The sequence below is a fragment of the Streptomyces melanogenes genome, assembly GCF_014649795.1.
GTDB lineage: Bacteria > Actinomycetota > Actinomycetes > Streptomycetales > Streptomycetaceae > Streptomyces > Streptomyces noboritoensis.
Window position 1 is genome coordinate 1 of sequence record NZ_BMTS01000003.1, and the last position, 57671, is coordinate 57671.

General features: G+C 71.8%; 51 protein-coding genes and 3 tRNA genes (1 of these 54 running past the window's edge). 24 read left to right on the forward strand and 30 right to left on the reverse strand.

All coding sequences use genetic code 11. The annotated features are described in order from the left end of the window. Positions 1–102, reverse strand: a 102-nt coding sequence (locus IE252_RS43925) for a biotin carboxylase N-terminal domain-containing protein (protein ID WP_184742946.1), incomplete at its 3' end; no start/stop codon positions are given. A 683-nt stretch (positions 103–785) separates the two neighbouring features. Here IE252_RS43925 and IE252_RS07035 point away from each other — a divergent pair. Continuing rightward, on the forward strand, positions 786–2417 hold the full coding sequence (locus IE252_RS07035; RefSeq protein ID WP_190088449.1) for an AfsR/SARP family transcriptional regulator: 1632 nt from the start codon (positions 786–788) through the stop codon (positions 2415–2417). A 243-nt stretch (positions 2418–2660) separates the two neighbouring features. On the opposite strand, the gene IE252_RS07040 is transcribed toward IE252_RS07035, so the two are convergent. The 5 genes from IE252_RS07040 to IE252_RS07060 all read right to left on the reverse strand — a co-directional run bounded on the left by IE252_RS07040 (position 2661) and on the right by IE252_RS07060 (position 6968). Continuing rightward, positions 2661–3299, reverse strand: a complete 639-nt coding sequence (locus tag IE252_RS07040; RefSeq protein WP_190088450.1) for a ScbR family autoregulator-binding transcription factor — start codon at positions 3297–3299, stop codon at positions 2661–2663. Between the two features lie 362 nt (positions 3300–3661). Beyond that, complete coding sequence (locus IE252_RS07045; protein ID WP_101388227.1) at positions 3662–4081, reverse strand: Fur family transcriptional regulator; 420 nt, start codon at positions 4079–4081, stop codon at positions 3662–3664. Between the two features lie 234 nt (positions 4082–4315). Then, positions 4316–5209 carry a metal ABC transporter permease gene (locus IE252_RS07050; RefSeq protein WP_190088451.1) on the reverse strand — a complete coding sequence of 298 codons (894 nt, stop codon included), beginning with the start codon at positions 5207–5209 and terminating at the stop codon, positions 4316–4318. Between the two features lie 2 nt (positions 5210–5211). Beyond that, positions 5212–5982 carry a metal ABC transporter ATP-binding protein gene (locus tag IE252_RS07055; RefSeq protein ID WP_190088452.1) on the reverse strand — a complete coding sequence of 257 codons (771 nt, stop codon included), beginning with the start codon at positions 5980–5982 and terminating at the stop codon, positions 5212–5214. Between the two features lie 41 nt (positions 5983–6023). Continuing rightward, positions 6024–6968, reverse strand: a complete 945-nt coding sequence (locus tag IE252_RS07060; protein WP_190088453.1) for a metal ABC transporter substrate-binding protein — start codon at positions 6966–6968, stop codon at positions 6024–6026. 168 nt (positions 6969–7136) lie between these two features. Here IE252_RS07060 and IE252_RS07065 point away from each other — a divergent pair, with 168 nt between their 5' ends. Continuing rightward, entirely contained in the window at positions 7137–8519 is a 1383-nt protein-coding gene (locus IE252_RS07065) for a glycine--tRNA ligase (protein ID WP_190088454.1), read from the forward strand. 249 nt (positions 8520–8768) lie between these two features. Here IE252_RS07065 and IE252_RS07070 read toward each other — a convergent pair whose 3' ends face one another. Then, complete coding sequence (locus IE252_RS07070) at positions 8769–9158, reverse strand: hypothetical protein (RefSeq protein WP_190088455.1); 390 nt, start codon at positions 9156–9158, stop codon at positions 8769–8771. A 176-nt stretch (positions 9159–9334) separates the two neighbouring features. Between IE252_RS07070 and IE252_RS07075 the strand changes: the two genes are divergently transcribed. From IE252_RS07075 to IE252_RS07085, 3 genes are read left to right on the forward strand one after another with little or no spacing between them, the layout of a single operon-like run. Continuing rightward, positions 9335–10582, forward strand: a complete 1248-nt coding sequence (locus IE252_RS07075; RefSeq protein WP_190088456.1) for a sensor histidine kinase — start codon at positions 9335–9337, stop codon at positions 10580–10582. Beyond that, positions 10570–11223: a response regulator gene (locus IE252_RS07080; protein ID WP_190088457.1), complete on the forward strand. Its 654-nt coding sequence runs from the start codon at positions 10570–10572 to the stop codon at positions 11221–11223. The genes IE252_RS07075 and IE252_RS07080 overlap by 13 nt, the downstream gene beginning before the upstream one ends. Next, entirely contained in the window at positions 11220–12068 is an 849-nt protein-coding gene (locus IE252_RS07085; RefSeq protein ID WP_190088458.1) for a DUF4097 family beta strand repeat-containing protein, read from the forward strand. The genes IE252_RS07080 and IE252_RS07085 overlap by 4 nt, the downstream gene beginning before the upstream one ends. 28 nt (positions 12069–12096) lie before the next feature. Here the strand turns inward: IE252_RS07085 and IE252_RS07090 are convergent, their stop codons facing one another. The 3 genes from IE252_RS07090 to IE252_RS07100 form a co-directional block, all read right to left on the reverse strand. Further along, a complete protein-coding gene (locus IE252_RS07090; protein ID WP_190088459.1) occupies positions 12097–12696 on the reverse strand; it encodes a TetR/AcrR family transcriptional regulator in 600 nt (199 codons plus the stop codon). Between the two features lie 52 nt (positions 12697–12748). Next, positions 12749–13765 carry an aldo/keto reductase gene (locus tag IE252_RS07095; RefSeq protein WP_190088460.1) on the reverse strand — a complete coding sequence of 339 codons (1017 nt, stop codon included), beginning with the start codon at positions 13763–13765 and terminating at the stop codon, positions 12749–12751. Positions 13766–13877: 112 nt separating this feature from the next. Continuing rightward, entirely contained in the window at positions 13878–15272 is a 1395-nt protein-coding gene (locus tag IE252_RS07100) for an MFS transporter (protein ID WP_229848157.1), read from the reverse strand. Positions 15273–15466: 194 nt separating this feature from the next. Here IE252_RS07100 and IE252_RS07105 point away from each other — a divergent pair, with 194 nt between their 5' ends. Continuing rightward, entirely contained in the window at positions 15467–16315 is an 849-nt protein-coding gene (locus IE252_RS07105) for a helix-turn-helix transcriptional regulator (RefSeq protein ID WP_190088461.1), read from the forward strand. Positions 16316–16332: 17 nt separating this feature from the next. On the opposite strand, the gene IE252_RS07110 is transcribed toward IE252_RS07105, so the two are convergent. Next, positions 16333–16542, reverse strand: a complete 210-nt coding sequence (locus IE252_RS07110; RefSeq protein ID WP_190088462.1) for a DUF397 domain-containing protein — start codon at positions 16540–16542, stop codon at positions 16333–16335. Further along, a complete protein-coding gene (locus tag IE252_RS07115; RefSeq protein ID WP_190088463.1) occupies positions 16539–17375 on the reverse strand; it encodes a helix-turn-helix domain-containing protein in 837 nt (278 codons plus the stop codon). Before IE252_RS07115 ends, IE252_RS07110 begins: the two co-directional genes overlap by 4 nt. Positions 17376–17479: 104 nt before the next feature. On the opposite strand from IE252_RS07115, the gene IE252_RS07120 reads away from it, so the two are divergent. The 3 genes from IE252_RS07120 to IE252_RS07125 all read left to right on the forward strand — a co-directional run bounded on the left by IE252_RS07120 (position 17480) and on the right by IE252_RS07125 (position 18995). After that, on the forward strand, positions 17480–17683 hold the full coding sequence (locus IE252_RS07120; protein WP_190088464.1) for an NUDIX hydrolase: 204 nt from the start codon (positions 17480–17482) through the stop codon (positions 17681–17683). Between the two features lie 273 nt (positions 17684–17956). Further along, complete coding sequence (locus IE252_RS43930; RefSeq protein ID WP_268248392.1) at positions 17957–18088, forward strand: hypothetical protein; 132 nt, start codon at positions 17957–17959, stop codon at positions 18086–18088. A 70-nt stretch (positions 18089–18158) separates the two neighbouring features. Next, entirely contained in the window at positions 18159–18995 is an 837-nt protein-coding gene (locus IE252_RS07125) for a protein kinase domain-containing protein (protein ID WP_190088465.1), read from the forward strand. A gap of 10 nt (positions 18996–19005) precedes the next feature. Here IE252_RS07125 and IE252_RS07130 read toward each other — a convergent pair whose 3' ends face one another. Then, positions 19006–20463 carry an MFS transporter gene (locus tag IE252_RS07130; protein ID WP_190088466.1) on the reverse strand — a complete coding sequence of 486 codons (1458 nt, stop codon included), beginning with the start codon at positions 20461–20463 and terminating at the stop codon, positions 19006–19008. A 64-nt stretch (positions 20464–20527) separates the two neighbouring features. Here IE252_RS07130 and dusB point away from each other — a divergent pair, with 64 nt between their 5' ends. From dusB to IE252_RS07145, 3 genes are all read left to right on the forward strand, one after another. Then, positions 20528–21673 (forward strand): tRNA dihydrouridine synthase DusB, encoded by a 1146-nt coding sequence (gene dusB / locus IE252_RS07135; RefSeq protein WP_190088467.1) that lies wholly within the window; start codon positions 20528–20530, stop codon positions 21671–21673. A 472-nt stretch (positions 21674–22145) separates the two neighbouring features. Then, entirely contained in the window at positions 22146–24869 is a 2724-nt protein-coding gene (gene ppdK, locus IE252_RS07140) for a pyruvate, phosphate dikinase (protein WP_190088468.1), read from the forward strand. A gap of 553 nt (positions 24870–25422) precedes the next feature. Then, positions 25423–26433, forward strand: a complete 1011-nt coding sequence (locus tag IE252_RS07145) for an ArsR/SmtB family transcription factor (protein ID WP_190088469.1) — start codon at positions 25423–25425, stop codon at positions 26431–26433. 132 nt (positions 26434–26565) lie between these two features. On the opposite strand, the gene IE252_RS07150 is transcribed toward IE252_RS07145, so the two are convergent. The 9 genes from IE252_RS07150 to IE252_RS07190 all read right to left on the reverse strand — a co-directional run bounded on the left by IE252_RS07150 (position 26566) and on the right by IE252_RS07190 (position 36413). Continuing rightward, on the reverse strand, positions 26566–28401 hold the full coding sequence (locus IE252_RS07150) for an APC family permease (RefSeq protein ID WP_190088470.1): 1836 nt from the start codon (positions 28399–28401) through the stop codon (positions 26566–26568). 290 nt (positions 28402–28691) lie between these two features. Next, on the reverse strand, positions 28692–29612 hold the full coding sequence (locus IE252_RS07155) for an oxidoreductase (RefSeq protein WP_190088471.1): 921 nt from the start codon (positions 29610–29612) through the stop codon (positions 28692–28694). 44 nt (positions 29613–29656) lie between these two features. Next, on the reverse strand, positions 29657–30427 hold the full coding sequence (locus IE252_RS07160) for an SDR family NAD(P)-dependent oxidoreductase (RefSeq protein WP_190088472.1): 771 nt from the start codon (positions 30425–30427) through the stop codon (positions 29657–29659). A gap of 84 nt (positions 30428–30511) precedes the next feature. After that, a complete protein-coding gene (locus IE252_RS07165; protein WP_190088473.1) occupies positions 30512–31096 on the reverse strand; it encodes a TetR/AcrR family transcriptional regulator in 585 nt (194 codons plus the stop codon). Positions 31097–31112: 16 nt separating this feature from the next. Continuing rightward, positions 31113–31460 carry a nitrite reductase small subunit NirD gene (gene nirD / locus IE252_RS07170; protein ID WP_190088474.1) on the reverse strand — a complete coding sequence of 116 codons (348 nt, stop codon included), beginning with the start codon at positions 31458–31460 and terminating at the stop codon, positions 31113–31115. Continuing rightward, positions 31457–33988 carry a nitrite reductase large subunit NirB gene (gene nirB, locus IE252_RS07175; RefSeq protein WP_190088475.1) on the reverse strand — a complete coding sequence of 844 codons (2532 nt, stop codon included), beginning with the start codon at positions 33986–33988 and terminating at the stop codon, positions 31457–31459. The genes nirD and nirB overlap by 4 nt, the downstream gene beginning before the upstream one ends. 212 nt (positions 33989–34200) lie before the next feature. Next, positions 34201–34917 carry a class F sortase gene (locus tag IE252_RS07180; RefSeq protein ID WP_229848078.1) on the reverse strand — a complete coding sequence of 239 codons (717 nt, stop codon included), beginning with the start codon at positions 34915–34917 and terminating at the stop codon, positions 34201–34203. A 6-nt stretch (positions 34918–34923) separates the two neighbouring features. Next, on the reverse strand, positions 34924–35505 hold the full coding sequence (locus IE252_RS07185) for a GVDTG sorting domain-containing protein (RefSeq protein WP_190088476.1): 582 nt from the start codon (positions 35503–35505) through the stop codon (positions 34924–34926). Between the two features lie 128 nt (positions 35506–35633). Next, the gene (locus IE252_RS07190; RefSeq protein WP_190088477.1) at positions 35634–36413 is read right to left on the reverse strand and encodes an aminotransferase class IV family protein; all 780 of its coding nucleotides are present in this window, start codon (positions 36411–36413) and stop codon (positions 35634–35636) included. A gap of 68 nt (positions 36414–36481) precedes the next feature. On the opposite strand from IE252_RS07190, the gene IE252_RS07195 reads away from it, so the two are divergent. Next, entirely contained in the window at positions 36482–37102 is a 621-nt protein-coding gene (locus tag IE252_RS07195; protein WP_190088478.1) for an NADPH-dependent FMN reductase, read from the forward strand. A gap of 35 nt (positions 37103–37137) precedes the next feature. Here IE252_RS07195 and IE252_RS07200 read toward each other — a convergent pair whose 3' ends face one another. The 3 genes from IE252_RS07200 to IE252_RS07210 form a co-directional block, all read right to left on the reverse strand. After that, positions 37138–38793 carry a M4 family metallopeptidase gene (locus tag IE252_RS07200; protein WP_190088479.1) on the reverse strand — a complete coding sequence of 552 codons (1656 nt, stop codon included), beginning with the start codon at positions 38791–38793 and terminating at the stop codon, positions 37138–37140. Between the two features lie 264 nt (positions 38794–39057). Further along, complete coding sequence (locus IE252_RS07205) at positions 39058–40365, reverse strand: sensor histidine kinase (RefSeq protein WP_229848080.1); 1308 nt, start codon at positions 40363–40365, stop codon at positions 39058–39060. Then, positions 40362–41024 carry a hypothetical protein gene (locus IE252_RS07210; RefSeq protein WP_190088480.1) on the reverse strand — a complete coding sequence of 221 codons (663 nt, stop codon included), beginning with the start codon at positions 41022–41024 and terminating at the stop codon, positions 40362–40364. The genes IE252_RS07205 and IE252_RS07210 overlap by 4 nt, the downstream gene beginning before the upstream one ends. A gap of 195 nt (positions 41025–41219) precedes the next feature. On the opposite strand from IE252_RS07210, the gene IE252_RS07215 reads away from it, so the two are divergent. Next, positions 41220–41717, forward strand: a complete 498-nt coding sequence (locus IE252_RS07215; protein ID WP_190088481.1) for a gamma-glutamylcyclotransferase family protein — start codon at positions 41220–41222, stop codon at positions 41715–41717. Here the strand turns inward: IE252_RS07215 and IE252_RS07220 are convergent. Continuing rightward, entirely contained in the window at positions 41647–42336 is a 690-nt protein-coding gene (locus tag IE252_RS07220; RefSeq protein WP_190088482.1) for a SanA/YdcF family protein, read from the reverse strand. The two genes, IE252_RS07215 and IE252_RS07220, sit on opposite strands and share 71 nt — an antisense overlap. Before the next feature lie 182 nt (positions 42337–42518). On the opposite strand from IE252_RS07220, the gene IE252_RS07225 reads away from it, so the two are divergent. From IE252_RS07225 to IE252_RS07245, 5 genes are all read left to right on the forward strand, one after another. Beyond that, the gene (locus IE252_RS07225; RefSeq protein ID WP_190088483.1) at positions 42519–43439 is read left to right on the forward strand and encodes a sirohydrochlorin chelatase; all 921 of its coding nucleotides are present in this window, start codon (positions 42519–42521) and stop codon (positions 43437–43439) included. Between the two features lie 47 nt (positions 43440–43486). Continuing rightward, on the forward strand, positions 43487–44788 hold the full coding sequence (locus tag IE252_RS07230) for a deoxyguanosinetriphosphate triphosphohydrolase (RefSeq protein WP_190088484.1): 1302 nt from the start codon (positions 43487–43489) through the stop codon (positions 44786–44788). A gap of 166 nt (positions 44789–44954) precedes the next feature. Further along, the gene (locus tag IE252_RS07235) at positions 44955–46235 is read left to right on the forward strand and encodes an NAD(P)/FAD-dependent oxidoreductase (RefSeq protein WP_190088485.1); all 1281 of its coding nucleotides are present in this window, start codon (positions 44955–44957) and stop codon (positions 46233–46235) included. Between the two features lie 29 nt (positions 46236–46264). Continuing rightward, positions 46265–48157: a DNA primase gene (dnaG, locus tag IE252_RS07240; RefSeq protein WP_190088486.1), complete on the forward strand. Its 1893-nt coding sequence runs from the start codon at positions 46265–46267 to the stop codon at positions 48155–48157. Between the two features lie 152 nt (positions 48158–48309). Further along, positions 48310–49542 (forward strand): RNA polymerase sigma factor, encoded by a 1233-nt coding sequence (locus IE252_RS07245; RefSeq protein WP_190088487.1) that lies wholly within the window; start codon positions 48310–48312, stop codon positions 49540–49542. A gap of 33 nt (positions 49543–49575) precedes the next feature. On the opposite strand, the gene IE252_RS07250 is transcribed toward IE252_RS07245, so the two are convergent. From IE252_RS07250 to IE252_RS07265, 4 genes are all read right to left on the reverse strand, one after another. Then, positions 49576–51507 carry an ABC transporter ATP-binding protein gene (locus IE252_RS07250; protein WP_190088488.1) on the reverse strand — a complete coding sequence of 644 codons (1932 nt, stop codon included), beginning with the start codon at positions 51505–51507 and terminating at the stop codon, positions 49576–49578. After that, positions 51504–53237 (reverse strand): ABC transporter ATP-binding protein, encoded by a 1734-nt coding sequence (locus tag IE252_RS07255; RefSeq protein WP_190088961.1) that lies wholly within the window; start codon positions 53235–53237, stop codon positions 51504–51506. The genes IE252_RS07250 and IE252_RS07255 overlap by 4 nt, the downstream gene beginning before the upstream one ends. A gap of 197 nt (positions 53238–53434) precedes the next feature. Then, positions 53435–54880, reverse strand: coding sequence for an FGGY family carbohydrate kinase (locus IE252_RS07260; RefSeq protein ID WP_190088489.1), 1446 nt, complete (start codon positions 54878–54880; stop codon positions 53435–53437). 85 nt (positions 54881–54965) lie between these two features. After that, positions 54966–55274 carry a YtxH domain-containing protein gene (locus IE252_RS07265; RefSeq protein ID WP_190088490.1) on the reverse strand — a complete coding sequence of 103 codons (309 nt, stop codon included), beginning with the start codon at positions 55272–55274 and terminating at the stop codon, positions 54966–54968. A 185-nt stretch (positions 55275–55459) separates the two neighbouring features. Between IE252_RS07265 and IE252_RS07270 the strand changes: the two genes are divergently transcribed. From IE252_RS07270 to IE252_RS07290, 5 genes are all read left to right on the forward strand, one after another. Further along, positions 55460–55532 (forward strand) — tRNA-Asn (locus IE252_RS07270). A 5-nt stretch (positions 55533–55537) separates the two neighbouring features. Next, positions 55538–55610, forward strand: a tRNA-Asn gene (locus IE252_RS07275). A 165-nt stretch (positions 55611–55775) separates the two neighbouring features. Next, positions 55776–55852: transfer RNA gene (locus tag IE252_RS07280), tRNA-Ile, on the forward strand. A gap of 631 nt (positions 55853–56483) precedes the next feature. Further along, positions 56484–57233, forward strand: coding sequence for a class I SAM-dependent methyltransferase (locus IE252_RS07285; RefSeq protein ID WP_190088491.1), 750 nt, complete (start codon positions 56484–56486; stop codon positions 57231–57233). A 190-nt stretch (positions 57234–57423) separates the two neighbouring features. After that, a protein-coding gene (locus IE252_RS07290) for an MFS transporter (RefSeq protein WP_229848084.1) crosses the window boundary here: on the forward strand, positions 57424–57671 show its 5' end (the start). 1012 nt of this gene lie beyond the right edge of the window; the window shows 248 of its 1260 coding nt (coding positions 1–248); its start codon is at positions 57424–57426; its stop codon lies off the right edge, out of view.

Below are 57671 nucleotides of genomic sequence, written 5' to 3' on the forward strand. Positions count from 1 at the left end.
CGGATCGGCGTAGACGGCTACGCTCCCGATCCCGGCGTCCCGGCAGGCACGGGCGACACGGACAGCGATTTCGCCACGGTTGGCGATGAGCACCTTGCGCACGACGACTGCTCCTCAACTTGCGGGCGCTGAAGCGGAAAGATCGAGAACGCCGAGTGGTTTGTACAGCGGCACCCCCGAAGCATCCTGGAGGGACCGTATCCGGCGTTACTCCGCAGTTGTCCACCGTCCGGAAATCAAACGGGGAGTGCCGAGTGCCGGACGGGCCCGCCCAACACCCCTGACGTGCCCGGGAGTCGGGGCCGCGCCGCAGGTGGGGCCCGCCCCGAGCGGCTCTCCCGAGCAGGGAATTGACGGAAATCACTTCGGGGTTGACTTCGACCTGCCGCCGGGAGATCGGCCGTTGTCGTGCATTCCCGATCGCGCCCGGATCGCGCCGCGATCGCGGGAAACGGAATCCTTGAATTCCCCGCTCTATCGAGAGTTGTGGCGATCCTCAAGCCGGTCGAAGGTGAAACTCCGGCGAAGCGGAGCCGACCGGCGCCCCCTGGCCGTCGCCCATACGCCGGGTGCGGCGACCACCCCGTAAGGCACACTAAAACCGACCTGCCGTACGGTTCCCCTGCTCGCGCACCGCACCCACGGGCGCGAACTCGGCAATCGGGTCGACGCTTTGGGGGATTTCACGCGTTTTCCCAGCTTTGACAAACCGGGATACCGGTTTGTATTGTCTTCAACAAGTCAATGCGGCACGACTGTGCACACAGGACCGGGGGGGAGCAGCCATGCGCTTCAGGATGTTGGGCCCGCTGGAGGTGGTGTCCGGCGATCAGCGGGTCCCTCTGGGGGGAACCAAGCAGCGGGCGACGCTGGGCTATCTGCTGCTGCAGGCCAACCAGGTCGTCCCGACGAGCCGGTTGCTCTCCGCGCTCTGGCAGGCGGACAACACGCCGGTCACGGCACGGAAGATCCTCCAGAACGCGGTGTGGGGGCTGCGCGGGATCCTGGCCGAGGGCGGCGCCGGGGGCGCGGCCGAGCTGGTCACCCGCGCGCCCGGGTACCTGATCCGCACCGACCCCGACCAGATCGACCTGAACGTCTTCCGGCGCCGGGTCGGGGAGGGGCGGGCCGAACTCGCAGGCGGGCGGCCCGAGGCGGCCGTCGCCTCGCTCGGTGCGGCGCTCGCCCTGTGGCGCGGCCCGGCGCTCGCCGACCTCGCCGAGACCGGCGTCATGTGGCCCGAGCTGACGGCCGTGCAGAACGCCCGGCTCGATGTCCTGGAGGACTACTTCGAGGCGAAGCTGGCGTGCGGGCAGCACTACGCGGTCCTGGGCGAGCTGGAAGCCGCCGTAGAGGCCGAGCCGCTGCGCGAGCGCAGCTCGGGGCAGCTGATGCTGGCGCTTTACCGCTGCGGGCGGCAGGCCCACGCGCTCGCCGTCTACAACCGGCTGCGCGCCACCCTGGTCGAGGACCTCGGCCTGGAGCCCGGCCACGAGCTGCGCCGCCTCCAGCGCGCGATCCTCGCCCACGACCCGTCCCTGGGCCTCGCGCCCCCGCCCCCGGCCGCCGCCCCCGCGCAGTCGACGGCCCTGGCGCCCGTCCCCGCCGCCGACCAGCCGTGCGAGCGTGCCGACCGCCGTCGTACGCTGACCGCCGTCTCCGGCCACCGCAGGCACGGCCACGCCCCTGAGCGTACGGCGGCCTCGCGCGCGGTGATCGTGCCCCAGCGGACGCCCGTACGACCGGATGTGATGCAACGCCAGGAGCTGAGCGTGCTCCTCGTGCAGGCCAGGGTCGCCCCCGGGGTGATCCCCCTCCACGAGGCACTCCGCCTCGACCGGGCGGCCGATCTGGACGAGGCGCTGGAGCGGGTCGGCGCGGCGACGCGCGCGCGGATCGAGCACTTCGGCGGTCGCGTCGTCGGCTCGATCGGCCCGGTCTCGCTCGGCCTGTTCCGGGACGAGGAAGAGGACGGCGGGGGAGACGCGCGCCGGGAAGGCGGCGGCGCCGCCCTGCGCGCGCTGCGGGCGGCCGCCGCCGTGCGCGACGCGGTCACCCCGCCCGGTCGGTCGGCCGTCCACCGCTCGCCCGCCGAACGGGACCTGACCGTGCACGCGGCCGTGGCGACCGGCCGGGCGCTGGTCCGCTTCGCGCCCGGCGACCCCGGCGCTCCGCAGTCCGTCAACGGGGCGCTCCTGGACCTCTGCCAGCGGCTGCTGACGCTGGCCGCGCCCGGCGAGATCCTCGCCTGCGAGGCCGCACGGCTGGCCGCCGGACCCGAGGTCTCCTATGCCCCGGCCGACGGCTCCGCGCGGCACTGGCGGGTGCGCGAGGTGTACGCCAGACCGAGCTCGGCCGCGGCTGCCGTGGCGTACTCCGCGCCCTTCGCCCGGCCGCCCCGGCGGATCGGGGCCTGACCGCCCGTAGGTCCGTAGGCCCACGGGCCTGGTGGCGTCGACGCGTTCGGGCGCCGAGGTGAGTTCGTGTCCCGTCGGGGGGCGGGACACGAACTCACCTCGGCGCCCGAACCGTTTCGGCACCCAGCAGGGCCTTGCCCGGCGGATCCGGCCTCCGCCCCGGCCCGGCACGCCCTTGCGGTCACGGCGTGCTGGACTTCCGAAGCGCGGACGGGATCCGCCGACAGTGCCCATGGACGGGCCCTACAGTGGCAGCGCCGCCACCAGCCCCGGGCTGCCGTCCGGCTTCAGCGAGCCGAGCGCGTCGGCCCGGGCGAGCCGGGGCAGCAGCAGCCCCCAGAACTTGCCGAACATCTGGCGCGAGAACCAGCGCGGCTGGCTGCGCCCCATCGCCTCGAAGCCGACGGTGGTCGCCGCGATCACCGCCTTGGCGTCCTCCACCGCGACCCCCTCGGCGAGCGCGCCCTCGGCGGCGGCCCCGGTCAGCACGTCGCCGACCCAGTCGACCCAGTACTGGCGCAGGTCGGTGGCCCCCTTCCAGGTCGCGTCGGAGCTGAGCCCGAACCCGGCCCGCAGGATGACGTCGTCGCCGAGCCGGAACGCCAGCGCGTGCGTGGTGTCCACGAGGAGCTGGAGGGAGCGGCCCTGCCCGGCCTCGCGCGGGCGCGCGATCTGCCGCAGGGACGCCATGGCGTGGTCGCCGACGGCCTCGGCCAGGGCGTTCTTGCTGACGAAGTGGAAGTGCAGGGCCCCGTTGCTGACGCCGGCCCGGGTGCTGATCGTGGTCAGTGAGGAGGGTGCGAAACCGTCCGCGTCGAACACCTCGGCCGCCGCCAGGATCAGCGTCTGACGCGTCCGCTCAGCCCGTTGCTGCTTGCTCATGGTGTAACTCCGTTGTCGCGCAGGAAGGAGGGGGCTTCTGGAGGACAGGAGCCAAGAGGGAGATTGTATAGAAACCAACCCGACGGTTTCTTTAGTCCTGCTTGAGTGTGGCCCAAAGCATTCCCCTGCCGACTCGAACACGCCCCCGCCCCACCTCGCTGACCTGCACTTCAGGCGTGATAGGGCGATATTGGCGTACGTTCCGACGGCGGGATCCAGCCGAACGGCTGCGGTCGGATCCGGGCCCAGAGCCCGCTACGAACGGGACATCCGGTCTGCAAGTGCCCCTCCGGACAGGCGATCCGGGCATGCGAAAGGGCCCCGGGAACGAGTCCCGGGGCCCTCACGTACGTCCCGTGTGGCTACTTCTCGGCCGCCGCCGCGCACTCCGCGCAGGTGCCGAAGATCTCCACGGTGTGCGCCACGTTGACGAAGCCGTGCTGCTCGGCGATCGCCTCGGCCCACTTCTCCACCGCCGGGCCCTCGACCTCGACGGCCTTGCCGCACATCCGGCAGACCAGATGGTGGTGGTGGTCGCCCGACGAGCAGCGCCGGTAGACGGCCTCGCCGTCGCTGGTGCGCAGCACGTCGACCTCACCCGCGTCGGCGAGCGACTGCAGGGTGCGGTAGACCGTGGTCAGCCCGACCGAGTCGCCCCGGTGCTTGAGCATGTCGTGCAGCTCCTGCGCGCTGCGGAACTCGTCCACCTGGTCGAGGGCCGCCGCCACGGCGGCCCGCTGCTTGGTCGACCGGCCGCGTACGGGTGGTCCAGCCGTCGCCACAGGTGCCTCCCTCTAGGGCCTGTCGTCAAATTCCCGTCTGCCTCGCGACGCCTGGCACGCACTCTCGCCGCACCGGGCGAAAGCCCTCGTACGTCCAGTACGAGGACTCTCGCCCGGCACGCCGAGAGCACGCACCAGACGCCGCGAGGCCGCCCTCCGGGCGACGACGCGAATTTGACGACAGGCCCTAACCGTCGCCCGCTCACGTCGTCGGGCCATTCTGCCAGGTCGGGGTCAGACCGTGGCCTCGTCCGCCGCGGTACGCGACCCCGGCACCTCCAGGGTGCACTGTTCCGCAGTGGTTTCGGCCAGCCGTGCACGCCTGCGTGCCAGGGGCGCGGCGAGCGCGGTCAGGGCGATGAACGCGCCGATCGCGAGCAGCACGATCGTCGCACCGGGCGGTACGTCCTGGTAGTACGAGGTGACGGTTCCGGCCAGGGTGACCGTGGTGCCGATGACCACCGCGAGGACGAACGTCACAGCGAAGGAGCGGGAGATCTGCTGGGCGGCCGCCACCGGGACCACCATCAGCGCGCTGACCAGGAGCAGCCCCACGGCCCGCATGGCGACCGTGACGGTGATCGCGGCGGTCACCGCGACCAGCAGGTTCAGGGCCCGCACCGGAAGGCCGGTGACCCGAGCGAACTCCTCGTCCTGGCTCACCGCGAACAGCTGCCGCCGCAGCCCGACCGTGACCAGCACCACGAACGCGGCGAGCACGCAGATCGAGGTGACGTCCGAGTCCGAGACGGTGGAGAGCGAGCCGAAGAGGTACGAGGAGAGGTTGGCGTTGGAGCCGGTGTCCGAGAGGTTGACCAGCAGCACACCGCCCGCCATACCGCCGTAGAAGAGCATGGCGAGCGCGATGTCGCCGCGCGTCTTGCCGTACGCCCGGATCAGCTCCATCGTCACGGCGCCGACGACGGAGACGAGCGTCGCCATCCACACCGGGCTGCTGTTGAGCAGGAAGCCGAGGCCGACGCCGGTCATGGCGACGTGGCCGATGCCGTCGCCCATCAGGGCCTGACGGCGCTGGACCAGGTAGATGCCGACGGCGGGCGCGGTGATGCCGACCAGGACGGCCGCGATGAGCGCCCGCTGCATGAAGGCGGTCTGGAGGATTTCCATGATCAGGTCAGCAGTCCTGTACGGATCGGCTCGGCGGCCGAGTGGGGGTGGACGTGGTCGTGGCCCGGCAGGGCGTGCTGGCCGGTGGCCTTGGGCGGCGGGCCGTCGTGGGTGACGCAGCCGTCGCGCAGCACCACCGCACGGTCGATCAGCGGCTCAAGGGGGCCGAGCTCGTGCAGGACCAGCAGTACGGTCGCGCCGCCCGCGACCTGCTCGCGCAGGGTCGCGGCGAGGATCTCCTGGCTGGCCAGGTCGACGCCCGCCATCGGCTCGTCCATGATCAGCAGCTCGGGCTCGGAGGCGAGCGCGCGGGCGATCAGGACGCGCTGGTGCTGGCCGCCGGAGAGGGCGTTCACCGAGTCCTTGGCGCGGTCGGCGAGGCCCACGAGCTCGATGGCCCGGGCCACGGCCGCCCGGTCCGCCTTGGACAGCAGGCCCAGCTTCGTACGGGAGAGCCGCCCCGAGGCGACGACCTCGCGGACGGTCGCCGGGACCCCGCTGGCGGCGGTGGTGCGCTGGGGCACGTAGCCGACGCGCGCCCAGTCGCGGAAGCGCTTCAGCTCCGTACCGAACAGCTCGATGCCGCCCCCGGTGAGCGGCACCTGGCCGATCGCCGAGCGCACGGCGGTGGACTTGCCGGAGCCGTTGGCGCCGAGCAGGGCGACGACCTCACCGCGCCGGACGGTGAGGTCGATGCCGCGCAGCACCGGGCGCGAGCCGAGGGTCGCGGTGGCTCCGCGCAGGGATATGACGGGTTCCTTCACGGGGTCCATCACTGGTGCCTCCGATGTGCCGGATGCGGACTGGGACGTGCTCACTTCGCGCCGAGCGCCTTCTGGAGCGCGGCCAGGTTGGACGCCATCACCTGGAGGTAGTCCGCTCCCTTGGACTTCTTGGTGATGCCCTCCAGCGGGTCCAGGACATCCGTCTTGAGGCCGGTGTCCTTCGCGAGGGTCTTCGCGGTCTTGTCGCTGGCCAGTGTCTCGAAGAAGACCGTGTCGACGTGGTCCTTCTTCGCGATGGACTGGAGCTCCTTGACCCGGGCGGGGCTCGGCTCGGCCTCGGGGTCGATGCCCGCGATGCCCTCCTGGGTGAGCCCGTAGCGCTCGGCGAGGTAGCCGAAGGCGGAGTGGGTGGTGATGAACGTCTTGGTGGCGGTGTTCTTCAGGCCCGCCGCGAACTTCTCGTTCAGTGCCCCGAGGTCCTTGACCACCGCGTCGGTGTTCTTCTTGTAGTCCGCCGCGTGGTCGGGGTCGGCCTTCTGGAGGGCCTTGCCGACGCCCTGGGCGACCTCGGCGTACTTGACCGGGTCCAGCCAGACGTGCGGGTCGGCGCCGGCCTCGCTCTCGCCGTGGTGCTCCTCGCCCTCGTGGCCGTGGCCGACCTCGGTGCCGTGGTCCTCCAGCTTGGTGAGGCCGGCGGCGTCGACGGTGTGCTTGGCACCGGACTGCGCGATGGCCTTGTCCACGGCGGGCTGGATGCCCTTGAGGTAGACGACCAGGCCGGCCTCGCCGAGGGAGGCGGTCTGCTTGGGGCTGAGCTCCAGGTCGTGCGGCTCGACGCCCGGCTTGGTGAGGTTGCGTACGGAGACGTGGTCGCCGCCTATTCGCTCCGCGAGGTACTGCATCGGGTAGAACGACGCCACCACGTCGAGCTTGCCGTCCTTCGTCGCCGCGGTGGTGGAGCCCGAGCAGGCGCTGAGGCCGAGCACGGCGGCGGCGGAGAGGGCGGCGGCGGGTATGAGGCGTCGTACGTTCATGACAGTCATTTTCAACAAAAGTGGAAACGATTGTCAACAACGCCTGGTCCGAGCACTGCGTCGAGCCGCACTCCGGGCGGTGCGGGGATACCGATTTGATCCAGGGGTGGAGGCCGCCGCTAATCTGAGGCATTCGCCGTTCGTCGTCGTCGTAATGAAGAGAGCAACGTGGCCGCCGACAAGATCGACACCATCGTCAACCTGAGCAAGCGCCGTGGCTTCGTCTACCCGTGCAGCGAGATCTACGGCGGCCAGAAGGCCGCCTGGGACTACGGGCCGCTGGGTGTCGAGCTGAAGGAGAACCTGAAGCGCCAGTGGTGGCGCTACATGGTCACCTCGCGCGAGGACGTCGTCGGCATCGACTCGTCGGTGATCCTGGCCACCGAGGTCTGGGAGGCCTCCGGCCACGTCGCCACCTTCACCGACCCGCTCACCGAGTGCACCTCCTGCCACAAGCGGTTCCGCGCGGACCACCTGATCGAGGCGTACGAGGAGAAGCACGGCAAGGAGCCCGCGAACGGCCTCGCCGAGCTCAACTGCCCCAACTGCGGCAACAAGGGCACCTTCACCGAGCCCAAGAACTTCTCGGGTCTGCTCTCCACCCACCTCGGCCCGACCCAGGACAGCGGCTCGGTCGCCTACCTGCGCCCCGAGACCGCGCAGGGCATCTTCACCAACTTCGGCCAGGTCCAGCAGACCTCGCGCAAGAAGCCGCCCTTCGGCATCGCGCAGATGGGCAAGTCCTTCCGCAACGAGATCACGCCCGGCAACTTCATCTTCCGCACCCGCGAGTTCGAGCAGATGGAGATGGAGTTCTTCGTCAAGCCGGGCGAGGACGAGAAGTGGCAGGAGTACTGGATGCAGGAGCGCTGGAACTGGTACACCGGCCTGGGCCTGCGCGAGGAGAACATGCGCTGGTACGAGCACCCGAAGGAGAAGCTCTCCCACTACTCCAAGCGCACCGCCGACATCGAGTACCGCTTCCAGTTCGGCGGCAGCGAGTGGGGCGAGCTGGAGGGTGTCGCCAACCGCACCGACTACGACCTCTCGGCGCACGCCAAGGCGTCCGGCAGCGACCTGTCGTACTTCGACCAGGAGGCCGGTGAGCGCTGGACCCCGTACGTCATCGAGCCCGCCGCCGGTGTCGGCCGCTCCATGCTCGCCTTCCTCCTCGACGCCTACAACGAGGACGAGGCGCCCAACGCCAAGGGCGTCATGGAGAAGCGCGCCGTGATGCGCCTCGACCCGCGCCTGGCGCCGGTCAAGGTCGCGGTCCTGCCGCTGTCGCGCAACCCGCAGCTGTCGCCGAAGGCGAAGGGCCTGGCGGCGGACCTGCGGCAGAACTGGAACATCGAGTTCGACGACGCGGGCGCGATCGGTCGCCGCTACCGTCGCCAGGACGAGATCGGTACGCCGTTCTGCGTCACGGTCGACTTCGACACGCTGGACGACAACGCGGTGACGGTTCGCGAGCGGGACACGATGTCGCAGGAGCGGGTGTCGCTGGACCAGATCCAGTCGTACCTGGGTGCGCGGCTTCTGGGCTGCTAGTTCGTCTGCGGGTGCGTGGGGGGCTGGTCGCGCAGTTCCCCGCGCCCCTGGGTAGTGCGGGGCTGAGTGCCGCGCTCCGCGACGGGCTGCTGGTTCGTCTGCGGGTGCGCTGTGGTTGCTCGCGCAGTTCCCCGCGCCCCTGAAAGCCTGGCCCCGTACCGCATGCTCATGCGGTACGGGGCCAGGCCTTTTGCCTTTAGGGGCGCGGGGAACTGCGCGACCAGCCCCCACCGGCCCGCAGGTGAAGTCCTACGCGCGTCGCCCCGCGACCACCCCGCACGCCACTGCAAGGGGCAACTCCGCGAACAGCGCGAGCGCGACCGCCGTCGCGAACTCGGGACCGGCCGCCGCCGTCGTCACGTCGAACCACGCGTCCATCAGCAGCAGCGCCCCCGTCGCCGCCGCCGCGGGCGACACCCGCGGGTCGCCGCGGCGCAGCAGCACCCCCGTCCCCACGAGCCCCACGGCGAGCCCCGCGTCGAGGCCGATCCAGGCCGCCGGCCAGTTGGAGACCTCGACGGTCCGCGGCAGGGTCTGCGCGAGGACCACCATCCACGGCACCAGGGAAACCCCCGCCACCGTCAGCAGCGTCGCGAGGCGCGGCCGGCGGATGCGGATCTGCGGGGCGACGAGGGTCATGGCGGCGGGTCTCCTTCCGGCCCGAGGTCGTTCCTGCGAGCACGGCAACAAGCCTCCCCCGCCGAGCCGTTCGGATCAGTAGCGCGACTGTCCGATCCTGGGGTGGTGCCAGCTATACCCCCGACCGGGCAGTAGCGTGATGGCACCGCTCCGAGCTGGGCGTTTACCGTATGGGCATGGCAACTCCCGGCCCGCTGCGGCGCGCGTTCGACTGGGCCGCCGCGCACGCCCCGTGGTCGGCGTGGGCCTGGCGCAACACCACCTTCGCGGTGGCGGGCATCCCGCTCGCGCTGCCCGCCGCCGGCTCCTTCACGTACATCGTCATGGCACCGGGACACACCCCCAGCGCCCTGCTCTTCGTCCTCGCCCTCAGCCCGCTCCTCACCGCGCTCCAGCGCAGCCGCTTCTGGTCGCTGCTCGGCCTCGACGTGCCGGGCATCACCTGGCGCAGCCGCAGGCTGAGTTGGCGCGGCCTGGTCGAGCGGCTGCGGTCGGAGTCGACCTGGCGGCAGTACGGCTACCACCTCCTCGTCGCCCCGCTCGCCGCGACGGCGGCCGTCCTGGTGGTCTGCGCCTGGGTGACGGGCTTCGTGGGCGCCTTCGTGCTGTCGTGGCTGTGGGCGGTGCCGCTGGACGCGAGGCTTCCGCACTGGACCAACGCGTACGTCCTGTTCTCCGTCGGCGGGGTGCTGCTCCTGCTCACCACGCCCTGGTTCGCGGCCGCCGCCACCCGGCTCGACGGCCACGCGGCCGCCGCCCTGCTCGGCCCCAACCGGGCCAAGGAGCTGGAGCGGCGCGTGGAGACCCTGGCCGAGAGCCGCGCCGGGGTCCTGGACGCCGCCGACGCCGAGCGCCGCCGCATCGAGCGCGATCTGCACGACGGCGCCCAGCAGCGCCTGGTCTCCCTCGCCATGAACCTGGGCCTGGCCCGCGCCACCCTCACCGACCTGCCGCCCGAGGCCCGGGCCGTCATCGACGAGGCGCACCGCGAGGCCAAGGAGGCCATCGAGGAGCTCAACAACCTGGTGCGCGGGCTGCACCCGGCCGTCCTCGACGACCGGGGCCTGGACGCCGCCCTGTCCGGCATCGCCGCCCGCGCCCCGCTGCCCGTCGAGCTCACCGTCGACATCGACCGCCGGCCGTCCCCCACGGTCGAGGCCGTCGCCTACTTCGTCGTCTCCGAGGCGCTGGCGAACGTCGCCAAGCACGCCCGGGCGACGCGCTGTTCCGTGCAGGTCGGCCGCCGCGGCGACCTGCTCCGCCTCACCGTCTCCGACAACGGGGCGGGCGGCGCCGACGCCGCCGCCGGCACCGGACTGCGGGGCCTCGCCAAACGCGTAGGGTCCGTGGACGGAACCATCCGGATCAACAGCCCCCTCGGGGGCCCGACCGTCATCACTGTGGAGCTGCCGTGCGGGCTGTGATCGCCGAGGACTCGGTGCTGCTGCGGATAGGACTCGTCAAGGTCCTGGAGATGGCGGGGTTCGACGTCGCCGCCGAGGCGGAGGACGCCGAGGGGCTGCTCGCCGCCGTCGAGGAACACCGCCCCAAGCTGGCCCTGGTGGACGTGCGGATGCCGCCCGGCTTCACCGACGAGGGCGTACGAGCCGCCCTGATGATCCGTCAGCAGTGGCCGGACACGGCCGTCCTGCTCCTCTCCCAGTACGTCGAGGAGCGGTACGCGGCCGATCTGCTCACCGCCCAGACCGGCGGCATCGGCTACCTCCTCAAGCAACGGGTCGCCGACGTCGAGGAGTTCGTCGACGCCCTCAAGCGCGTCGCGGGCGGTGGCACCGCGCTCGACCCGCAGGTCGTCGCCCAGCTGCTGCTGCGCCGGGGCGGCGGCACCGACCCGCTGGAACGCCTCACCCCGCGCGAACGCGAAGTCCTCGCCCTGATGGCCGAGGGCCGCTCCAACGCGGGCATCGCCGAGCAGCTGGTCGTCAGCGAGAGCGCCGTCGCCAAGCACATCAACAACATCTTCGCCAAGCTCGACCTGCCCGTCGCCGACGGCGACCACCGCCGCGTCCTCGCGGTCCTGCGGTTCCTGGACGGCGGCTCATGAGCACGGACACGCAGGTGCGCGCCGCCCCGGCCGGCCCTGGCCCCGGCGGCGAGCGGCCCCGGCACCGGGGGCTGTGGATCCTGGCCGCCGTGCTCAGCGCGCTGTTCGTGGTCGCGCCGCTGGGCATCGAGGTGTACGCGCAGTTCGCCCGCCAGACCCACAGCGAGACCAGCGTCGAGACCAGCGACCGCCACCCCGTCAAGACCGTCCAGGTGGACTCGGGCAGCGCCGAGCTGACCGTGGTGCCGGGCGCCGAGGGCGAGGTCCGCATCCAGCAGCGGCTCTCCTGGTCGGTGCGCAAGCCCAAGGTCGTCAAGGAGTGGGACGGCGACACCCTCAAACTGCGGCCCGAGTGCGACGGCACGTTCGCCCTCACCAGCCTCGGCTGCTCCGTCCAGCTGGACCTGACCGTGCCCGCCGGGGTCGCGCTCAAGGTGAACAGCGGCTCCGGCACCGTCCGGGTCAGCGGCCTCACCGGCCCGGTCGACGTCGACGGCGGCTCCGGCAGCGTCAAGCTCTACGGCGTACGCGGCCCGATCGACGCCTCCGTCGGCTCCGGCTCCTTCAGCGGCGCCGCGATCGGCTCCACCGAGGCCGAGGTGCATTCGAGCTCCGGCCACGCCGAGCTGGAGTTCGTGACCCCGCCCCGCCGGGTCACCGCCTCCACCGGCTCCGGCAGCGTCGACCTCCGCGTCCCCGCGGGCTCGCACTACCGGGTCGAGGGCACCAAGGGCTCCGGCACCCGCGACATCGAGGACTCCCTGCCGGACCCGGCCTCGGACCGCCTCATCAAGGTGTCCTCGGGCTCGGGCACGGCGACGCTGGACTACCTGCGCCTGAGCTAGAACCTCTCCGGTCCGGACCCTGTGCGGGCTAGCTCCGGTCCAGCAGCCGTAGGCCGCCCAGGACCAGGTCGACCACCGCCTCGAACTCCACCAGGATCTCCGGCTTCAGCCACTGCGGCGCGTACGCCGGGTCGTGGAAGCGGCTCGTGGCGTCGAAGACCGCACGGGCCACCTGGGCGTCCGGCCCCAGGGCCGTGAACTGGCCGCGCTCCACGCCCCAGTGCACTATCTGCTCGATCTGCGCGACCAGTTCGGTGATGTGCTCCTCGACCACCTCGCTGTTCTCCGCGAGCAGCACCTCGTACGTCGCGAACAGCTGGGGGTCGTCGCCCGCCTTGCGGCGCTTGGCCTCGAAGAGCCCCGCCAGCCAGGCGCGCAGCGACGCCTCGGCGTCCTTGGGCTCGTCGTCCGCGATCGAGCTCAGCTCGCGCGTCGTGCGGTCCAGCCAGCGCTTGGTGACGGCCTCCCGCAGCGCCGACTTCGTACGGAAGTGGCGGTACACACTGCCGTGGCTGACGCCGAGCTGGCGGGCGACATCGACGACCGTGGCCTTCGCCGGGCCGTGTCGGCGCAGCACTTCCTCGGTCGCTTCGAGGATGCGCTCGGCGGTCAGGGGTTCCGTACTCATGACCTTGACGTTACCCGCCGTGTCCGACCCGGTGCCCGGCCCTGTGGACAACTCAGTGCTCGCTGTCCAGATGCGCCATCTGCGCCGCCGGGTAGCGCTCGCCCGCGGCCGCGCCCGCCGGGACCGCCGCCTCGATCGCGGCCAGGTCACGGGCGTCGAGCGTGACGTCCAGGGCGCCCAGCGCCTCGGCGAGCCGGTCCCGGCGGCGGGCGCCGACCAGCGGCACGATGTCCGCGCCGAACCGCTCGCCCTGCGCCATCACCCAGGCGATCGCGATCTGCGCGACCGAGACGCCCTGGTGCTCGGCGACCTTGCGCAGCGCCTCGACCAGGTCCAGGTTGCGGTCCAGGTTCTCGCCCTGGAAGCGCGGGCTCATCCCACGGAAGTCGTTGGCCGCCAGCTGCCGGTCGCGGGTGAAGTGGCCGCTGATCAGACCGCGCGAGAGCACGCCGTACGCGGTGATGCCGATGCCCAGCTCCTTGGCGGTCGGCAGGATCTCGTCCTCGATGCCGCGCGAGATCAGCGAGTACTCGATCTGGAGGTCGGAGATCGGGGCGACCGCGGCGGCCCGGCGCAGGGTGTCCGCGCCGACCTCGGACATCCCGATGTGCCGTACGTGACCGGCCTCGACCAGCTCCGCGATGGCGCCGACGGTCTCCTCGACCGGGACGTTCTCGTCGAGCCGGGCGATCCGGTAGACGTCGACGTGGTCGACGCCGAGCCGCTGGAGGGAGTACGCGGCGAAGTTCTTCACCGCCGCCGGGCGGCCGTCGTAACCCGCCCAGTCGCCGTCCGGGTCGCGCAGGGCGCCGAACTTGACGCTGGTGAGCGCCTTTTCGCGGGCGGAGGCGGACGCGCCGCGCAGCGCCTCGCCGATCAGCAGCTCGTTGTGGCCCATGCCGTAGAAGTCGCCGGTGTCCAGCAGCGTGATGCCCGCGTCGAGGGCGGCGTGGATGGTGGCGATCGACTCGGCCCGGTCGGCCTCGCCGTACAGCGCGGACATGCCCATGCAGCCGAGGCCGAGGGCGGAGACCTGGGGGCCGGTGGTGCCGAGGGTGCGGGTGCGCATGACTGGTCACTCCTTGAGGGGTGGGGGGTGTGTCACCGACTCTCGCATAACAGATGACAGATTTCAATATCTGTCATCTGTTATCTGTCAGTACCGCCCCCCGGGCCTTCGGTCACCCCACCGTCTTCGGTAGCCGCAGGCTCAGCAGCACCGTGAGGACCACGGCCGCCAGCTGCACCAGCAAGGTCACCACCAGCGCGTCCCGGGTGCCCATCGAGGGCAGCAGCGAGAGGAAGAGGCTGCCGAGGGTGGCGACGCCGAGGGCGAGGGCGGACTGCTGGGTGGTGACCAGGACGCCGCTGCCCACGCCCGCGCGGTCGGTCGGGACGTCCGAGAGCACGATCCGGAACAGCACCGGCAGCTGGAGGCCCTGGCCGAGCCCGGCCAGCGCGACGCCCGGGGCCAGCTCGGCTATCCCCAGGCCGGACCAGCCCTGCCGGACGGTGAGCACCAGGACCGTGATGCCGACGCCCTGGATGAGGCCGCCGGTGGTGACGACCCGGCTCCCGTACCGGCCGATCAGGCGCGGCCCGGCCAGCGACGCGGCGAAGAACGCCACCGCCATCGGCACCAGGGCGAGCCCGGCCGACACCGGACCCATCCGGAGCCCCTGCTGGAGGACGACCGCGATCACGAACATGAAGCCGCTGAAGCCGACCGAGAACGGCACGATCATGACGAGGCCCCGGTGCAGCGAGGGCAGCTTCAGCAGGCTCGGCGGGACCAGGGGAGTACCGCCCCGGCGGTCGGCGCGCTGCTCGGTCCGGAAGAACGCGAAGGCGGCGAACGGGAAGATCGCGAGCGAGACCCAGGTCCACAGCGGCCACCCGGCCGCGCGCCCCTCGGTCAGCGGCAGCAGCAGGCTGATCAGCGAGAGCGCGAGCAGCAGCGTGCCGGGCACGTCCACCGAGGCGGGCCGCTCCGAGCGGGTCTCCGGCACGCTGCGGACCGCGAGAATCAGCCCGACGACCACCACGGGCACGTTGACCAGGAAGACCGCGCGCCAGCCGCTGCCCGCGATGTCGGCGGCGACCAGCACGCCGCCGAGGATCTGCCCGGCGACCATGGAGAGCCCGGCGGTCGCCCCGTACAGGCTCATCGCGCGGGCCCGGCGCGGGCCTGCCGTGGTGGCCTGGATGGTGGCGAGGACCTGCGGCAGCATCAGCGCGGACGCGGCGCCCTGGGCGACCCGGGCCGCCACCAGCGTCCAGGCGGTCGGCGCCAGGCCGCAGGCCAGCGAGGTCACGCCGAAGGCGGCCATGCCGATCAGGAAGAGCCGGCGGCGCCCGGCGGTGTCGCCGAGGCGGCCGCCGAGGACGAGCAGGACCGCGTACGCGACGCCGTAGCCCGCGACCACCAGTTCCAGCGTGGCCGGGCTCGCGGAGAGGTCCTTCTCCATGGCGGGCAGGGCGACGTTGACGATGAAGAAGTCGATCAGGGGCAGGGCCGCGCCGAGCAGCACGGTGAACAGCCCGAGCGAGCCGATCGCCGCGCCGCCGTGGCGGATGACCGGGACGGCGGCGGCGGGGGTGGCGGGGGTGCTGGCAGGGGCGGCCTCGGCCGTGGAGGTGGATCCGGAAGTACTCACGTCATTGCTCACGCAGAAGACGATCGTCCTTCGCTCAGCCTGGTACCAGAGTGTCTTTATCCTGGTACATCCACTACCTGGCAATGGGGTGGGCAGGGCGGCATCCTGGTTCCATGACCACTGTGGCCCCGGAGACCGACGTCCGCAGGCACGAGCTGGCGGAGTTCCTGCGCAGCCGCCGCGAGCGCATCACGCCCGAGCAGGTCGGCCTGCCGCACGGCCGCCGCCGGCGCACCCCCGGGCTGCGCCGCGAGGAGGTCGCCTACCTCTCCGCGGTCGGCGTCACCTGGTACACGTGGCTGGAGCAGGCCCGGGAGATCCAGGTCTCCGCGCAGGTCCTGGACGCGCTGGCGCGCGCCCTGCTGATGGACCCCAGCGAGCGCACCCACCTCTTCGCGCTGGCGGGTACGACCGACCCGAACCCCAACGCGCCCTGCCCGACGGTGACTCCGTCGATGCGCGCGATGCTGGACCAGCTGGAGCCGCTGCCCGCCTGCATCCAGAACAGCCGGTACGACATCCTGGCCTACAACCGCACGTACGCCAGGCTGCTCTGCGACCTGGACGCGCTGCCGCCCGAGGACCGCAACTGCATGTGGCTGGCCTTCACCAACGACGACTGGCGCGCGGCGGTCGCCGACCTGCCGGACGCCAACAGGATGATGGCCGCCAAGTTCCGCGCCTCGATGGCCGAGCACCTGGCGGAGCCCGCCTGGAAGACGCTCCTGAACCGCCTGGAGAACGGCTCCCCCGAGTTCCGCGAGATCTGGGCCCGCCACGAGGTGGTCGACCAGGGCGGCCGGGAGAAGTACATCCGCAACGCCCATGTGGGCCTGCTCCACCTGGAACACACCAACCTGTGGCTGGGCCCGTCGTCGGGTCCGCGCCTGGTGACGTATGTCCCGCTGGACGCGGCGTCGCGGGCGGGGCTTGAGCGGTTGCTGGAGATGGCGGCCGCCTGACCGCAGGAAGCGTTGGTTCAGATGGCGCCGAACTCCCCGGTCTTGAGGCTTGCTATGAAGGAAGAGAACGCATCCGCGGGAACCTTCAGGGCCGGGCCGTTCGGGGTCTTGGAGTCACGGACGGGGACGACACCGCTCGTGACGACAAGGTTGGCGGCGATCTCCACGCAGTTGCCACCGTTGTTGCTGTAGGAAGACTTGAACCACTGAGGGGATTCGGTCGTCACGATTTACCCTTTCGTACCTGCTCGATCATGGCCACAGACGCCGCCTGCGACAGCGATTCGGCCTGCAACTGATGGTAGGCCGTCAACATGGGCTCCACGGAGACACTTTCCCGGTCCAAGTTGCCCTGCGCCTGGGACTCTGCGTAGCAGATCACGGACCGATCCGACAGAGTCAAGAGGTTGACGGGCAGGTCAAACGTGCGACGCTCGCCGATGTCGTACGGCACCACCTGGAGCAGCGTGTTCGGCAACGCGGCGAACTCGACCAGGCGGGCCAACTGGGCGTTCATGACTGCCGCACCGCCGACGGTACGCCGGATACAGCTTTCGTCCATGGCCACGAAAACCATGGGTGGTCGGGGACGCAGCAGTGATGCTTGGCGCTCCGCCAGGAACGAGACGCGGTCATCTGCCTGTTCGGGTGTGATGACGCCCCGTCGTACGGCACTGTCGGCCAGTACCCGTGCGTACTCCGGTGTCTGCAACAGGCCAGGAATGATCCCGATTTCGTACAGCCGTAGCTCAACGGCCCGCGCCTCGTGCTTGACGTACTCCGGGAACCCCTCCAACAGGGAGCCTTGGCGGATCTGCCGGTACTCGCGCTCGAACGCGTCCGCAGTGCCCTCAAGGCCGAGCGCCCGGTCTGCGCTACGCGAGAACCGGAGAGTCGGAGGCTTCCGACCAGTTTCGACCGCCGAAACATGCACGCTGGAATAGTCCGTGCGTTCCCCGAGCTCGTCCTGTGTCCAGCCGCGTGCCTCCCGCAGGCTGCGCAGACGCGCCCCGTAAGCCGCCTGCGGCGAGGCGTCCGGGTTCAACTCCTTGCGATTCAAGGGCTGTTCACCGACCTTCCGTTCGCTTTCAACACGTTGAATGGTTCCCAGGTGTGAGCCACGCTGAACCCCCGGTAGTGAGAGCGCTACGGAGAGGAGCGGCCATGGCGAGTCCGGAATACGTGGCCGACACGGCGAACGGCGACAGGATCGGCGTGGTGCAGCAGCGCTACGAAGGGAGCGTCTACCTCTGTCCCCCCGGTGGCGGGGCCGAGTGGGCCACGGCGCCCGAAGCGCTGCGGCACCTTTCCCGCGAAGAGCTGGCGCGGGTCCATGTGTACGAGACCCCTGTGGGACGGTGCCGCTGATGTGGGCTTTTCCGGTGGGGCTGCCGACAGGGCCGGAGTACGGCTCGGTGCCTGTCGGCGAGACGGACCCGCCCTACGGTCTGGAGCCGGTCGGCGCCCCGGGGTGCGACGTCTGGGACGAAGACGGCTGCGACATCACCCGCGCGCGGATCGTCGACGAAGCGCCCATGAGTTCCCGGCCCCCGTCTGCGGCAGGAAGCCCGACAGGGGCGGAGAGCAAGTGCACCACGGTTGGGGACGGCCCCCAGCCGGACACCATGAGGAGACACGAAAGTGACACTCAAGGAAGCACTGAAGCGCAAGGCCACCTTCTGCGGCGGCAACGGTGACGGCGACGACGATGGCGGCGAGGGTAACCCGCCCACGGGTGACTCGGACGACGGACGCGACTACCACAGCCGCTAGTAGTCTCCCCTGATCTGAGGGGCCGATCTCTGCTCCAGGGGTCGGCCCCTGCCACGGAGAGGACCAGTCGATGACCGGCAACGGGCCATTCGAGATTCCTGATCACGTCCGACGCGTCGTAACGCCCCTGGCCCAACAGCTCATTACCAACCGGCGTGGCTCCACAGTGTGGGACGTACGGACGGCCACCGGTCGGTTCGCGGTCAAACTGGGCTACCCCAGCCGGACGCACTCATGGACAGCGTTGGCGCCCGCCCGCGAAGCCACCATTCTTCGGCAGCTCATCGACCCCGCCGAGGTCCGTTTCGGCGAATGGGAGCGGGGCACATGGAGCGCTCAGCCATGGCGAGAGGGCGCATCCCTCCATGCCCTGTGGGAACCCCATCGGCACGCGAAGGAGCCCGCTGCCCCCAGCGTCGGCGAGGCGCTGTCGTGTGCCGCCGCACTGGCCGATCTGCACGAACGCGGCTGGACGCACGGCGACGTGCAGCCCAACCACTTCGTCGTCGGACCTCACGGGACCTTTCTCATCGACCTGGGGCTGGCGCGGGGTGGTGAGGTCCCCGAGATCTACGACTTCGAGTACCGAGGCTGCCTGGTCCACTACGAGGCTCCGGAGATCTCACGGAGTGTTCTGGCGAGCGGCACCGCCGTGCCCTCGAAAGAGGCGGACGTGTACGCGCTGGGTGCCTCGTTGTTCATCTCCGCCACCGGCCGCAGGCACGTCCCCTACCCGGACGACGCCGATCGGAAGGTTCAGCGGCAAGCCATCGTGGACAAGCCCCATCGGCCGGTCAACGTACCGGGCACCTTGGGCAAGCTGGTGGAACAGATGATGCGCCGCGACCCGGCCGACCGCCCCACGATTCAGGAAGTCCGCAAGAGCCTGGACCAGGCGGCAGCGTAGAAAGCCGGGATCACGACACCCCCGCCCCCGCCCCCACCCCCACCACCTCCGTCTCCAACCGCTCAGCCGTCCGCCGAGCCGACTCCCGGGCCCGGCGGCCGCTCGTGGCCGCGCCCATGAGGAGGACGGACAGGCCGCAGCCGGTGATGATCCACCAGGCCGGGCGGGCCGCGTCCGGGAACGTGGTGGCGTAGGCGGTTCCGCTCGACAGGCCGCCCGCCAGGACCGCGCCGATCACCGCGACGCCCAGCGTCTGGCCCGTCTGGCGGCTGGTGGAGGCCACCGCCGCCGCCACGCCCGCCTGGGCGCGGGGCATTCCGGAGACCGCCGTGTTGGTGATGGGGGAGTTGACCATGCCGAAGCCGAGGCCGAACAGGACGTACCCGGAGAAGAGCAGGGCGTTCGACGACTCGCCGTCGAAGGCGGCGAACAGCAGCCCGCTCGCGGCCATCGTGACGCCCGCGATCAGGAGCGACGGGCGGGGGCCCCGGCTCGCCACCAGGCGCCCGGAGAGGGGGGCGACCACCAGGGTCACCGCCGCCATCGGCACCATGTAGAGCCCGGCGTGCAGGGCGTCCAGGCCGCGTACGTTCTGCAGGTAGAGCGTGTTGACGAAGAGGAAGCCGCCCAGCGCGGCGAACGCCGAGACCGCGATCACCGTCGCCCCGCTGAACGGCACGCTGCGGAAGAACCGCAGGTCGATCAGGGGTTCGCGGCGCCGGGGCTCGTAGAGCAGGAGGCCGGTGAGGGCGCCGGCCGCCAGCGCGCAGAAGAACAGGATCCGCGCCGACGTCCAGCCCGCGCTCGGCGCCTCGATGATCGCGTAGGTGAGGGAGCCGAGCAGCACCACGACCAGCACCTGGCCCACCGGGTCGGGGCGGCGCGGCTTCGGGGCGCGGGACTCCGGGATGAACCGCCAGGTCAGCAGGAGCGCGGCCAGGCCCACCGGCAGGTTGATCCAGAAGATCGAGCGCCAGCCGACCGAGTCGACCAGGAGGCCGCCGACGATCGGGCCCGCCGCCATGGAGATGCCGACGACGCCGCTCCACACCCCGATGGCGCGGGCGCGTTCGCGCGGGTCGGTGAAGGTGTTGGTGATGATCGACATCGCCACCGGGTTGAGCATCGAGCCGCCGACCGCCTGGATCGTGCGGAAGGCGACCAGCGAGGAGAGGTTCGGGGCGAGCGAGCAGAGCAGCGAGCCCAGGGTGAAGACGGTCAGGCCCGCCATGAACACCCGGCGGCGGCCGATCCGGTCGGCCGTCGAGCCGGAGAGCATCAGCAGGGAGGCGAGGACGAGGGTGTACGCGTCGATCGTCCACTGCATCCCGGAGACCGAGGTGTGCAGTTCGCGCTGCATGGTGGGCAGCGCCACGTTCAGGATCGTGTTGTCGAGGCCGACGATCAGCAGGCTCATGCAGCAGATCGCCAGCACGAGTATGCGCCGCCGGGGGCTGAGGTCGGACATGCGTGGATAGTACGCCTAACTAACGACCTGGTCCATGTAGTACGGCTAACTAAGGACCCCAGGGATGCGAGACAATGGCTCAATGACCACGCTCAACATCGGCCCGCATGCCGTGCAGCCTCCGGTGGTGCTGGCGCCCATGGCCGGCATCACCAACGCCCCGTTCCGTACCCTGTGCCGCGAGTTCAGCGGCGGCAAGGGGCTGTTCGTGAGCGAGATGATCACGACGCGGGCGCTGGTCGAGCGCAACGAGAAGACCATGCAGCTGATCCACTTCGACGCGACGGAGACGCCCCGCTCGATCCAGCTGTACGGCGTCGACCCGGTCACCGTCGGCAAGGCCGTCCGGATGATCGTCGACGAGGACCTGGCCGACCACATCGACCTGAACTTCGGCTGCCCGGTGCCCAAGGTGACGCGGAAGGGCGGTGGCTCGGCCCTGCCCTACAAGCGGCCGCTGCTGCGCGCGATCCTCAACGAGGCGGTCTCCAACGCGGGGGACCTGCCGGTCACGATGAAGATGCGCAAGGGTATCGACGACGACCACATCACGTATCTGGACGCCGGCCGGATCGCCGTCGAGGAGGGCGTCACCGCGATAGCGCTGCACGGCCGCACCGCCGCCCAGCACTACGGCGGGACCGCCGACTGGGACGCCATCGCGCGTCTGAAGGAGCACGTCCCGGAGATCCCGGTGCTCGGCAACGGCGACATCTGGTCCGCCGAGGACGCGCTGCGGATGATGAAGGAGACCGGCTGCGACGGCGTCGTGGTGGGCCGCGGCTGCCTCGGCCGCCCCTGGCTCTTCGGCGACCTGGTGGCCGCGTTCGAGGGTACGGACTCCTACGCGCGCCCCACCCTGCGTACGGTCGCCGAGGTGATGGTGCGGCACGCGACGCTGCTCGGGGAGTGGATCGGCGACGAGTCGCGCGGCGTGATCGACTTCCGCAAGCACGTGGCCTGGTACCTCAAGGGGTTCGCGGTCGGCTCGGAGATGCGCAAGCGCCTCGCGATCACCTCGTCCCTGGACGAGCTGAGCGCTCAGTTGAGCGAGCTCGACCTGGACCAGGCGTGGCCGGACGGCGCCGACGGCCCGCGCGGGCGCACCTCGGGCAACAACCGGGTGGTCCTGCCGGACGGCTGGCTCAAGGACCCGTACGACTGCTCGGGCGTCAGCGCGGACGCCGAGCTGGACACCTCCGGCGGGTAGAACCCGTACCAACTGGTTGAAAACGGCGGAACCGGGTCCCGGTTCCGCCGTTTCGCGTGCGTCTCGCGTTGGCGTGATCCAAGGTCCGGATCGTGGAATTCCGGCCCGTCCGGCGGCGTGATTCTCGCCACCCCTGATAGGGGTTGCGCTCAGATGAGCAGTTTCAAGGCGACTGCACCTCTAGAAGGGGTGGCACTGAGTGCCACCCCTTCAGTGTTTAAGAAGTGAACTCACTTGCGCTGTCATGCGCTCGGATGAGCGAGAAACCTGGGGTTTTGGTAAATCCGGCTTCAGGGAGTGAACGCATCAAGATCGCTCCGGTTACACCCCGGTTACTTTCGATCTGCTGGCGGACGAGTGGTTAAGGCCCCATGACGCGCAAGTGGACGTACCCAGACACCTTCGATCTGGGTATGTTCCTCGCCGTCAGGGCAGCCCGCCACGCTTATTCGGAGCCGAGGAGTCGAGACTCGTGTCGGAAGACAAAGACCTCCAGCACAGCCAGAAGTTCGTCTACGACTTCACCGAAGGGAACAGGGACCTCAAGGACCTGCTCGGTGGAAAGGGCGCGAACCTCGCCGAGATGACCAACCTCGGCCTGCCGGTCCCTCCCGGCTTCACCATCACCACCGAGGCGTGCAAGGTCTACCTCGACAGCGGCGAGGAGCCGGCCGCGCTGCGCGACGAGGTCAGTGCGCACCTCGACGCCCTTGAGCAGAAGATGGGCAAGAAGCTCGGCCAGGCCGACGACCCGCTGCTCGTCTCCGTACGCTCGGGCGCCAAGTTCTCCATGCCCGGCATGATGGACACCGTCCTCAACATCGGGCTCTCGGACGCCTCGGTGACGGGTCTGGCCAAGCAGTCCGGCGACGAGCGCTTCGCCTGGGACTCCTACCGCCGCCTCATCCAGATGTTCGGCAAGACCGTCCTCGGCGTGGACGGCGAGCTCTTCGAGGACGCCCTCGACGAGGCCAAGGCCGCCAAGAAGGTCACCGTCGACACCGACCTCGACGCCGCCGACCTGAAGAAGCTGGTCAAGCACTTCAAGAAGGTCGTCAAGACCGAGGCCGGACGCGACTTCCCGCAGGACCCGCGCGAGCAGATGGACCTCGCCGTCAAGGCGGTCTTCGACTCGTGGAACGGCGACCGGGCCAAGCTGTACCGCCGCCAGGAGCGCATCCCGGGCGACCTGGGCACCGCCGTCAACATCTGCTCGATGGTGTTCGGCAACCTCGGCCCCGACTCGGGCACCGGCGTCGCCTTCACCCGCGACCCCGCCTCCGGCCACCAGGGCGTCTACGGCGACTACCTGCAGAACGCCCAGGGCGAGGACGTGGTCGCGGGCATCCGCAACACCGTGCCGTTGGCCGAGCTGGAGGGCATCGACAAGAAGTCGTACGACCAGCTCATGCAGATCATGGAGACCCTTGAGACCCACTACAAGGACCTCTGCGACATCGAGTTCACCATCGAGCGCGGCCAGCTCTGGATGCTCCAGACCCGTGTCGGCAAGCGCACCGCCGGTGCCGCCTTCCGGATCGCGACCCAGCTCGTCGACCAGGGTCTGATCGACGAGGCCGAGGCGCTCCAGCGCGTCAACGGCGCCCAGCTGGCCCAGCTGATGTTCCCGCGCTTCGACGACCAGGCCAAGGTCGAGCAGCTCGGCCGCGGCATCGCCGCCTCCCCGGGCGCCGCGGTCGGCAAGGCGGTCTTCGACTCGTACACCGCGATCAAGTGGTCCCGCTCGGGCGAGAAGGTCATCCTGATCCGCCGCGAGACCAACCCGGACGACCTGGACGGCATGATCGCCGCCGAGGGCATCCTGACCTCGCGCGGCGGCAAGACCTCGCACGCGGCGGTCGTGGCGCGCGGCATGGGCAAGACCTGTGTCTGCGGCGCCGAGGACCTGGAGGTCGACACCAAGCGGCGCCGGATGACCGCTCCGGGCGGTGTGGTCATCGAGGAGGGCGACGTCGTCTCCATCGACGGCTCCACCGGCAAGGTGTACCTCGGTGAGGTCCCGGTCGTGCCGTCGCCGGTCGTCGAGTACTTCGAGGGCCGGATGCACGCGGGCGCCGACGACGCCGACGAGCTGGTCGCCGCCGTGCACCGGATCATGGCGTACGCGGACCGGGTACGCCGGCTGCGCGTACGGGCCAACGCCGACAACGCCGAAGACGCCCTGCGGGCGCGGCGGTTCGGCGCCCAGGGCATCGGCCTGTGCCGCACCGAGCACATGTTCCTCGGCGAGCGCCGCGAGATGGTCGAGCGCCTCATCCTGGCCGACACCGACGAGGAGCGCGAGACGGCACTCAGTGCCTTGCTGCCGCTCCAGAAGAAGGACTTCGTCGAGCTCTTCGAGGCGATGGACGGCCTGCCGGTGACGGTACGGCTGCTCGACCCGCCGCTGCACGAGTTCCTGCCCGACATCACCGAGCTGTCGGTCCGCGTCGCGCTCGCCGAGTCGCGCAAGGACGCCAACGAGAACGACCTGCGCCTGCTCCAGGCCGTGCACAAGCTGCACGAGCAGAACCCGATGCTGGGTCTGCGCGGCGTACGCCTCGGCCTGGTCATCCCCGGTCTGTTCGCGATGCAGGTGCGGGCGATCGCGGAGGCCGCGGCCGAGCGCCGCAACGCCAAGGGCGACCCGCGTGCGGAGATCATGATTCCGCTGGTCGGCACCGTCCAGGAGCTGGAGATCGTCCGCGAGGAGGCCGACCAGGTCATCGCCGAGGTCGAGGCCGCCACCGGCACCGACCTCAAGCTGACCATCGGCACGATGATCGAGCTGCCGCGCGCCGCCCTGACGGCGGGCCAGATCGCCGAGGCCGCCCAGTTCTTCAGCTTCGGCACCAACGACCTGACCCAGACGGTCTGGGGCTTCTCGCGGGACGACGTGGAGGCGAGCTTCTTCACCGCGTACCTGGAGAAGGGCATCTTCGGGGTCTCGCCGTTCGAGACCATCGACAAGGACGGCGTCGGCTCGCTGGTGCGCTCCGCCGTGCAGGCCGGCCGGGCCACCCGCCCCGACCTGAAGCTGGGCGTCTGCGGCGAGCACGGCGGCGACCCGGAGTCGGTGCACTTCTTCCACGAGGTGGGCCTGGACTACGTCTCCTGCTCCCCGTTCCGCATCCCGGTGGCGCGCCTGGAGGCGGGCCGCGCGGCGGCTGAGTCGAAGGGCAGCGACTCGCGCTGAGACCCCGGAACCGCCGCCGGGTCCCCGACCCTCAACACCGATCCGGTGGCGGTTCCGGTTCACCGAGAAGGGGCGGCACCCTGTGCGGGGGTGCCGCCCCTTCCGTGTGCCCGTACGCCCTTCCGCTTTGTTCCCGGGGCGAGTTTGTTCCCGGAGCGAGCGGGCGGATGATTTCTGGGTGTGCGTCCGCTTAATTCCTGTTGAAGTGCGGACATTTAACGGCGCCTTGGTCCTAAATGCAGAGTGCGGTTCACGGATCCCCATCCGCGAACCGCACTCTGTCATCCCCGCCGGGCACGGAGCCGCCACCATGCCGACCGCCGCCAGACGAAGCAAAGCCCCCCACGGTCCTCACAACGTCTTTCCGGTTGGCCCGGTGTCGTGCCCGACGTCGTACAGCTTTTCGGTACACACGGGCTGCTCGCGATGCCTTTCAAGTGTGGCTGAAAGGCCGGTGGTCACGGGGTGTGACGGTAGGCATACTCAGGGGCGGGACGATTGCGGATGCAACACGATGCAACATGTTGCAACATTCGAGACAGGTGGAGATTCGGTGCTGCGTATTCATTTCACTGGCGTGGACCTGGCCCGGGTGCGCATGGCGCCTGGTCCGGACGCGCTGTGGGAAACGATTCTCAGCTTTCATCGATTAAGAGACCGTCGGGGCGCCCTAGTCTTCGGTGAATGGCGAACGGAAACGCGTACCCGGTTGAACGGTGAAACACGTCCGCTCTCCGCAGTGGTGCCGGGCCGCGGCTATTTCCCCGACTTTCTCACGCCCGCCGAAGGGCCGCACACCATCGAGTCAGGGCTCGAGGTCGTACGTGAGACGGGGCAGGACCGGCTGCACGACGAGCTCTCCCGGGTCGCGGGGCCCCGGGGGCTGCCCAGATGGCTGCGGGCGCTCGCCGAGGGCGGCAGCGAGCCGCTGGATCGTCTCATGTGCGTGCTGCGCAGCTACCACCGGGCCGCCATCGCGCCGTACTGGGCGCACATCCAGGCCCGCGTCGACGCCGACCGGGCCTGCCGCGGCCGCGCGCTCCTGGACGGCGGGGCGGACGAACTCCTCGCCTCGCTCCCGCCGATGATGCGCTGGCGGGCGCCCGTCCTGGAGGCGGACTACCCGGTGGACCGGGACCTGTACCTGGAGGGCCGCGGGCTGCTGCTGCAGCCGTCCTTCTTCTGCCGCCGTACGCCGGTGGCGCTCCAGGACCCGCTGCTGCCGCCGGTGCTGGTCTATCCGGTGACGCACACCCACACGCCGTACGAGCGGCAGAGCGCGGGCACCGCGCCCGGCCCCTCGCTCGGCCGGCTCGTCGGGCACACCCGCTCGGCGGTGCTCCAGTCGATAGGCCACGGCTGTACGACGAGCGAACTCGCCCGCCGGGCGGGGGTGTCGCTCGCCTCGGCCAGCCAGCACGCCGGTGTCCTGCGGGAGGCCGGCCTGCTGGTGACCCTGCGGCACGGCAGCGCGGTGCTGCACACGCTGACCCCGCTGGGGACGGCGCTGCTGCGGGGTGGGCAGCCGGTGATGGCGGAACGATCCGCCCCGGCGACGATGTAGGGCGTACGGGGGCGGCTCGGGGGGTGGCTGGAAACAGCCGCTCCCCGGCGGGTCTTCGGTGGGTGTTCCGCGGGTGCCCCGTGGGTGTCCCGTGGGTGTCCCTGGGGCCTCCGGCCGTCGCCCGGTCCGCCGTCAGAGCCGGAACCGCAGTCGGCAGATCACCGCGTCCGTGTCGCGCCGCACCGCGTGCGCCAGGACCGCGCCGCGCTGGTTCTGGAGGAGCCGCTGCCAGATGTGGGCGGGCTCGACCTCCGGGATCAGCACGGTGACCCGGGTGTTGGGGTGGTAGCGGTGCACCCGGTCCACGTACGCGGCGACCGGGCGGCCCACCGTGCGGTGCGGCGAGTGCAGTTCGACCAGTTCCACGCCCGGGTTCCACAGCTGCCAGTCGCGGCGCAGCGCCTCGGTGGCCCGGCGGTCCTCCTCGTCGGGGTGGGTGACGGTGACGGCCCGTACCTCGTCGCCCAGGGACACGGCCGCGTTCAGCGCGTCGCCGGTGAGCCGGGACAGGTGCGACACCGGCACGATGACCAGCGAGCGGTCGCGGTGCGGCGGTTCGGGGACGCGGCCGAGGCCGATGCGCTCGCTGATCCTGCCGTACGCCCGGTGCACCGCCTCGAAGGCCAGCACGAGCAGCGGCAGCGCGATGGCGACGAGCCAGGCGCCGTCGGTGAACTTGGTCGCGGTGACGACGACCGCGCTCACCCCGGTCAGCAGCGCGCCGAAGCCGTTGAGCGCGGCCTTGGCGCGCCAGCGCTCGGACCGCTCGCGCCGCCAGTGCAGCACCATGCCGGTCTGGCAGATGGTGAACCCGACGAAGACGCCGATCGCGAAGAGCGGTACGAGCGTGTTGGTGTCGCCGCCCGAGAAGACGAGGAGCGCGCCGGAGACGGTGGCGAGCGCGAGGACGCCGTGGCGGTGCACCTGGCGGTCCGCCTTCAGGCCGAAGACGTGCGGCAGGTAGTTGTCGCGGGCGAGCAGCGACATGAGGACGGGCAGTCCGCCGAAGGAGGTGTTGGCGGCGAGCGCGAGCAGGACGACGGTGGCGAACTGGACGACGTAGAACGCCCAGTTGTGGCCGAGGGAGGCGTCCGCGAGCTGGGCGAGGACGGTGACGCCGTCGACCGGCTGGAGGTGGAAGCGCCCGATCAGTACGGAGAGCCCGATGAGCATCGCGCCGAGCAGCGCGCCGAGGGCGACCTCGGTGCGCTGGGCGCGCTTGGCGGCGGGGGCGCGGAAGGACGGCACGGCGTTGGCGACGGCCTCGACGCCGGTCAGCGCCGAGCAGCCGGAGGCGAACGCCTTGAGCAGGAGCAGCGCGCCGACGCTGGTGGCGTTGCCGGTCAGCACCGAGGCGTGCCCGTCGGCCGCTTCCGTGGAGACCGGCCCGTCGCGGAACAGCCCGGCCACGACGATCGCCAGGATCGACCCCACGAAGACGACGGTCGGCACGAGGAAGGCCTTGGCGGACTCCACGATGCCGCGCAGGTTCACGGCGGTGACGAGGACGAGGACGCCCAGGCAGATGGGGAGCCGGTCGTCGTAGAGGCCGGGGAAGGCGGAGGTCAGCGCGGCGACGCCGGCGGTGACGGAGACGGCGACGTTCAGTACGTAGTCGAGGATCAGGGAGGCGGCGGCGACCAGCCCGGTGCGGGGGCCGAGGTGGGCGCGGGCCACCGCGTACGAGCCGCCGCCGTTCGGGAACGCGGCGATGACCTGGCGGTACGAGGCGACGAGCACGGCGAGCAGGGCGGCGATGGCGAGCGTCACGGGCAGGGTGAACCCGAGCCCGTGCGCCCCGGCGGCGGCCAGCACCAGCACGATGGCCTCCGGCCCGTACGCGACGGAGGCCATCGCGTCGAGGGAGAGGGCGGCGAGGCCCTGGGTGGCGGTGAGGCGGTGGCGGTCGGGGGGTTGCTCGGTGGGGGCGGGGTTCGCGGTGGGTCGGGGCGCGGACTTGGTCAGCATGCGCCGATGGTCCGCCGCGGGGGCCCGGCGGGCCGGGCTTATTGGCGGGGTCTTGGCGGGTGGGGGTGGGTTCTATACGGGGTCTTGACGGGGCCCCACCCCGCCCCTTCCCTAAACCCTCCGGGGGACCGTGTCCGTCTGCGGGCCGGTGGTGGGTTGCTCGCGCAGTTCCCCGCGCCCCTGAGAATGCCGCTCCGCGGCAATCCCCTGGATGGCCCGGAGGGCCGCTTTCAGGGGCGCGGGGAACTGCGCGAGCAACCCACCACCGGCCCGCACACGAACCCCGGGCCTCACAACCCGTACCGCACCCCCGTCAGTTGCTCCGACGCCACCCACAGGCGTTTCCCCGTGACGTCGTTCAGCGTCCACTTCGCTCTCGCCGATCTCGTGGGGGCGCCTCGCCAGCCCTGGAGGCGGGGGCCCGTGAAGGAGTCGGGGCGGACGGCGGGGGCCGTGGCGGCGTACAGGGTGGGGAGGGCGCCCGTTTCGGCCGGTTGGGCCAGGAGGCGGTTGCCCAGTTCCGCCAGGCGTTCGGCGGCCCGGCGGCCCTCCATGCGGGCGCCCGCCGTCTGGAGGTTGGTCGAGGCGTAGCCGGGGTGCGCGGCGGCCGCCACCACGGTCGAGCCCGCCGACCGCAGCTGGCGGGCCAGCTCGTGGACGAACAGGAGGTTGGCCGTCTTCGAGCGGGCGTACGCGATCCAACGCCGGTAGCGGCGCTCGCTGTTGAGGTCCGTGAGGTCGATGTCGGAGAGCGCGTGCAGCCCGCTGGAGACCGAGACCACCCGCCCCGCCGGAGCCGCCCGCAGCCGGGACAGCAGCAGGCCCGTCAGCGCGAAGTGGCCCAGGTGGTTCACCCCGAACTGCCGCTCGAACCCGTCCGCCGTCTTGCCGTACGGCAGCGCCATCACACCCGCGTTGTTGATCAGCAGGTCCAGATGGGCGTGGGGAAACGATTCCGCGAAGGCGCGAACCGAGGACAGGTCCGCCAGGTCCAGGGGCGCGAACTCCACGCTCGCCCCGTACACCTGGCGGTTGATCAGCGCCTCCGCCTCCTTGCCCCGGGCCTCGCTCCGGCACGCCAGGACCACGTGCGCGCCCTTGCGGGCGAGTTCGCGTGCCGTGACGAGTCCGATGCCGCTGTTCGCCCCGGTGACGACCGCCGTACGGCCGCTCTGGTCGGGGATGTCCCTCGCGCTCCAGCCCTGAGTCATGCGGCCACCGTACCGCCCGGTAGGTCGGACGCGGCAGGGGCCGCCTACGCCGCCGCGCCGCCGTCGATGACCAGGTCCGTGCCCACCGCCGAGGCCGCGTCGTCCGAGGCCAGATAGAGGACGGCCGCCGCGATCTCGGCGGTGGTCGAGACCCGGCCCAGCGGCGAGTCCCCCTTCATCCGCACCGCCCGCTCGGCCTCCGTCTCGCCCGCGCGCAGCGACATCGTGGTGGCGGAGGCCCCGGGGCTGACCGCGTTGATGCGGATGCCGTCCTGGATGTGGTCGAGGGCCGCGGCCCGGGTCAGCGCGGAGACCGCGGCCTTGGTGGTGAGGTACCCGGCCGCGCCCGGGATCCGCTTGTGGGCGCCGAGGTTGGAGCCGATGTTGACGATCGCGCCGCCGTGCTCCTGGGTGCGCATCTGGGCGACCTCGGCCTGGAGGGCGAGGAAGACGCCGGTGAGGTTGGTGTCGAGCATGGCCTGCCAGTCCTCGGCCGCCAGGTCGGCGAGGCCGGTGCCGCCCTTGCCGCGCAGCACCCCGGCGTTGTTGACGGCGACGTCGAGCGAGCCGAACCGGTCGACGGCGGACGCCACCAGGGCGCGTACGTCCGCGGCGCGGGACACGTCGGCGGTGAACGCGGCCGCCACCCCGCCCGCCTCCTCGATCAGCGCCACGGTCTCGTCGAGCGGGGCGGCGGTCCGTCCGGCGACGGCCACCTTCGCCCCCTCGGCGGCGAAGGCGAGCGCGATCGTCCGGCCTATGCCGGATCCGGCGCCGGTGACGAGAACGGTCTTGTCGGTGAAGCGAGCAGACATATTCTTGACCAATCGTTCTGTTATGGAGGGAGGAAAGAACCGCCTCGCGGAGCGCCCCGTGCGGCGCCCCTTGAGGCGGTTCGGTCAGTCCAGCAGTGTCAGCGCGGCCTCGGCCGCCTCCCGTACCCTGGCCGGATCGTCGGACACCTTGCCCATCACCCGCATGCCCTGCATGAGCGCCAGGAACAGCCGCGCCAGCGAGCGTGGATCGCGCTCCGGCGGCAGCTCCCCCTGTGCCCGGGCCCGTACGAGCGCGGCGTGCAGCAGGGTCTCCAGCTGCTCCCAGGCGTGCTCGACCCGGCGGGCCGCGGCGGTGTCGTGCGCACCCACCTCGGTGGCCGTGTTGGTGACGAAACAGCCGTTCAGACGGGTGCCCTCGGCCGTCGACTCGGTGGCGAAGCGGCGGACCACCGCGCGCACCGCGGGCAGCGCCGGGCCGGGCCCGCACAGCTCGCGGAACAGGATCGCGCTGTGCGTCTCGCCGTACCGGTCGAGCGCCTTCAGATACAGCTCGTGCTTGTTGCCGAAGGTCGCGTAGATGCTGGCGCGGCCGATGCCGAGGTGCTCGACGAGGTCCGCCATCGACGTCGCCTCGTAGCCGCGCTCCCAGAACAGCGTGAGGGCCGACTGGAGCGCGGCGTCCGGATCGAATTCCTTGGTCCTGGCCACGAGGACGACAGTAGGGCTATTTGGAATGATCGGTCAAGTATGCCTGGACGGAGACCTCTTCGTCGTCCAGGCACTCGCCCGTCTCCAGGTCGAAGCGCTGCTTGAGCAGCGGGGAGGCGACGAAGGCCCGGCCGTGCGCCGAGCCGAGCAGCCCGCGCGACATGACGTACGCGCCGGTGAACGGGTCGCGGTTGTCGATCGCGTACGCGCGCCCGGTGCGGTCGGTGAAGACCGCCGCCTGGCGGCCGTCGGGCAGCAGCGCGGCGACCCCCCGGCCCGGGACGAGCCGCGCGCGCTCGCACACCTCGAACCAGCCGTCGTCCAGCCGGAGCCGAATGCTGCCGTTGGTCTTGTCGTCGTTCATCGCGCGGCCACCTCCAGGGCCAGGACGGGCAGTTCGGGCTTGATCTGGCCGCGCTCCGGCACGAACCGCACCGTGGGGTCGGGCGTGCCGGGCGCGTTGACGAAGGAGACGAACCGGGCGAGGCGCTCGGGGTCCTCGACCGTCTCGGCCCACTCGTCGCGGTACGCGGAGACATGGCCGGCCATCAGCGCCTCCAGCTCGGCGCAGATGCCGAGCGAGTCGTCGACCACCACGTCCTTGACGTGCTGGAGGCCGCCCTCGATCCGCTCCAGCCACACCGAGGTGCGCTCCAGGCGGTCGGCGGTGCGGATATAGAACATGAGGAATCTGTCGATCAGACGGACAAGTTCGTCATCTGTCAGGTCCTGGGCCAGCAGATCCGCGTGGCGCGGGGTCGCCCCGCCGTTGCCGCCCACGTACAGGTTCCAGCCGTTGGCCGTGGCGATCACGCCGAAGTCCTTGGACTGGGCCTCCGCGCACTCGCGGGCGCACCCCGAGACCGCCGCCTTGAGCTTGTGCGGGGAGCGCAGGCCCCGGTAGCGCAGCTCCAGGTCGATCGCCATCCTCACCGAGTCCTGCACTCCGTAGCGGCACCAGGTCTGCCCCACGCAGGACTTCACCGTGCGCAGCGACTTGCCGTACGCGTGGCCCGACTCGAACCCGGCGGCCACGAGCCGCGCCCAGATCACCGGGAGCTGGTCGACCCGCGCGCCGAAGAGGTCGATGCGCTGACCGCCGGTGATCTTCGTGTAGAGGCCGTGGTCGCGGGCCACCTCGCCGATGACGATCAGCTTGTCGGGGGTGATCTCGCCGCCGGGGATGCGCGGCACGATCGAGTACGAGCCGTTGCGCTGGATGTTGGCGAGGAAGTGGTCGTTGGTGTCCTGGAGCGCGGCCTGCTCGCCGTCGAGGATGTGGCCGCCGCCGAGGCTCGCCAGGATGGAGGCGACGGCGGGCTTGCAGATCTCGCAGCCGTCGCCGCCGCGCGCCGCCGGGCGCCCGTGCTCGTCCAGGAGCTGCTGGTAGGAGCGGAGGCGCAGCGCGAGCGCGATCTCGTACAGCTCCTGGCGGGTGTGGGCGAAGCAGTCGCACAGACCGCCGTCGCCGGTCTTCGGCAGCAGCTTCTCGATGGTCTTGAGGCAGCTGCCGCAGCCCGTACCGGCCCTGGTGCACTTCTTGACCTCGGGCAGCGAGCCGAGCGGGGTGATCGCGCCCTTGGTGACGTTGTGGCAGGAGCAGATCACCGCCTCGTCGGGCAGCGCCTCCGGGCCGAGCGCCACGGGCGCCCCGAGGCCGGCGGGCAGCACCAGCTGCTCGGCCGGGATCGGCGGGACGTGGCCGGTGAGCGGGCGCAGCGTGCCGTACATCTCGGCGTCGCCCACCAGGACCCCGCCGAGCAGGGTGCCGTCGGGGGAGACGACGAGCTTCTTGTAGATGCCCGAGCGGGCGTCCGTGTAGACGACGTCGAGGCTGCCCTCGGCGGCGCCGTGCGCGTCCCCGAAGGAGGCCACGTCCACGCCGAGCAGCTTCAGTTTGGTGGACATGTCGGCGCCGGTGAACGACTTCTCCGGCCGCCCGTCGCCGCTCGCGAGGGCGTCGGCGACGGCCACCGCCATCTCGTATCCGGGTGCGACCAGGCCGTACACCTTGCCGTCGCAGGCCAGCGCGCACTCGCCGATCGCGTAGACGGCCGGGTCGCAGGTGCGGCAGTGCTCGTCGACCACGATGCCGCCGCGCTCGCCGACGGCGAGGCCGCAGTCGCGGGCCAGCTGGTCGCGCGGGCGCACCCCGGCCGAGAAGACGACGAGGTCGGTCTGCAGCCGGGAGCCGTCGGACAGGAGCATGCCGTCCACGGCCCGCTCGCCGGTGATCTCCTGGGTGCCGACGCCGGTGTGGACCGACAGGCCCATGTTCTCGATGGTGCGAAGCAGGGCCGCGCCGCCGCCCGCGTCGACCTGGGCGGGCATCAGCCGGGGCGCGAACTCCACGATGTGCGTGGCCAGTCCGAGCCCCTGGAGCGCGCCCGCCGCCTCCAGACCGAGCAGCCCGCCGCCGACCACCGCGCCGGTGGCGGCGGTGGTGGCGTACTCCTCGATGGCGAGCAGGTCCTCGATGGTCCGGTAGACGAAACAGCCCGCCAGGTCCCTGCCGGGCACCGGCGGCACGAAGGGGTACGAGCCGGTGGCGAGCACCAGCACGTCGTACGCGAAGACGCGCCCGGAGCGGGCGGTGACCGTGCGGGCGGCCCGGTCCACGCTCCGCGCCGGGTCGCCCAGGTGCAGCTCGATGCCGTACTTCTCGATGAACCCGTCCTCCACCATGGAGAGTTCGTCGGGCGTGGTGCCGGTGAAGTACGAGGTGAGGTGGACGCGGTCGTAGGCGGGCCGGGGCTCCTCGCCGAGCACCACCACGCGCGCGCGGTCGGTGACCCCCTTCTCGGCCAGGGCCTCCAGGAACCGCTGGCCGACCATGCCGTGGCCGACCACGACGATCGTGCGGGCCGCGGCCGAGGGTGCGGGTGTGGTCATGTCGGAACCCTCCGTCGTGGATGAGCGGGTGCGGCGGGGCCAGAGCCTGTCGTCACGGTGTCCGAACCCATGACCGCAGCCTGCAAGGCGGCTGTTTCCCGGTCGGATCTGACCGGTTTCCCGGGCGCAACGGCCCGCTCAGCCCCGACGGGGGACCTCTGTGAGTGTTCTGGAGACGGGCTCGGGGCGACGGTGAGCCGCCGCTCGGCGCGCTACGCCGTGCCGGTCAGATGGGCGAAGACCACCACGTTCCCCCGGTAGCCCGACTTCTCGCTGAAGCCGCCGCCGCAGGTGATCACCCGCAGCTCGGGGCGCCCGGCCGGGCCGTACACCCGCCGGTCGGGGAAGGCGTCGTTCGGGTACACCTCGACCGCGTCGACGGTGAAGACGGCCGTGCGCCGGTCCGCGCGGGCCACCTCGATGCGACCGCCCTTCTTCAGCGCGCCCAGCGCGTAGAAGACGGCGGGCCCGCGCGCGTCGTCGACGTGCCCGGCCAGCACGGCCGTGCCGTCGGCGCCCGGCGCGGCGCCGTCCTTGTACCACCCGGCGGACCCGCTGCGGCCCGGCGGCGGCACCTCCAGGCTGCCGTCCCGGGCCAGCCCGAGCCGCATCACCGGCGCGTCCACCCGGATCGCCGGGATCCGGACGCGTACGGGCTCGGAGGGCGCAAGCGCCGCTCCCGCCAGGGCGCCGCCGGTGCGGGCCTCACCCACGCGCGCGTGGGGCGGGGCGGGGGCGCTGCTCGCCGCGCCCGTGAACGACTCCGTGGTCGTGAACGCCTGCGCCCGCGACGGCTGCGGCGGCTCGGTCGTCTCCGTGCCCTGCCGCACCAGCCACACCCCGACGCAGGCGGCGATGCACAGCAGCCAGCCGTTGCGCCGCCGGGCGGCCTGGGCGTCCCGCAGCGACTGGGCGGAGCGCGCCGACAAGAGCGGTCAGCCCCGGTCCTGCGGGCCGCGCGCCCGGCGGCGCAGCAGCAGCCCGCCGGTGACGGCGGTGACCGCGAGGACGGCCGCACCGGCCGCGATCTCGGTCCGGTTGGAGGTGGTCGTGGCGCCGCCGAGGCCGGTCTTCACATGGCCCCGGGGCTCGTCGTGCCCGCCGGGTTCGTGCTTGCCCGGGTCGTGGCGGTCGCCCCGGTCCCACCCGCTGTGCTCGCCGCCGCCCGCGATCGTCAGATCGCCCCGGGCGGACTTGCCGTTGTCGCAGGTCACGGTGAGTTCGAAGGTGCCGGGTTTGACGGTGTGGGGCACGGTGAACTGCCCGGCGAGCACGTCCTTGCGGGTGGAGGCGGTGAGCGGGAACTCCCCGTCGCCCACCGCCCGCGCGTCCCCGGTGGCATGGCCGTCGTGGCCGCACGCGCTGGTGTTCACAGTGACGGTGGTGTCCGGCGCGGCCGACGACGGCCAGACCTCCAGGCCCGCGCCGCCGAAGTCGTTGGCGTACGCGGGTGCGCCGCCGAGGCCCAGCAGGGCGGCCGCGAGCGCGGAACCGGTCAGCAGGCGGGCAGTGCGCATGGGTCCTCCGGGGAGCGGGGTGCCTTGCTTCTCCCTCCGAGGTAAGTGGCCCGCGCCGACGCCCGCCCCCCGGCGGGGGGCGAAAGGGTGACGGCGGCAGGTGCCCGTCACCCGTTCGCCGCGTCCCCTCAGATCACGTCCCAGGGCACCTCCGCGTACAGCCGCCAGACCGTCTCCATCAGCTCGGCGTCCACCGCGAACGCGGTGTCGTCGATCCGGGCCACCGGTGCGATGCCCTGCGAGTTGGTGACGAAGGCCGCCCGGTACGCGCCGAGGTCGCCCAGGGTGACCGGGCGGCGGACGGTGGCCGTGCCGTACCCCGGCAGCCGGGACTCGACCAGCGCCATGGTCGTGCCGAGCAGCGCCGGGCGGTCCGGCCACACCACCGAACTCCCGTCCCAGAACGCGATGTTGGTGATCGCCCCCTCGGCGACCTCCCCGCCGGGACCGGTGAGCAGCGCCTCCGTGTACCCCTCGCGGGCGGCCACCCGGCCGTAGTAGGCCTGGCCGAAGCCGCCGAGGTGCTTGAGGTGGGCGACCGGCCGCTCGTACGGCACGGACAGCAGGTGCTGCGGCTCCGGCGACATGTCCATGGGCGGCCGTACGGTCACCATCACGGTCGGGTCCTCGTCCGGCCCGTACACATAGACGCGCACCGCCGCGTCCTCGGCGCCGACCGCCGCCAGGGCCTGCCGGATCAGTGCGCGGACCCGGTCGCCGTCGAGGCCGGGGCCGAACAACTCGCGGGTCGCCGCGTCGAGCCGCGCCAGGTGCAGGGCGAGCCCGCGCACCCGGCCGCCGCGCACCTGCATCGCGGTGAAGTGGCCGTATCCGCCGGTCAGGGCGGGGATACGGAGGTTTTCGGCGTCGGCGGGGCGGCCGTTGATCTCGGCATAGGGAGTCGTCATGGGCCCACCGTAATCGGGGCACGAGCGGGCTTGACCTGAAGCTAAGTCGAGGTGTGAGGCTCCTCGGCATGGACATCACCACCGCTCCCGTCGCGGAGCCCGCCGCCTCCACCGCCCCGCTGCGCCTCGCCGTGATCATCGGCTCGAACCGCGAGGGCCGCTTCGGCCCGGTCGTCGGGACGTGGCTGCTCGACCGGCTGCGCGAGCGCGACGACTTCGAGGTCGACGTGATCGACCTGGCCGAGACCGCCCTGCCGACCTCGCTCTCGTACGATCCGGCGCCGCCCGTGAAGGCGGTCCTCGACACCGTCACGCCCAAGCTCGCCCGCGCCGACGCCTTCCTCGTCCTCACCCCCGAGTACAACCACTCCTTCCCGGCGTCGATCAAGAACCTCATCGACTGGCACTACGTCCAGTGGCAGGCCAAGCCGGTCGGCTTCGTCTCGTACGGCGGGATGTCGGGGGGCCTGCGGGCCGTCGAGCACCTGCGGCAGGTCTTCGCCGAGATGCACGCGGTCACGGTCCGGGACACGGTCAGCTTCCACCACGCCCACGGCCTCTTCGAGCCGGACGGCGAGCTGCGCGAGCCCACCGAGCCGGAGGCGGCCGCCAAGCGGCTCCTCGACCAGCTCGGCTGGTGGGGGCGGACGCTGCGGGACGCCAAGGAGTCCCGCCCGTACGCCGCTTGAGGGACGGCGTACGGACGGGGAAAGGGGATGCGGGGTCAGCCGACGGCGACCGCCGACCAGGCCGCGGCGACCGCGTTCTGCTCCGCGCTGCCGCTGCCGTACAGGTCCTTCGCCGCGTTCAGGGTCGCCGTGCGGGCGGCCGCGTAGTTGGTGGAGGACGTCATGTAGACGGTCAGGGCCCGATACCAGATCTTGCCGACCTTCTCGCGGCCGATGCCGGAGACCGAGGAGCCGTTGCAGGTGGGGCTGTTGTACGAGACGCCGTTGATCACCTTGGCGCCGCTGCCCTCGGAGAGCAGATAGGCGAAGTGGTTGGCCACTCCGGAGGAGTAGTGGACGTCGAGGTTGCCGACGCCCGAGTACCAGCAGTCCGCCGACTTGGTGTCGGTCGAGGGCTTGTCCATGAAGCGCAGGGCGGGCTTGCCGAAGCCCGGCTTCACGATCTTCTCGCCGATGAGGTAGTCGCCCTGGTCGCCGGCGTTGGCCGCGTACCACTCGACCATGGTGCCCATGATGTCGCTGGTGGCCTCGTTGAGGCCGCCGGACTCACCGGAGTAGGTGAGGGCCGCGGTCTTGGACGTGACGCCGTGCGACATCTCGTGCCCGGCCACGTCGAGCGCGACGAGCGGGCCGAACGTGGTGCCGTCGCCGTCGCCGTACGTCATGCAGAAGCAGCTGTCGTCCCAGAAGGCGTTGTTGTAGTTGCTGCCGTAGTGGACGCGGTTGTACGAGCCCTTCCCGTCCCCGGCGATGCCGTTGCGGCCGTGGACGTTCTTGTAGTAGTCCCAGGTCGTGTTGGTGCCGTACTGGGCGTCGACAGCGGCCGTGGCGCGGTCGGTGTTGGCGCCGCTGCCCCAGTGGTTGTCGGCGTCCGTGAACAGCACGGCGGGTGCCCGGACGAAGCAGATGCCGAAGATGCACAGGTCCGTCTTGTTCTGGGCGTCACCGGTGTAGGTGTTGCCGCGCGTGGGGTCCTTGAGCTGGTACGAGGAACCGGAGAGCGTGGTCTCCAGGGGCACGGTCCCGCTGTACAGCGACTTGCCGTCGCCGGTCGCGGTCTCGATCGAGTCCCAGGCGTCGATGCGGGCGCCGGTGCGGGCGTCGGTGAGGACCACGCGCGCGACGGGGTTGCCCAGCGAGTCCCGGGCGGCGGTCTGGGTGCGCCAGGCCAGCTTGGGCGTGCCGTGCAGGGCGTCCACGACGAGCTGGGGCTTGGCGGTCAGGCCGGTGACGTTCTTGTGGGCCGCGCGCAGCTCGGCGGAGGCGAGGTTCGCGGCGCGGGGCGCGGAGAGCACGGGGGTGATGCTGGGCACGGCGAGGTCGTTCGCCACGGCCCGGTCGGCGCCTCGGTAGGCCCCGGCGGGGGAGAGGTGGACGACGAAGTCGCCGCCGAGCACGGGCAGTCCGCGGTACGTACGGTCGTAGCGCACGTGCCGGCTGCCGTCGGGGTCCACGATCACGTCCCGTACGGACGTGCCCTGGGCGGCGGTCACGGCGAGCGCGCCCGCGTGCGCGCCGACCGCGCTGTCGGCGGCTCGGACGGCGGCGTCGCGGTCGGAGACCTGCGGCCGGGGTTCGGCCACGGGGGCCGCGGCGGCGGAGACGGGGGCGAGTGCGGCGGCGAGCATGGCGCCGGCCGCGACGGCTATCCCGGCGGTGGTGAGGCGCGATGCGTTCCGTGTCGGTCTCATCGGGCTCCTCGGTGGGGGTCGGCTCGAGTAAAGCTGATGCCGCCTCAGTTTTAAGGGGACATGACACGTGGTGTCCATAGCCCGGGGTTTGTGTGCGGGCCGGTGGCCGGTTGCTCGCGCAGTTCCCCGCGCCCCTGAGATGCGCCCCTTCGGGGCGCCCAGGGGATTGCCGCGGAGCGGCATTTTTAGGGGCGCGGGGAACTGCGCGACCAGTTGCGGACGGTCCGCAGGCGAAGAACGGGGTTCGGGGCGTAGCCCCGACGGTTACCCCTGCGGCAGCGTGACCGTCGCCGACGCTCCGCCCGACTCCACGTTGTGGAGGGTCACCCGCGCCCCGATCACCTCCGCCTGACCGAGCGCGATCGTCAACCCCAGCCCCGACCCCTGCCCCCGCTCCCGCGACCCCGTGACGAACCGCTGCGGCCCGTCGCGCAGGACGTGTTCGGGGAACCCGGGCCCGTGGTCCCGGACCGTCACGGTCGTCCCGGTCACCGTGACCTCGACGGGTGACGCCCCGTGCCGGCGCGCGTTCGCCACCAGGTTGGCCACGATCCGCTCCAGGCGGCGCGGATCCGTCCGCACCAGCGTGGACCCGCCCCCGTCCGCCACCTCCACCCCGAACCCGCCCCGCCGCAGGATCCCTTCGACCAGCGCCCCCAGCGGCCGCACCTCCAACGCGGGCCGCTCCACGCGCGCGTCGAGCCGGGCCACCTCCAGGAGGTCCTCCGTGAGCGTGCGCAGGGCGGCGACCCGGTCGCGTACCAGCTCGGTGGGGCGGCTGGGAGGCAACAGCTCGGCCGCGGTGTGCAACCCGGTCAGCGGCGTACGCAGCTCGTGCGCCACATCGGCCGTGAACCGCTGCTCGGCCTCAAGGCGCCGCTGGAGCGACGCCGCCATCGTGTCGACCGCGCGGGCCAGCTCCGCCACCTCGTTGCGGGCGGAGTCCGGCCCCGACTGGCCGATCCGGGCGTCGAGTTCGCCCCGGGAGATCCGGCGCGCGGTGGCCGCGGCCGTCCGCAGCTCCCGGCTGAGGCGGCTCGCCAGCGCCGCCCCGCCGAGCGCCGCGAGCGCCACCACGAGCGCGCCCCAGGCGACCAGCTCCCGGTCGAACTCCCGCAGATCGGCCCGCTCGGCCGTCAGCGGCAGCCGTACCGACAGCACCTGGCCGCCGATCGGCCGCGCCGCCCACACGGCCGGAGCGGGCCCGTCCAGCTCGACGAAGGTGCTGCGGCGGCCCGCCAGCGCCGACTCGCGCAGCGCGGACGGCAGCCGCCCGTCGTCCACGGCCGCGTCCGCGACGCTCCGGTCGACCTGGCCGGTCAACTCGTACAGCTGGCACACCCGTACCAACTGAGCGGTCGCCGACTCGCGGGCCGTCGTGACCAGTTGCGCGGCCCGCGCCTGGTGGATCAGGAGCCCGATGGTGACGGCCACCAGCGCGCACCCGCCCGCCAGCGCCGCCGCGATCTTCCAACGCAGGCTGAGCCCCTGGGAGAAGGCGCGGAAGCGCCGGACGAGGGCGCGCGTGCCCGTCCACGCGGACCGCGCGAGGGCGGCCGCCCGGCGCCTCACGGTCCCTCCTCCGGCGCCACGGTCCCGCTCTCGTCCCTCTTGTACGTCCTGATGTCGCTCACCGACTCCAGCCGCGCCCCGTCCCACCGGTACCGCACGGCCTGCTCGGCGCCGTCGTCCGAGGAGCTGCGGACCACCAGGTCGGTGCCGACGGTCTCGACCGCGAGCTGCTTGCCCGCCGTGTAGAGGACGGGGACGACCTTGCCGTCGCGGGCCGTGTAGACCGCCATCACCGTGCGGCCGCTCTCCAGGTCGGCGGCGAGGATCAGCTCCGGCGAGCCGTCGCCGGTCAGGTCGCGCAGCACGGGCGGGCGGATGCCGGGCTGTCCGGGGCGGTGGATCTTCTCGCGGTGGCCGAGCGCCTTCGTACGGGGATCGGCCCGCAGCACCTCGTACGGGTCGACCGCCACGAGCCCCGCCTTCGGCACCTCGGGCCCGTTCGCCAGCGGCGCGGGCGGCGGCTGCTTCCCGGCCGGGGCGGGCCGCTTGCGGGCGCCCTCGGTCCAGTTGGGCCACAGCGGCTGGGGCGTGGGCTGCGCGGCCACGGGCGGCGCGGCGCCGCCGTCGCCGAGCCCGGTGGGCGCGCCGCAGCCGCTCACCGCGAGGGCGCAGACGGCGAGCACGGCGGCGGCCGCGGTGGCGCGAAGGCTCAGGATCATGGCGGGACGGCCTGGTGGCAGAGGGCGGGGGCGGGGAACCGGCCGGATCCGCCGGCCGCGACAATCAACCGTAGAACCGGATCATCACGGAACCCGGGACACTGTGTAACAGCTGTGCGTACGCACCGCGTCAGCCGTCCGAACAGGGACTTTCGGCCAGGCTGGAAGCCCTTTGGCACCTGAGGGAGAGCGCCTGTGACACCGGCCGAAGGACCGCCCGAGGACGGCGGCCTCCCGTTCTTCGTCTACGGCACCCTGCGCCCCGGCGAGCGCTACCACCTGCGCCTGCTGACCGGCCGCACCGCCGCCGAGGCGCCCGCGCGGCTGCCGGGGGCGGTGCTGTACGAGGGCCCCGGCTACCCGTACGCCACGGAGGGGGACGGCGTCGTCACCGGCGCGCTCATCGCGCCGCTCCCCGAGGCGTACGGCCAAGTCCTGCGCGTCCTGGACCAGTTGGAGGAGTGCTACGGGCCGGGCGATCCCCGCAACTTGTACGACCGGGTGGCGCGGACCGTCGAGCTGCCGGGCGGGGGCACCGCCCGCGCCTGGGTCTATCTGGCGGCGCCCCCGCTGGCCCGGGAGCTGCGGGCGCACGGCACGCCGCTGCCCGGCGGCGACTGGCTCACCGCCCGTCGGCCAGCGCCCGCGCCACCCCGCTTTCCTTCGGCCCCAGGAAGCGCGGATCGGGCTTGAAGGCGGCGTCCAGGGCGGCCTTGCCCGCCGCGAAGACCTCGCGGGTGGAGCCGTAGTACCAGGTGGTGTCGCGTACGGCGTCGACCGCGACGCCGTACGAGTCGACCCCGGCGGCCTCGCACAGCGCGACGGCCCGCCGGATGTGGAAGTCCTGGCTGACCAGCACCGCCCGCTCCACGCCGAAGATCTTCCGGGCCCGGACGCACGAGTCCCAGGTGTCGAACCCGGCGAAGTCGCTGACGACCCGCCGGTCCGGGACCCCGTGCTTCACCAGGTACGTGCGCATCGCGTCCGGCTCGTCGTACTCGGCCCGCCCGTTGTCCCCGGTCACCAGGACCGCCTTCACCTTCCCGGCCCGGTACAGCTCGACCGCCGCGTCGAGCCGGTGCGCCAGGTACGGCGACGGCTCGCCGTCCCACAGCCCGGCCCCGAACACCACCGCGACCCCGGACGCGGGCGCCTGCGCCACGGTGCCGACCTTGCCCTCGGCGGCCGTGAACATCCAGGCGGCGGGCGCCAGCGCGAGGGTGCACACCGCCGCGACGGCCTGGACGGCCCGGCGCCGCCCCGTGCGGGTGCGCGGCAGCCCGATCCGTACGCGAGTGCGCGGCAGGCGCATGAGGGTCCCCCTGGGTTCGACGGTGTTCGAGTGATCGGACGCAGGGGAGCGGCGGACGGTTCTGTCCCGTTTCCTGCCGGAGCCCCGCGATCCCACCGCCTTCCCCGCGTCCGTGAGGCGGCGGAAAACACTCGTCACCACGGCGCAACGACATGGCAATGTGGGCCCGGCAGGATCGGTCCATGACGGAGATGGAGCCGGAGACTCAGTCGCAGTTCTTGTCCGCCCGCCAGTCGCTGCCGCTCGACAGCACGGCCGAACTCGTCACCCGCATCGCCGCCCAACTGGGCAGCCAGCTCAGCCACGTACGACTGAACGGGAGCCGCAAGCCGATGCCCACGACCGCCCGGCCGGCCGCCGCCCGGCCCGCCCTGGTCGCCGTCGCGCACGGCAGCCGCGACCCCCGGGCCCTGCGCACCGTCACCGCGCTGCTCGACCTGGTCCGCGAACTGCGCCCCGGACTCGACGTACGGCTCGGCCACATCGAGATCGACGAGCCCGCGCTGCCCGCCGCGCTCGCCGAGCTCGGCGCGGGCCGGGCCGTCCTCGTCCCGCTGCTGCTGAGCCGCGGCTACCACGTCAAGCAGGACATTCCGGCGGCCGTCGCCGACGCCCCCCGGCTGCGCACCCGCGTCGCACGGCCGCTCGGCCCGCACCCGCTGCTCGTCGAGGCGCTGTACGAGCGGCTCGTCGAGGCCGGGTGGAACGACGACCCACGCGCGCGTGGCGGCGCGGGGGTCGTGCTCGCCGGGGCCGGGTCCCGCGACCCCGAGTCGGCCGCCGACACCCGCCGCACCGCCGCGATGCTCAGCGAGCGCCTCGGCGGGGTGCCGGTGGTCCCCGCCTACGCCTCGGCCGCCGCCCCCACCGTTCCCGAGGCGCTGCGGGCGCTCGCCGCGCGCGGCCGCCACCGGGTCGCGATCGCGTCGTACTTCACCGCGCCCGGCCGGTTCGCCACCCAGAGCGCCGCCCACGCGCTCGGGATCGCGGCGGCCCCGCTCGGCGCCCACCCGGCGGTCGCCCGCCTGATCCTCCACCGCTACGACCAGGCCCTCACGGCGGCCCCGTTCGCCGCCCCCTACCGCGAACTCGCCACGGCCTGATCACCCGTCCTGCCCCACTTGTCAGTGCTTGCGTTTACTGTCGGGGCATGGAAGGCATCGCAGCACACCACCCCGGGTACGACCCGTCCGACGTCGAGCGGTGGGCCGCCGAGCCCGACAAACGGCCGGGCCGGACCGCCTTCCAGCGCGACCGCGCGCGCGTGCTGCACTCCGGCGCGCTGCGCCGCCTCGCGGGCAAGACGCAGGTCGTGACGCCCGGCGTGACCGGGCAGCTGTGGGACGCGAGCCCGCGCACCCGGCTCACCCACTCCCTGGAGTGCGCCCAGGTCGGCCGCGAGCTCGGCGCCGCCCTCGGCTGCGACCCCGACCTCGTCGAGGCGGCCTGCCTCTCCCACGACATGGGCCACCCGCCCTTCGGGCACAACGGCGAGCAGGCGCTCAACGACTTCGCCAAGGACTGCGGCGGGTTCGAGGGCAACGCGCAGTCGCTGCGCCTGCTGACCCGCCTCGAACCCAAGCGCTTCGTGCGCGGCGAGCACACCGGCGAGCCCGTCAGCGTCGGCCTCAACCTCACCAGGGCCGCCCTGGACGCGGCCACCAAGTACCCCTGGGCGCGCGGCGGCCACCCCACCGACCCGCAGTCGGTGAAGTTCGGGGTGTACGAGGACGACCTGCCGGTCTTCGACTGGGTGCGCCAGGGCGCCGAGCCGCACCGCAAGTGCTTCGAGGCCCAGGTCATGGACTGGTCGGACGACGTGGCGTACTCGGTCCACGACTTCGAGGACGGCCTGCACGCCGGCCACATCGACCCCAACCTGCTCTTCTCCGAGCCCGAGCGCCAGGACATCTGGCGCGTGGCGATCGGGCGGTACGTCCCGGCGGACACCGACCCGCAGGAGCTCGCGGACGCGCTGGACCGGCTGATCGACGAGGAGTGGTGGCCGCACGGGTACGACGGCTCGGCAGTCGCCCAGGCCCGCCTCAAGGACGCCACCAGCCAGCTCATCGGCCGGTTCTGCCTGTCGGCCGAAGGGGCGACCCGGGAGCGCCACGGCTCGGGGCGCCTCAGCAGGTACGCGGCGGAGCTGGTCGTGCCGCGCGCGACGCGCAACGAGTGCGCGGTGCTCAAGGCGGTGGCCGACCGCTATGTGATGCAGCGCGACGAGCAGGAGCGGCTCCGCGCCGACCAGCGCATCATTCTGGCCGAACTGGCCGAAGCGCTCACCGCGCGCGCCCCCGGCGAGGGGCTCGACCCGCAGTTCCGCGCGCTCTTCGCGACCGCCCCCGACGACCGCGCCCGCAAACGGGTCATCGTCGACCAGATCGCGTCCTTGACGGACGCCGCGGCCCTGTCCCTGCACGCCAGACTCACCGCCCGACGCGGATGAGGGGCCCGGAAGGCGCCTACGACCCCGTACGACACACGTATGACACGCCTATGACGTACCGATGAAGCCCGGCCACTCGGCGCCCCCAACGGAGCAAGCCCTCTTCCCCCATCACGCTCCGTGCGGGACGCTCGCAGATGGCGGTTGAGCAACGAGGAGGCATCAAGTGGTCGACGCAGACCGGACATTTGTCATTGTCGGTGGAGGACTGGCCGGGGCCAAGGCCGCCGAGACCCTGCGCGCCGAGGGGTTCAACGGCCGGGTGATCCTCATCGGCGACGAGCGGGAGCACCCGTACGAACGGCCTCCCCTGTCCAAGGGGTTCCTCTCCGGCAAGGAGGAGCGCGACAGCGTCTTCGTCCACGAGCCCGCCTGGTACGCGCAGAACGACGTGGAGCTCCACCTCGGCCAGACCGTCACCGCCATCGACCGCGAGGCCAAGACCGTCCGCCTCGGCGACGGCACCCTGATCGGCTACGACAAGCTGCTGCTCGCCACCGGCTCCGAGCCCCGCCGCCTCGACATCCCCGGCACCGGCCTCGCGGGCGTCCACCACCTGCGCCGCCTCGCCCACTCCGAGCGGCTGCGCAACATGCTCAAGGCGCTCGGCCGCGACAACGGCCACCTGGTGATCGCCGGGGCCGGCTGGATCGGCCTGGAGGTCGCCGCCGCCGCGCGCGGCTACGGCGCGGAGGTCACCGTCGTCGAGCCCGAGGCGACCCCGCTGCACCAGGTCATCGGCCCCGAGCTGGGCCAGATCTTCACCGATCTGCACGCCGAGCACGGCGTCCGCTTCCACTTCGGCGCCCGGCTCACCGAGATCACCGGCCAGGACGGCATGGTCCTCGCCGCCCGCACCGACGACGGCGAGGAGCACCCGGCGCACGACGTGCTCGCCGCGATCGGCGCCGCCCCGCGCACCGCGCTCGCCGAGAACGCCGGGCTGGCCCTGGTCGACCGGGCCGACGGCGGAGGCGTCGCCGTCGACGCCTCGCTGCGCACCTCCGACCCCGACATCTTCGCGGCGGGCGACGTGGCCGCCTCCCACCACCCGCTGCTCGACACCCGCCTGCGCGTGGAGCACTGGGCCAACGCCCTCAACGGCGGCCCGGCCGCCGCGCGCGCGATGCTGGGCCAGGAGGTCAGCTACGACCGCGTGCCGTACTTCTTCTCCGACCAGTACGACCTGGGCCTGGAGTACTCGGGCTGGGCGCCCCCCGGCTCGTACGACCAGGTGGTGCTCAGGGGCGACGCGGGCAAGCGCGAGTTCATCGCCTTCTGGCTGCAGGAGCGCCGGGTGCTGGCGGGGATGAACGTGAATGTGTGGGACGTCACAGGGTCGATCCAGGACCTGATCAGGGCCGGAACCAAGGGCGTCCAGGTGGACCCCGACCGGCTCGCGGACCCCTCGGTGCCCCTGGGAGACCTGCTGCCCGACCAGTCCTGATCGCCACCGCCGCCACGTAGACTTCGTGCGTGGCAGGCAGGATCAACGATGACGACGTGAAGGCGGTCCGGGACGCGGTCCCGATCGACGCCGTCGTGTCCGAGTACCTCCAGCTGCGCAACGCGGGCGGTGGCAACCTCAAGGGCCTCTGCCCCTTCCACGACGAGAAGTCCCCGTCCTTCCAGGTCAGCCCGAGCAAGGGTCTCTTCCACTGCTTCGGCTGCCAGGAAGGCGGCGACACGATCGCCTTCGTCCGGAAGATCGACCACCTGTCGTTCTCCGAGGCCGTCGAGCGCCTGGCCGCCACCGCGGGCATCACCCTGCGGTACGAGGAGGGCGGCTACAACCCGTCCCACCAGCGCGGCGAGCGCATCCGCCTGGTCGAGGCGCACAAGATCGCCGCGCAGTTCTACATCGAGCAGCTGGGCACCAGCCCCGAGGCCGAGATCGGCCGCAAGTTCCTCGCCGAGCGCGGCTTCGACCAGGCCGCCGCCGCCCACTTCGGCGTCGGCTACAGCCCGGCGGGCTGGGACCACCTCACCCGCTTCCTGCGCGGCAAGGGCTTCAGCGACAAGGAGCTCACCCTCTCCGGGCTCTCCCAGGAGGGCCGCCGCGGCCCCATCGACCGCTTCCGCGGCCGGCTGATGTGGCCGATCCGCGACGTCTCCGGCGAAGTGGTCGGCTTCGGCGCCCGCAAGCTCCGCGACGACGACAACGGCCCCAAGTACCTCAACACCCCCGAGACCGCGATCTACAAGAAGTCGCAGGTCCTGTACGGCATCGACCTGGCCAAGAAGGACATCGCCAAGTCCAGCCGCGCGGTGGTCGTCGAGGGCTACACCGATGTGATGGCCTGTCACCTCGCCGGGGTCACCACCGCCATCGCCACCTGCGGCACCGCCTTCGGCGGCGACCACATCAAGATCCTGCGCCGCCTCCTGATGGACAACGGCAGCGCGCGCGTGATCTTCACCTTCGACGGTGACGCGGCGGGCCAGAAGGCCGCCCTGCGCGCCTTCGAGGACGACCAGAAGTTCGCCGCCGAGACCTACATCGCCATCGCCCCCGACGGCATGGACCCCTGCGAGCTGCGCCTGGCCAAGGGCAACGAGGCGGTCGCCGACCTGGTCCAGCCCCGCACCCCGCTCTTCGAGTTCGCGATCCGCCAGATCGTCCAGCGGTACGACCTGGAGACCCCGGCGGGCCGCGCGGCCGCCCTCGACGAGGCCGCCCCGATCGTCGCCCGCATCAAGAACATCGCCTCCCAGCACGAGGTGGCCGTCCAGCTCGCCGGGATCCTCGGCATCCTGGACACCCAGTTCGTGGTCAAGCGCGTGGCCCAGCTGGCCCGTTGGGCCCGCGACCGGGGCGGCAAGGGCCCGGCCCCCGAGCGCCGCCGCGAGTACGGCGAGGTGCAGGCCCCGGCCGCCGCCCCCTCCGGCCCCGCCCTGAACCTGCGCAGCCCCGCCCACCGCACCGAGCGCGAGCTCCTCAAGCTCGCCCTCCAGTACCCGCAGCTGGTCTCCCCGGCGTTCGACGCGTACGGAGTGGACGAGTTCACGGCCCCGCCGTACGCGGCGGTGCGCCAGTGCGTCATGGACGCGGGCGGCGCCACCGACGCGCCCTCCGACTACCTCCCGGCGGTCATGGAGTCGGCCCCCAACGACACGGTCCGCGCGCTCGTCACCGAGCTCGCCGTGGAGGCCATCCACGCGCGCGTGGTCGACGAGGCGTACGCGGGCGAGCAGCTCGTCGCCGTGCGCCGGCGCGCTGTCGACCGCCGCCTCCTCGACATCCAGGGCACCCTGGCGCGCCTGGGCCAGAACGGCGACCCGGAGCGACTGGCCGCCGTGCAGAACGAGCTGTGGGTCCTCCAGCAGTACGGCCAGGCGCTGCGCAACCGGGGCGCGGAAGCACTCTGAGGTCTGCCCCGGGTCGCCCGGGGTACCCGTACCACTGCCAGCGCGGCCCCACACCGCTGCCGCACGGGTAACCGACCGGTCACGGACCGGCTTCAAAAAGTCACCGCACGCCCCTCGTGGCGGAGATGTGTCTTACCCCACACTGGGGTGCGGTGCCTGAGTCCTCGGAGCGCGGCCGGCCCACCGAAGGTGGGTACCTCACCCCCGCGGATCCGCTCATCGTGTACGGGACGGACAGCGGCCCGGCCGCCCCCGTCCCGCTGCCGCACGCCCCCGATCCGGCAGCGATCACCCTGGAGGTCGCCCCCGTGCAGACCCAGACCCTGACCGACAACGACGTCATGGCCACCGTGCCCCCGCAGACCCGGGCCGCGCTCCACCCCGAGGCCGAAGTGCCCCCCGTCGAGCTCGTCGACGACGTGGTGGACGTGCCGGAGCCGCCCGAACGGGTGCCGGGGCGGGTGGACACCGGCGGCCCGTCGTCCGACCTCTTCCGGCAGTACCTGCGCGAGATCGGCCGCATTCCGCTGCTCACCGCCGCCGAGGAGGTCGAGCTCGCCCGCCGGGTCGAGGCGGGCCTGTTCGCCGAGGAGAAGCTGAGCAACACCCCGGACCTGGACTCCCAACTCGCCGTCGACCTCGACAAGTTGGTGGTCATGGGGCGGATGGCCAAGCGCCGCCTCATCGAGGCGAACCTGCGCCTGGTCGTCTCCGTCGCCAAGCGGTACGTCGGGCGCGGGCTGACCATGCTCGACCTGGTCCAGGAGGGAAACCTCGGACTGATCCGCGCGGTCGAGAAGTTCGACTACGCGCGCGGCTACAAGTTCTCGACGTACGCGACGTGGTGGATCCGCCAGGCCATGTCCCGCGCGCTGGCCGACCAGGCCCGGACGATCCGCGTCCCCGTCCACGTGGTGGAGCTGATCAACCGGGTCGTGCGGGTGCAGCGCCGGATGCTCCAGGAGCGCGGCTACGAGCCGACGCCGGAGGAAGTGGCCGCGCACCTCGACCTCGCGCCGGAGCGCGTGAGCGAGGTGCTCCGGCTCGCCCAGGAGCCGGTCTCGCTGCACGCGCCGGTGGGCGAGGAGGACGACGTCGCGCTCGGCGACCTGATCGAGGACGGCGACGCGGCGTCCCCCGTGGAGTCCGCGGCCTTCCTGCTCCTGCGCGAGCACCTGGAGGCGGTGCTGTCCACGCTGGGCGAACGCGAACGCAAGGTGGTCCAGCTCCGCTACGGCCTCGCCGACGGCCGCCCCCGCACGCTGGAGGAGATCGGCCGAATCTTCGGCGTCACCCGCGAACGAATCCGCCAGATCGAATCAAAGACCCTGAACAAACTCCGCGACCACGCCTTCGCGGACCAGCTGCGGGGCTACCTGGACTGAGCAGGCGGGGCCGCGGGCGGCCCCGCCCCACTGTCAGTCCACCTCAGCCACCGCCTGCGCGAACTGCGCCGCGTACAGCCGTGCGTACGCCCCGTCCGCCGCCAGCAGCTCGTCATGCGTGCCCTGTTCCACGATGGCGCCGTTCTCCATCACGAGGATGACGTCGGCATCGCGGATGGTCGACAGCCGGTGGGCGATCACGAAGCTCGTCCGGCCGTGCGCCAGCCGCGCCATCGCCTTCTGGATCAGCACCTCCGTCCGCGTGTCCACCGAACTCGTCGCCTCGTCCAGCACGAGGATCACCGGGTCGGACAGGAACGCCCGGGCGATCGTGATGAGCTGCTTCTCGCCCGCGCTCACCCCCGTACCCTCGTCGTCGATCACCGTGTCGTACCCGTCCGGCAGCGTCCGTACGAACCGGTCCGCGTGCGCCGCCCGCGCCGCCTCCTCGATCTCCTCGCGGGTGACCGGCCGCGACGCGCCGTACGCGATGTTGTCCGCGATGGTCCCGCCGAACAGCCAGGTGTCCTGGAGCACCATGCCGATGCCCGCCCGCAGCTCCTCGCGCGACATCCGGGCCGCGTCCACCCCGTCCAGGGTGATCCGCCCGTCCGTCACCTCGTAGAACCGCATCAGCAGGTTGACCAGCGTCGTCTTGCCCGCGCCGGTCGGGCCGACGATCGCGACCGTCTGGCCCGGCTCGACCTTCAGCGACAGGTCGTCGATGAGCGGCTTCTGCGGGTCGTAGCGGAACGCCACCTTCTCCAGTGTCACCGCGCCCCGCCGCTCCACCGGCCGCTCGGCCGACTTCGCGTCCGGCTCCGGCGCCTGCTCGTCCGCGTCGAGCAGCTCGAAGATCCGCTCGGCGGAGGCGACCCCCGACTGCACCAGGTTCGCCATCGAGGCGACCTGGGTCAGCGGCATCGAGAACTGCCGCGAGTACTGGATGAACGCCTGCACATCGCCGATCGACAGCGCCCCGGAGGCGACCCGCAGTCCGCCGACGACCGCGACCAGCACGTAGTTCAGGTTCGAGATGAACATCATCAGCGGCTGCATCACCCCGCTGTTGAACTGCGCCTTGAACCCGGCCTCGTACAGCGCCTCGTTCTGCTCGTCGAACTGCCGCGCCGACTCCTCCTGGCGCCCGAAGACCTTCACCAGGCTGTGCCCGGTGTACATCTCCTCCACGTGCGCGTTGAGCCGTCCCGTGGTCTTCCACTGCTGCACGAACTGCGGCTGCGACCGCTTGCCGATCTTCGTCGCGACGAACACCGACAGCGGTACGGTCGCCAGCGCCACCAGCGCGAGCAGCGGCGAGATCCAGAACATCATCGCCAGTACGCCGACGATGGTGAGCAGCGAGTTGATGAGCTGGCCCATCGTCTGCTGCATCGTCTGCGAGATGTTGTCGATGTCGTTGGTCGCCCGGCTGAGCACCTCGCCCCGCTTGGCGCGGTCGAAGTACGACAGCGGCAGCCGCGACAGCTTCGCCTGCACCTGCTCGCGCATCCGGTACACCGTGCGGTTGATCGCCCGGTTGGAGAGCCGGGTCGCCACCAGCATCAGCAGCCCCGCGCCCACGTACACCGCGAGCGCCCACAGCAGCACCCCGCCCACCGAGCCGAAGTCGATGCCGTGGCCGGGGGTGAAGTCCACCCCGGAGAGCATGTCGGCGAGTCCGCCGTCGCCCTTGGCGCGCAGCCGCTCCAGGGCCTGCTCCTTGGTCGTCCCGTCCGGCATCTGCCGACCGACGACGCCCGCGAAGACCAGGTCGGTCGCCTTGCCGAGGATCTTCGGCCCGACCACCGACAGCGCCACGCTCAGCACCGCGGCGACGAGCATCACATAGAGCGTGCCCTTCTCCGGGGCGAGCTGGCGCAGCAGCCGCTTCGAGGAGCCCTTGAAGTCCATCGAGCGTTTGCCGTCGCCCTGGCCCATCATCCGGGCCATGTTTCCGCTCATGCCGCCTCGGCCTCCGTCAGCTGGGAGAGCACGATCTCCCGGTACGTCTCGTTCTCGGCCATCAGCTCGCGGTGGCGGCCGGTGCCGACGACCCGGCCCTCGTCCAGGACGACGATCCGGTCGGCGTCGCGGATCGTGGAGACCCGCTGCGCCACGATCACGACGGTGGCCTCGCGCGTCTCGCGCAGCAGCGCCGCCCGCAGGGCCGCGTCCGTCGCGTAGTCGAGCGCCGAGAACGAGTCGTCGAAGAGGTAGATCTCCGGGCGCTGCACCAGGGTCCGCGCGATCGCGAGCCGCTGGCGCTGGCCGCCGGAGACATTGGTGCCGCCCTGCGCGATCGGCGCGTTCAGCCCGCCCTCCAGCTTGGAGACGAACTCCTTGGCCTGGGCGACCTCGAGCGCGTGCCAGAGCTCCTCGTCGGTGGCGTCGGGGTTCCCGTACCGCAGATTGGTCGCGACCGTCCCGGAGAACAGATACGGCTTCTGCGGCACCATCGACACCGTCTTGGCGAGCAGGACGGGATCGATTCCGCGCACGTCCTCGCCGTCGACCAGCACCGTGCCGTCCGTCACGTCGAACAGCCGCGGTACGAGCCCGAGCAGCGTCGACTTGCCGCTGCCCGTCGACCCGATGATCGCGGTGGTCTCGCCGGGGCTCGCCACCAGGTCCACCCCGTTCAGGACGGACTCCTCGGCGCCCGGATAGGTGAAGTCGGCGCCCCGGACCTCCAGGTGGCCGCTGCGGCGCAGCTCGCGCACCGGGGAGAGTGGCGGCACCACGCTGGTCTGGGTGCCGAGCACCTCCTCGATGCGCTCGGCGCAGACCTCGGCGCGCGGCACCATCATGAACATGAACGTGGCCATCATCACGGCCATCACGATCTGCATCAGATACGTGAGGAACGCGGTGAGCTGGCCGATCTGCAGGGACCCGTCGTCGATCCGGTGGGCGCCGAACCACACCACGGCCACCGAGGAGACGTTGACCACCGTCATGACGGTGGGGAACATCAGCGCCATCAGCCGGCCGGTGCCGAGCGAGACGTCGGTCAGCTCGGTGTTGGCGCCCCGGAAGCGGCCCTTCTCGTAGTCGTCCTTGACGAATGCCCTGATCACGCGGTTGCCGGTGATCTGCTCGCGCAGCACGCGGTTCACCGTGTCCAGGCGGGTCTGCATGGTGCGGAACAGCGGACGCATCTTGCGCACGATCAGGGAGACGGAGACGCCGAGCACCGGCACCACGGCCAGCAGCACCGCCGACAGCGGCACGTCCTGGCCGAGCGCCATGATGATGCCGCCGAAGCACATGATCGGCGCGGACACCATCAGCGTGAACGCCATCAGCGTCAGCATCTGGACCTGCTGCACGTCGTTGGTGGTCCGGGTGATCAGGGACGGCGCCCCGAAGTGGCCCACCTCGCGCGAGGAGAACGACTGGACGCGCCCGAAGACGGCCGCGCGCATGTCCCGGCCGACCGCCGACGCCGTGCGCGCGCCGAAGTAGACGGCGCCGACGTTGCAGACGACCTGGACCAGGCTGACGGCGATCATGATGCCGCCGAACTCCAGGATGTAGCCGGTGTCCCCGTTGACGACACCGTTGTCGATGATGTCGGCGTTCAGGGTCGGCAGATAGAGGGTCGCGCACGTCTGGAGCAGCTGCAGCAGCACCAGGAGCGCGATCGGTTTCTTGTACGGATCCAGATGGGTCCGCAGGAGTCGTATGAGCACGTGGAGGCTCTCCGGGTCGGCAAGATCGAGGGGTTCGACCCCCATCTTGCGACACTCCACCCCCGTAACCCCAAGGGATTAAGCCAAGGGCAAGTCAAAAGGATGAGTCAAGGACGGACCTCCGGCGTGGTCAAGGCGACACGCCGGAGACCACCCCTTACGGCTGATTTCCCGCCCCGGTGACCGGAAGCCCCGTCTCAGGCGCCCGGGTCGAACGCGCCCGGGTGGATCTCGTCGCGCGTCGCGATGTACTGCTGGCGCACCGCCTGCCCCACCGCCAGCTCCTCGCCCGGCTCGAAGACCTGCGCGGCCGCGCCCTGCCAGGCCGGCGGGGTGTGCGCGCCGAGGCTGCCCTGCGAGACGCCGAGCGCCCAGGCCGCCTGCCGGGCCGCGCCGAGCGCCGCGTACTCGGCGGGCTGCGGCACGACCACCTGGGTGCCCAGGATCGCGGGCGCCGCCGCCTGCACGGCGGGCAGTTCGGCCGCCGCCCCGAGCAGGAAGACCCGCCGCACCTCCACGCCGCGCAGCCGCAGCACGTCCAGCGCGTCCGCCAGCGAGCAGAGCATGCCCTCGAAGGCGGCCCGCGCCAGGTGCTCGGGCTTCATCGACTCGCGCCGCAGCCCCGCAAGCGTGCCCGCCGCGTGCGGCAGCCGGGGCGTGCGCTCGCCCTCCAGATACGGCAGCAGGACCAGCCCGCAGGCGCCCGGAGTGGATTTGAGCGCAAGGGCGGAGAGCTCCTCCAGACTCTCGGCGCCGAGCATCTCCGCCGTGCCGCGCAGCGCCCGTACCGCGTTGCTCGTATGCACGACCGGCAGATGGCGGCCGGTGGCGTCGGCGAACGACGTAATCATCCCGGCCGGGTCGGCCAGCGCCTCGTGGTGCACGGCCATGACGGAACCCGACGCGCCGAGCGAGACGACCGCGTCGCCGGGCCCGACGCCGAGCCCGAACGCGGCGGCCATCGTCTCGCCGGTGCCGGCCGAGATCAGCAGCCCCTCGGGGGTGGTGCCGGCCGCGTCGGAGGGGCCGAGCACCTCGGGGAGCGCCACGTGGTGGCCGAGCGCCAGCTCGACCAGGTCGGGGCGGTAGAAGCCGGTCGCGGCCGACCAGTAGCCGGTGCCGGAGGCGGCGCCCCGGTCGGTGGTGCGGCGGGCCGGGCGGCCGAGCAGCTGCCACACCAGCCAGTCGTGCGCCTGCACGATCGCGGCGGTGCGCTGGGCGGCCTCCGGTTCGGTACGGGCCAGCCAGCGCAGCTTCGCCACGGCCTGGGCGGCCTGCGGCACGGACCCGACGGCCTTGGCCCACGCCTCGCGCCCGCCGAGCCCGTCGGTCAGATCCGCCGCGGCGGCCTGCGCGCGCTTGTCGTTGCCGGTCAGCGCCGCCCGTACGAGAGCGCCCTGCCCGTCCAGCGCGATCAGCGCGTGCTGCTGGGCGGCGACGCCGATGGCCTGCACGCCTTCGAGCAGCCCGCCCGCCGCGGCCTCGCCGAGCGAGAGCAGCCAGGCCTGCGGATCGACCTCGGTGGCCTTCGGGTCGACGGGATGCGGGGCGTACCCCTGCCGCAGGACGGCACCGGTGTCGGTGTCGCAGACGACGATGCGTGTGAAGGCGGAAGAGCTGTCCAGCCCGGCGACTATCCCCATGCGCACGATTCTGCATCACGCGGGGGGCCACCGGGGCCGCGCGCGGGTCAAGGTGTCGCCGGTTGTCGCCGGTGCACGGGGTCCGTCAGGTGTTGCTGGTGCCCCAGTCGTCCTCGGCGCCCTCGCCGCGCTCGCGCAGCGACCGCACCCGCTCGCCGATCGAGTCCGGCAGCTTCTCCCCGACCTTCTCGCTCACCGCGTGGAAGGCCTTGCCCGCGTACGCCCGGCCGTTCTGCGCGGCCGACTCGGCGGTGTTGCGGACGGCCGGGTTCTGGGCGACCTGCCGGGCTGACTTCTTCAGCTGCTCGTACCGCTCGCGTCCGGCCCGGGTCCCGAGCACGTACCCGACGACGAGTCCGACGGCGAACGTGAGCCGGTAGCGCATGGCGGTCACCCTTCTGTGGCGTCTGTCTGACGTCGCTGTGGCGTCGTGTGCTGCGCCTACCCGTGCAGCCCCGTGATCACCCGGGGCGGAACCGATTGGCGGAGCACCCCCCTGCTTGCGCTAATGTATGTGTCGCAGCGAGCGCACGCCGCCCGGGGACACCCGGGGTAGGTACGTTCGATGCAACGAGACATTCCCCTGTAGCTCAATTGGCAGAGCAGCCGGCTGTTAACCGGCAGGTTACTGGTTCGAGTCCAGTCGGGGGAGCTCGGTCTCCTGTAGCTCAATTGGCAGAGCAGCCGGCTGTTAACCGGCAGGTTACTGGTTCGAGTCCAGTCGGGAGAGCAGTGGAAAAGGGCCCCTTGAGGGTCCTTTTTCATGCCCGGTGGAACCGCGCGGGCCGCGATCGGGTCCTCATGGTCGTGCGTTGCCGACCATCCGAGGCAGGAGATCGTATGAGCGGCTATGCTGCGGCAGACGGCGCGCACAAATGTGCGCGACGCGCCGTTAGGGGCGGTAGCTCAGCCGGTTAGAGCAGCGGACTCATAATCCGTCGGCCGTGGGTTCGAGTCCCACCCGCCCCACCACGAGTCGTTCCTGCAGGAACGTTTCGGACAGGCGAGACCAGGATGCCCCCGGGGCGTCGTACTCCACGTACGACACACCGGGGGCATCGTGGCACCCACCCGGTCGGAGTGACGGCGGAGGGGGCCGGGGAGAGCCGGGGCGCGCCTGCGTACGACGCGGCGCGTCGGGGACGGGGGCTTTCTTCGCGACCTCCGGGTCGCGCTTTCCCACTTCCCGGTCGCATTCCGGAGCCCTGAATTCCCGAGTACGGGGAGAGGCGGGGCGGGAGGTAATTTCCCACGGGCGGAATTCGGGGGAATTCATCGGGGTGGCGGCCGCCGCCACCGGTGGGCCCCGGGGGAGCGGTGCCGTCGCCCGGGTCGTGCGCGGGCGCCTGGTGGGTCCGGGCGGGCCCGTGGGGCGCCCTGGGGGCCGGGGCTGCCCGGCCCCGCGCCGGAGGCGCCGTCGCGCCGCGTCGCCCGGGGGCCGCCCCGCCGCCGTGGCGCATTTCTTTCCTCCGGCAATTGTCAAGACCGGTGTGCAACCGCGGAGTTCCCGCGATTGAACGTCTGATCAGCCGCCCGGGCTTGTCCCCAGGTGATTCGGTCCGGGAGATTGACCGCATCACGAACCGCAAAGGGGAGGCACCAGGTGAGCACGGAAGAACCGCAGGGCGGCGAGGTCTACACGGCCGGCAGTGCCAACTTCGATCCGCTGTACGCGGGGAAGGTGCGGACGGAGGGCCTGGGCATGAAGTTCGACTTCGCGCCCTGGAACATCCCCGAGCCGCAGCCGGTCGTGGTGGCCCTGGAGGCGTCCGGCGCGTTCCGTGGGAAGGTCCTGGACGCGGGGTGCGGCACCGGGCAGAACTCGCTCCACCTCAAGAGCCGCGGCCACCAGGTCACCGGCCTCGACTTCTCGCCCTCCGCGATCGGGCAGGCGCAGGAGCGGGCGCGCGAGCGCGGGCTCGACATGACCTTCGCCGTGTCGGACGCGACGGCCTTCGAGGGCGTCGAGGGCGGCTTCGAGACGGTCCTCGACTACGGGCTGTACCACGTCCTCACCGACGAGCAGCGGCGCAAGTACGCGGCGGCGCTGCACCGGGTGACGGCGCCGGGGGCCCGGCTGCACCTGTTCGCCTTCGCGGAGTCCGAGCTGGTCGGCCTGCCGCCGCAGCAGCTGCGCGTCAGCAAGGACAACTTCCGGGCCAACCTGGAGGGGACGTGGCGGATCCTCGCGATCGAGGACAGCCTGTGCACGACGAACCACACGCGTGAGTACTTCGAGAAGCAGCGGGCCGAGACGGGGGGGACGCTGCCGTTCGACCCGAACGCGTTCGACGTCGACGCGAAGGGTCGCATTGTGTACCCGATGTCGTACGTGCACGCGGAGCGCGTCTGAGGTTGGCCCGGGGTTCGTCTGCGGGCTGAGTGTGGCTGGTCGCGCAGTTCCCCGCGCCCCTTGGATGCCGCTGCGCGGCAATCCCCGGGGCGGCCCGGAGGGGCGCTTTTAGGGGCGCGGGGAACTGCGCGACCAGTTGGGGACGGCCCGCAGACGCATGACCCGGCACACACACCGGTTAGCATCGCCCGTGACCGCCGACACCCAAGCCCCCGCCAGAACCCGCATACTCGCCGACCTCACCCCCCTCCGCAGTTCCCCGGACTACCGGCGGCTGTGGTTCGGGAACACCATCTCGTGGGTGGGGCAGGGGATGACCTCCCTGGCGATCTCGCTCCAGGTGTACGACATCACCGAGTCCAGCTTCAGCGTGGGGCTCGTGGGGCTGTTCTCGCTCGTGCCGCTGATGGTGTTCGGGCTGTACGGCGGGGCGATCGC

Coding starts and splice junctions, on each gene's coding strand:
- IE252_RS07035 (WP_190088449.1), top strand. CDS start 786: ATGCGCTTCAGGATGTTGGGCCCGCTGGAGGTGGTGTCCGGCGATCAG.
- IE252_RS07040 (WP_190088450.1), bottom strand. CDS start 3,299: ATGAGCAAGCAGCAACGGGCTGAGCGGACGCGTCAGACGCTGATCCTG.
- IE252_RS07050 (WP_190088451.1), bottom strand. CDS start 5,209: ATGGAAATCCTCCAGACCGCCTTCATGCAGCGGGCGCTCATCGCGGCC.
- IE252_RS07055 (WP_190088452.1), bottom strand. CDS start 5,982: ATGGACCCCGTGAAGGAACCCGTCATATCCCTGCGCGGAGCCACCGCG.
- IE252_RS07060 (WP_190088453.1), bottom strand. CDS start 6,968: ATGAACGTACGACGCCTCATACCCGCCGCCGCCCTCTCCGCCGCCGCC.
- IE252_RS07070 (WP_190088455.1), bottom strand. CDS start 9,158: ATGACCCTCGTCGCCCCGCAGATCCGCATCCGCCGGCCGCGCCTCGCG.
- IE252_RS07075 (WP_190088456.1), top strand. CDS start 9,335: ATGGCAACTCCCGGCCCGCTGCGGCGCGCGTTCGACTGGGCCGCCGCG.
- IE252_RS07085 (WP_190088458.1), top strand. CDS start 11,220: ATGAGCACGGACACGCAGGTGCGCGCCGCCCCGGCCGGCCCTGGCCCC.
- IE252_RS07090 (WP_190088459.1), bottom strand. CDS start 12,696: ATGAGTACGGAACCCCTGACCGCCGAGCGCATCCTCGAAGCGACCGAG.
- IE252_RS07095 (WP_190088460.1), bottom strand. CDS start 13,765: ATGCGCACCCGCACCCTCGGCACCACCGGCCCCCAGGTCTCCGCCCTC.
- IE252_RS07105 (WP_190088461.1), top strand. CDS start 15,467: ATGACCACTGTGGCCCCGGAGACCGACGTCCGCAGGCACGAGCTGGCG.
- IE252_RS07120 (WP_190088464.1), top strand. CDS start 17,480: ATGGCGAGTCCGGAATACGTGGCCGACACGGCGAACGGCGACAGGATC.
- IE252_RS07125 (WP_190088465.1), top strand. CDS start 18,159: ATGACCGGCAACGGGCCATTCGAGATTCCTGATCACGTCCGACGCGTC.
- IE252_RS07130 (WP_190088466.1), bottom strand. CDS start 20,463: ATGTCCGACCTCAGCCCCCGGCGGCGCATACTCGTGCTGGCGATCTGC.
- dusB (WP_190088467.1), top strand. CDS start 20,528: ATGCGAGACAATGGCTCAATGACCACGCTCAACATCGGCCCGCATGCC.
- IE252_RS07150 (WP_190088470.1), bottom strand. CDS start 28,401: ATGCTGACCAAGTCCGCGCCCCGACCCACCGCGAACCCCGCCCCCACC.
- IE252_RS07155 (WP_190088471.1), bottom strand. CDS start 29,612: ATGACTCAGGGCTGGAGCGCGAGGGACATCCCCGACCAGAGCGGCCGT.
- IE252_RS07160 (WP_190088472.1), bottom strand. CDS start 30,427: ATGTCTGCTCGCTTCACCGACAAGACCGTTCTCGTCACCGGCGCCGGA.
- nirD (WP_190088474.1), bottom strand. CDS start 31,460: ATGAACGACGACAAGACCAACGGCAGCATTCGGCTCCGGCTGGACGAC.
- nirB (WP_190088475.1), bottom strand. CDS start 33,988: ATGACCACACCCGCACCCTCGGCCGCGGCCCGCACGATCGTCGTGGTC.
- IE252_RS07185 (WP_190088476.1), bottom strand. CDS start 35,505: ATGCGCACTGCCCGCCTGCTGACCGGTTCCGCGCTCGCGGCCGCCCTG.
- IE252_RS07190 (WP_190088477.1), bottom strand. CDS start 36,413: ATGACGACTCCCTATGCCGAGATCAACGGCCGCCCCGCCGACGCCGAA.
- IE252_RS07195 (WP_190088478.1), top strand. CDS start 36,482: ATGGACATCACCACCGCTCCCGTCGCGGAGCCCGCCGCCTCCACCGCC.
- IE252_RS07200 (WP_190088479.1), bottom strand. CDS start 38,793: ATGAGACCGACACGGAACGCATCGCGCCTCACCACCGCCGGGATAGCC.
- IE252_RS07210 (WP_190088480.1), bottom strand. CDS start 41,024: ATGATCCTGAGCCTTCGCGCCACCGCGGCCGCCGCCGTGCTCGCCGTC.
- IE252_RS07220 (WP_190088482.1), bottom strand. CDS start 42,336: ATGCGCCTGCCGCGCACTCGCGTACGGATCGGGCTGCCGCGCACCCGC.
- IE252_RS07225 (WP_190088483.1), top strand. CDS start 42,519: ATGACGGAGATGGAGCCGGAGACTCAGTCGCAGTTCTTGTCCGCCCGC.
- IE252_RS07230 (WP_190088484.1), top strand. CDS start 43,487: ATGGAAGGCATCGCAGCACACCACCCCGGGTACGACCCGTCCGACGTC.
- IE252_RS07250 (WP_190088488.1), bottom strand. CDS start 51,507: ATGAGCGGAAACATGGCCCGGATGATGGGCCAGGGCGACGGCAAACGC.
- IE252_RS07260 (WP_190088489.1), bottom strand. CDS start 54,880: ATGGGGATAGTCGCCGGGCTGGACAGCTCTTCCGCCTTCACACGCATC.